The sequence below is a fragment of the Arthrobacter sp. SAFR-044 genome, assembly GCF_059414985.1.
The window spans coordinates 342,926-392,697 of the sequence record NZ_JBPFDN010000002.1 but is presented as its reverse complement, the minus strand read 5'-3'; the positions used below and the strand labels follow the sequence as shown (position 1 = coordinate 392,697).

The following is a 49,772-nucleotide window of genomic DNA, read 5'->3' as shown; positions in this document are numbered from 1 at the left end:
GGCGTTGGGAGAAGGGCTGCAGGAGGTGGTGGGGCGTTGGGAGAAGGGCTGCAGGAGGTGGTGGGGCGTTGGGAGAAGGGCTGCAGGAGGTGGTGGGGCGTTGGGAGAAAGGCTGCAGGAGGTGGTGGGGCGTCGGAACCTTAGGCGGGCAAAGGTTCGAAATCGGCGGCCGAAAGCGGGCTCCAGCCGCCGTCGACACCATGGTGGTGCGGGCGTAATCTGGCAGCATCGGCGCATGTGCTCCGATGCCCTGCGTCGATAATCCATCGATGAAGGAGGACTCAATGAGTGTTGTACGTGAATTCATGACCACGGATGCGCGATGCATCGGAGAAAGCGAATCCCTCACGGCCGCGGCCCGCATGATGATGGACCTCGACTGCGGAGCGCTTCCCATCTGCGGTGATGACGGCAAGTTGAAGGGCATGATCACTGACCGCGACATCGTGCTTAAATGCGTCGCCGCCGGCCGCGACCCCGGCCAGATGACGGCCCGCGATCTCGCCTCCGGCAAGCCGTACTGCATAGATGCCGACGCCAACGTTGATGCAGCCATCGACATGATGGAGGAGCACCAGGTACGCAGGCTCCCGGTGATCTCGGACCACAAACTGGTGGGCATCATCAGCCAGGGCGACATTGCCCGCAACTACTCCGAACAGCGTGTGGGCGAACTGGTGGAACACATTTCAGAACGCCACGGCGTGTAGCGCGTCATTGACTTGTCCGCGGATCCAGCCCTTGAAGGTTCGGACCCGCGGACAAGCTTAGGACTTCCCGGGCTCAGACCCGGCCGAACTGTCAGTTCAGCGCGATCAGGAGCATGGTGCTGGTTCCCGGAATACAGGTCTGCAGGATCGCCCTGGGGAAGCCGCCGAACACCGCGACGACGTCATTGGTGGTTCCCGGATTCGGGACGGTACCTCGCCCGGTCACCGTGTACGTCCCGTACCCCGGGATGCTCACCGTTTCGCCTACGCCGATTCCCGAGAACCGGGCCCACCCGCCGCAGAAATCATGCTCGGTGATGAACAGCGAGAAGCCGTCGTTGGGGGTGTAGTGGATCGGCCCAATGCAGGCATCCACCATGGACTGGCCGCCCGAGCCGGCCACGTAGATGGTGCGGACGGCAGGAGCCGCCGACACAACCGCGGGAGCCGGAGCAGGTGCCTGTTGTGCAGCAACCGGTGCCCCGGCGGGCGCCGGCGCGGGTGCGGGAGCAGGTGCAGGCTCGGCAACTGCGATGCGCGGACCTGCCAGCAGGAGCGTCTGGCCCGGGTAGATGGTGCTGTACGCACTCAGCCCGTTGGCCGCGAGCATGGCGTTCATGTCCACGCCATGGCCGGCGGCAATCGCCCCGACGGTGTCGCCCGGGACCACCGTGTACAGATTGGGGTCGCCGGCCGGTTCGGGGGCCGGCGCGGGTGCGGGCTCCGGCGCCGCCGGAGCCGGAGCAGGTTCGGCCGGTGGGGCCGGCGCTTCGGCAGCCGGAGCAGTGGCCTGTGCGGCGACCGCTTCCACCGCCGAACCTGCTGCCGGAGCTGATTCGGCCGTGCTGCCCGCCGGCGGCGGTGCCGTTGCCTCCGCAACCTGCGCCGCCGCCGTCGTGCTCCCGTTGAGTGGCGCCGGCGGCGCCGCCATTGCGCCGATACCCACCGCAGCCACCACCGCTGCCGTGGCCATGCCGGCCCATAACTTGTTGCTGATGACCGGCCGGCCGGAGGTGAGGTCGGTCCGGGGTTCGTCGGTGGCGAAGCTTCTGCTGGCGCCGTCGGGGGAAGGGAGGAAAGGCTGGTTCATGGGTTGCCCATCAGGTTTCGGTCCCGCCGCGGCGGTGCGTTGCACGCCAGGACGCTGGACGGAGCGAGATGTCGTTGCGCCGCCGGCCCCGGCAGGTGCCGGAGCCGAAAGCGGCGCAGGTTGGAGGCATCCGCACACCCAGAAAATGCGGAGCTCCGCGTGAAGGCAGGAGCTCCCGGAAGCAACCCGGGGGACCTGCCAGCGCGTGTTGGTCCTAGGAATCCCGAGTCTAGGAATGACGCCAAGGCCGGGGCACCAGTAGGGATTACCCGACTTTGCAGGCCCGCTACTCGCCCGGATCAGGGCTGCTACTCGACGGCGGGCGGGCGAATACTTGCCTTACGAAATGTTACTCACGGGTAACATGGAGGCATGCACCTGCTCCTGAGAACCCTCCTCATGCTCTTCCGCTCCCGCCGCCGTCCGCCGTTGTCCGTGTGGGACCCGTCGACACTGCCACTGCGCGTCCTGCCCACAGACATCGACATCGCCATGCACGTCAACAACGGCATGTACCTGTCCCTGATGGACCTTGGCAGGTTCGACCTGATGGTGCGCAGCGGCGTCTGGAAGCGGATGCGCCGCCGTGTCTGGAGCCCGGTGGTGTCCGCGGAAACCATCTCCTTCCGCAAGCCGCTGCAGCTGTGGCAGGAGTACGCCATCGAGACCCGCGTCATCGGGCTGGACACGAAGGCGATCTTCTTCGAGCAGCGCATGGTGGCCGACGGCGAGATTTACGCGCGTGCCTACATCGCCACCCGGCTGGTCACCAAGTCCGGCCCGGTAAGCCAGGAAGATATCCTCGCCGAGTTCGGTGCCCCGCCCGCGGACCTGGTCCTCCCGGACTGGATCCACGAGTGGCGCGCCTCCAGCGCCCTCCCCGGCAGCCGCACACCGGCCCCGCACCTCTGGGATGCCACCTCCTGAGCCGGCCGCCGCCGTCGTCCTTTCCGTTATTCCCAATGACGCGGGGAGCGAACAACCGCGACAGGCTCCCGGCCGGGCGCGTAGCGTGGACACATGGCTACCCTTGACATCACAGGTGAACAGTTCGCATCGACGATTGAAGGAAACGACATTGTCCTGGTTGATTTCTGGGCGGAATGGTGCGGTCCCTGCAAGCAGTTCGGCCCCACATACTCAACAGTGTCCGAGAAGCACCCGGACGTCCTCTTTACCAAGGTGGACACCGAAGCTGAGCAGCAGCTCGCGGCGGAGGCCGGCATCACCTCCATCCCCACGCTGATGGCCTTCCGTGAAAAGGTGCTGGTGTTCTCGCAGCCCGGCGCACTGAACGCCCAGCAGCTGGAACAGGTGGTGGACGCTGTGAAGGCGCTGGACATGGAGGAAGTCCACGCCCATGTGGCCAAGCAGCGCGAAGAAGCAGCAGCCGCGGCCGCTAAGCCCGCCGGCCAGGGCGGTCCCCAGGACGGCACGCAGATCCCCGACTTCTAAGACCCCTTTTTAACGCAGAATGCGGGACCTCCGGTGGGAGGTCCCGCATTCTGCGTTTAACGGCTGCGCGGACTAATGACTGCGCCTAGACGCGTTCCACCTTCACCGGTTCGGCCAGCAGCGCGCTCAGCGATTCGTTCAGGTCCTGCACGGCGATGCCTTTGGAGTGCCTGTCCAGGTCTTCCTCGGACGCCCACTGCTCGGTGAGGACCAGCTTCTCCTCCGTGGCTTCAGTGAGTTCGTACTGGATGCAGCCCGGCTCCTTCACCACCTCGTCGATGGCGATTTCCAGGGCCAGCTTGACGCGGTGGAACTCGCCGTCGTTGGGGATGAACGTTGCTATCAGGTCAATGGGTGCACTCATGGATTTCACAATACCGGGCGCCCGGGAAGGAACCGGCAGTGTTGCGGCGCCGGCATGCTTCTCCTGCCGGGATCCTGTTGGTAGCGTGCCATCATGCGTGCTTATACAGCCGGGGACACTGACGTCCCGCTCCTGGAGGAAACCATCGGCGCGAACTTTGAGCGCGTCGCCGCGCAGTTTCCCCTCCACGACGCCCTCATCGAGGCCGCACCCGTGCCGGGCGCTGACGCCCGCCGCTGGAGCTACACCAAGATGAACGACGACGTCGACCGGCTGGCACGCGCGCTCCTCGCCTTGGGCGTTGCCAAGGGGGAGCGGGTGGGCATCTGGAGCCCCAACTGCGCCGAGTGGACGCTGCTGCAGTACGCCACGGCCAAGATGGGCGCCATCCTGGTCAACGTCAACCCGGCCTACCGCAGCCACGAACTCGAATTCGTGGTCAAGCAGAACGGCATGCGCACGCTGGTCACGGCGCCGTCGGACGACAACAGCGACTACGTGGCCATGGCCCGCCAAGCCCTCCTCACCTGTCCCGATCTCCGGGAACTCGTCTTCCTGCCGGTCCATGGCCTGGACGCGCTGAAAGCCGGCAGCCCCCAAAGCGACGCGGAACTCACGTACGCCGAACTGCTGACCCGGGCGGACGGCGTCGGGCATTCCGTCTTGAAAGCCCGCATGGCCGAACTGAACCCGCACGACCCCATCAACCTGCAGTACACCTCCGGCACCACGGGGTTCCCCAAGGGCGCCACGCTGACCCACCACAACATCCTGAACAACGGCTACGCCATTGGCGAGCTGCTGGGCTACACAGAGCATGACCGCGTGGTCATCCCGGTGCCTTTCTACCACTGCTTCGGCATGGTGATCGGCAACCTCAACGCCCTCAGCCACGGCGCCGCCACCATCATCCCGGGCCGGGGCTTCTCGCCTGCGGCGGCGCTCGAGGCCGTCCAGGACTTCGAGGGGACCTCCCTGTACGGGGTGCCCACCATGTTCATCGCCGAGCTGGCCCTGCCCGACTTCGGCACCTACGACCTCTCCACGCTCCGCACCGGCGTCATGGCGGGATCGCTGTGCCCCATCGAGGTGATGAACCGGGTGATTTCGGAGATGAACATGGTGGACGTGGCCATCTGCTACGGCATGACCGAAACCTCGCCGGTGTCCACCATGACCCGGAAGGGCGACACGCTGCAGCAGCGCACCGAGACCGTGGGCCGCACCATGCCGCAGCTGGAGAGCAGGATCGTGGACCCCGCCACCGGCGAGGAACTGGAGCGCGGGCAGATCGGCGAGCTCTGCACCCGCGGCTACGCCGTGATGGCCGGGTACTGGAACCAGCCGGACAAGACGGCCGAAGCGATTGACGCGGACGGCTGGATGCACACCGGGGACCTGGCCCGCATGGACGAGGACGGCTACGTGGTGGTGGAAGGCCGCATCAAGGACATGGTGATCCGGGGCGGCGAAAACATCTACCCCCGCGAGATCGAGGAGTTCCTCTACACCCACCCCGACATCCAGGACGTGCAGGTAATCGGAGTCCCGGACCAACGGTATGGCGAGGAGCTGATGGCCTGCATCATCCTCAAGCCGGGAGCCGGACCCCTGGACGCCGACTCCCTGGCCGAATTCTGCCGCGGGCGGCTGGCCCACTACAAGGTCCCGCGCTACGTGGAGGTCCGGGAGAGCTTCCCCATGACGGTCTCGGGAAAGATCCGCAAGGTCCAGATGCGCGAGGAAGCGGTGGCCCGGCTGGGGCTCTGACCTCGCCGCGTCAGCTGGTTTCGCGGGCCGGGGACGGCCGGCGGGAAAACCGCATTATAACCAGCGCAGCCAGGACTGCTGCCGCCAGCCCTGCCGCCGCCAGCCCTGCCGCCGCCAGGAGCTGCCGGGAAGCGCCTGCGGATGACCCCAGTGCGCGGACGGCGCCGCGGCCCGTCCGCCCCTTGCCTGTTGTTGTGACTTCGTCAGGGGAGAGCTCCCAGTCCTCCTGTGTGGGAAAGATCCCGGCCGGAAGCTTCTCCTGCTGGAGCCTCCGGCGGGAGGCGAGCCGCTCACGGACCTCCTCGTTCGGGGCCGGGACGATCGTGTCTGCCGTCACCGCTGCCTCGAGGTCGACAATGTAAGGCTCGCCGTAGAAGGCTGAAGAAGCGACAGATTCCACCCAGGTGGCCGGTGGTGTCTCCACCCCGTGGCGCGCAAAGGCAGCCCGCAGCATGTCCCGGATGGCGCCGATGCCCTTGCCGTCGGCTTCCCGGGTCACCTCGAAGATGGCGAGTTGGAGCCGCACCTTCTCATCCGCCAAGGGGTCCGTGGCGGTGGGGTCCTGCAGGGCCGGGTCCACGGCAACCTGCTCACCGCCCTGGTTCCTGCTGCCTGGATTGGTGCTCATGGCCGTCCCTTCCGTCATGGTGCAGCCCTCCGCCTCGCGGTGGCCTTCATCCATGGCCGTACCCATTGCCCCGCGGATCAAGCATCCCGGTTGATGAGAGGGCCCGCGGTTTCCCGGCCGGTCAGTGCCCGCGGTGGTCCTGGATGGTCATCCTCGGGCCGAACGTGGGCTTGCGGAACCCGGTGCTCTGGATCATCCGGACCACGCGCTGCCGGTGCCCCCGCCAGGGCTCCAGCAGCCGGAGCATCCCGGCGTCGTCAGTCCGGTGTCCGGTCAGGGCCGCTCCTACATAGGCGGCCAGGTGGTAGTCGCCCACCGAAATGGAGTCGGGGCAGCCGTGGGTGCGCTGCACCACCTCGGCTGCCGTCCAGACCCCGATGCCCGGAATGACCTGCATCTTCTCCGCGGCCTCCAGCGCCGGCAGCGCCGCAAGGCGTTCAAGCGCGACGGCGGAGCGCAGCGCGCGCATGACGGTGGCCGAACGCTGGGGCCCCACCCCGGCCTTGTGCCACTCCCAGCTGGGAACCTGCAGCCAGCGCGCGGCCGTCGGTGCGACCACGAGTCCAGCCGGCGTGGACATCCCGGCCCGGGGCGCCGGAGTCCCATAACGGTGGACAAGGTAGCGGTAGGCGCGCCGTGCCTCAATCACCGTCACCTTCTGCTCAAGGATGATCGGCACCAGCTGGTCCACCATGCGGCCGCTTGACGGGAGCCGGACTGCCAGGCTGCGGCGCCGGGCCTCCCGTACCATGCGTGGCAGCGTGGAATGGAAGGCCGGTTCATCGAAACCCTGCCAGTCGTCGTCGGACCCCAACAGCCGGGGCGCTGCCTGCACGGCGGCTGCGGCGCCCGGGCCCCAGGCCTGGATATCCACCAACGGCCCGCCCGCGTCGCCGCCGCCCGCAGGGGCGAGCCGCATGGTGGCCGGACCCTCCGGCGTCGTAAAGGCATTCCAGATGACGTCCCCCTGGATACAGAAGGACGGATCGCTGTTGCCTCGCAGGAGCGGGCCCAGGGTCCGGGAAAGGCTGTAGGGACCCTCCGGATACCAGCGCAGGGACACGTCCGCCGCGGCTGCCAGCCGGGGAGGTGCCGCTGCGATCGTCATGTCTTCCATCGTCCCACGGACCGCCGACAGTGGCGGGACCATCGGCCCTTCTGCGCTTCCCGGCTCCGGATTAGGATCGCCGCGTGGAGCACCCGGGCAGCCGGCGCAAGGCACCCAACCAACAGGGAAGCACAGGAATATGGAGGGCAACCATGGGCGGAGTAGTGCATTTCGAGATTCCCGCGGACGACCAGAAGCGGGCCAGGAAGTTCTACCAGGAGGCCTTGGGCTGGCGGGTCGAACCGGTGCCGGGCATGGACTACAGCATGGTCATCAGCACGGACATGGACGACGACGGCCAGCCGGCGGCCGCGGGCGCCATCAACGGAGGGATGATGGCCAGGGAAGGGCAGATCACTGCCCCGGTGATCACCGTTGACGTTCCGGACATCGACGCCACGCTCAGGAGCGTGGAGCAGCTTGGCGGCTCGGTGGTCATGCCCAAGAACGAGATTCCCGGGATGGGCTTCACGGCTTACTTCAAGGATCCCGAGGGCAATGTGATGGGCCTCTGGGAGAACCTTCCCGCCGGCGAGGGCGGCGACGGCGGCCAGGCCCCCGGCAGCTGATCGCAGGCAGCTGATTAGGGGCTTACTTAGGGCATCCCGGACACGGCCCACAGTGCCAGCACGGCCAGCGGCACGGTCAGCGCCACCGCCACCACTCCCGCTGCGGCGAACCCGCCCCACCTGATGGGAACGTTCAGCACACGCAGCCGCTCGTGCCACAGCAGCGTGGCCAGCGAGGCCCAGGGGGTCACCAGCGGGCCCAGGTTCACCCCAATGAGCAGCGCGGCGAGCCTGGCCTGCGAGCCCGCCACCGGCTCCAGCGCCAGGTAGGCGGGAAGGTTGTTGGCAGCGTTGGCCGCGCCGGCGCCCAGCCCCGCCAGCTGCAGGAGCGCAGGCAGGCTGTCCCCGGTGCTGGCTATCCCCGTCAGCAGGGTGGCGAGGCCATGCGCATGCAGGGCCTCCATCAGCATGAACAGCCCCACCGTCAGCATCAGCGGCCGCCACGGGACCATGGACCACCGAAGCACGGAGGGCCGGCGGCGGAGGAAGACCGCCAGCAGGACGGCGGCCGCAGCCAGCGCCGGGTACTGGACCGGCACCCCGGATACCAGCGCGGGCAGCAGGACGAGGAGCGTGATCGCCGCGGCCTTCAGCAGGGTGCGGTCACGGACGGGATGGGCCGGCTGCGGCCCGTAGGTTCCGCGCAGGTCCCGCCGGAACGCCAGCCACAACAGGGCAAGGGGGACCAGCAGGCCCACCAGGGCGGGTGCCCACACCAGACCCGCGAACCGCCACGGGCTCAGGCCCAGCCGGTCCTGCGCCAGGAGATTGGTCAGGTTGGACACCGGCAGCAGCAGGGAAGCGGTATTGGCCAGCCAGATGCTGGTCAGCGCGAACGGCAGCGGCGGGATCCGGGCGTGCACGGCCAGCAGGACCACCACCGGCGTCACCAGCACCGCCGTCGTGTCCAGGGACAGGAACACCGTGGACACCGTGGCCACTGCAACCACCAGGAGCCACAGCAGGAGGACCCGGCCCCGCCCCAGGGCGGCCAGGCGGTCAGTCACCACCCGGAACAGCCCTGCCTCATCCACCAGTTCCGTGACCAGGGACATGGCCAGCACAAAGGCCAGGATGGGAATGGTCCGGCTGGCCAGGTCCCCGAAGGCGGGAAGGGGCAGCACACCGGATGCCAGGGCGGCCACGCCTGCTGCCAGGGTGGCGCCGGGCAGCAGGTAGCTGCGGGCAGCTTTCAGCCATGCGAACTGCTTCACCGGCTTATCCTCGCACCGGGGACAGGGAACGGCGTGCAGGAAGCGGTAGCTTTGTACCTATGAAGTACGCCCAGTCCATCCTGGACCTCATCGGCAATACCCCGCTCATCAAACTCAACCACGTGACTGACGGCATTAAGGCCACTGTCCTGGTCAAACTGGAGTACCTGAACCCCGGCGGGTCCATCAAGGACCGCATCGCGGCGCAGATGATCGAGGACGCCGAACGCGAGGGCAAGCTGAAGCCCGGCGGCACCATTGTGGAGCCCACATCGGGCAACACCGGGGTGGGCCTGGCCCTCGTGGCGCAGCAGAAGGGCTACAAGTGCATCTTCGTGGTCCCGGACAAGGTGGGCGAGGACAAGCGCGCCGTACTGCAGGCCTACGGCGCCGAAGTGGTGGTCACACCCACCTCCGTCCCGCCGGACAGCCCGCAAAGCTACTACGGCGTCTCGGACCGGATCACCCGGGAGACGCCCGGGGCCTTCAAGCCGGACCAGTTCTCCAACCCCGCGGCACCGGGAAGCCACTACAAAACCACCGGCCCGGAGATCTGGCGGGACACGGACGGCACAGTCACCCACGTTGTCATCGGCGCCGGCACGGGCGGCACCATCACCGGCACAGGCCGGTACCTCAAGGAGGTTTCGGCTGACAGGCCCGAGTCCGACGGCGGGGTGGTCCGGATCATCGGCGCGGACCCCGAAGGGTCGGTCTACTCAGGCGGTACCGGGCGCCCCTATTTCGTGGAGGGCGTCGGCGAGGACATGTGGCCGGCGAACTACGACAAAACCATTCCTGATGACGTCATCGCGGTCTCCGACGCGGACTCCTTTGCCATGACCCGCCGCCTGGCGCGGGAGGAGGGGCTGCTGGTGGGCGGTTCCTCCGGGATGGCCGTAGTAGCCGCGCTGCAGGCGGCGAAGGACCTGCCGGAAAGCGCCGTCGTCGTGGTCATCCTGCCCGACTCCGGACGCGGCTACCTTGCCAAAATCTTCAACGACCAGTGGATGCGCTCTTACGGTTTCCTCTCCGGCGGCGAGGAAACCTCCGTGGGGGAGGTCATCAAATCCAAGAACGGCGAACTGCCGGACCTGGTGCACATCCACCCCAACGAGTCGGTCCGCGACGTCATCAACATCATGAACGAGTTCGGCGTCAGCCACATCCCGGTCCTGTCGCAGGAGCCGCCCGTGGTCATGGGGGAGGTCCTCGGCGCCGTGGACGAGCGCACCCTGACCGCCAAACTGTTCCGCGGCGAAGCGAAGCTGACGGACAAGATCTCCGAACACATGGGCCCCAAGCTGCCCGTGATCGGCTCACTGGAAACCATCTCCGCCGCCAGGGAACTGCTCTCTGACACGGACACCCTGATGGTCACGTTCGTGGGCGCGCCCGTGGGCATCCTCACCCGGCACGACCTGCTGGCCTACCTCAGCAACTGATCTGCGCTACCCGCAAAGGAGCATCATGACCGCCTCTGAAAACCAAGGCTTCAACACCCGTGCCGTCCATGCCGGACAGGAGTTCGAACCCCGCACCGGGGCCGTGGTGCCGCCGCTGCATTTCAGCTCCACCTATGCCCAGGACGGCATCGGCGGCCTGCGCAGCGGCTACGAGTACGGCCGCGGCGGCAACCCGACGCGGGACGCGCTGCAGGAACAGTTGGCCGCGTTGGAACTGGGCACCCACGCCTACAGCTTCAGCTCCGGGCTCGCCGCGGAGGATGCCCTCATCCGCGCGCTGACCCGCCCCGGGGACCACATCGTGCTGGGCAATGACGCGTACGGCGGAACCTACCGCTTGATCAGCCGGGTCCTGGGGGACTGGGGCATAGGCAACACCCCGGTGGACATGGCCAACCTGGACCGGGTCCGCCACGCGGTGGACGCCCACAAAACCCGGTTCGTGTGGGTGGAGACGCCGTCCAACCCGCTGATGAAGATCACCGACATCGTGGCGCTCGCCGACATAGCGCACGACGCCGGCGCCCTTCTGGTCGTCGACAACACCTTCGCGTCCCCCTACCTCCAGAACCCGCTCGCCCTGGGTGCCGACGTGGTGGTCCACTCCACCACCAAGTACATCGGAGGCCATTCAGACGTGGTGGGCGGCGCCGTCGTGGTCAAGGATGAAGAACTGGCGGAAAAGATCGGCTTCGTCCAGTTCGCGGTAGGCGCCGTGTCCGGTCCCATGGACGCTTTCCTGACCACCCGCGGACTCAAGACACTCGGCGTCCGGATGGACCGGCACAGCGAGAACGGCCAGGCCGTGGCCGAATGGCTGCTCGAGCGCCCGGAGGTCGAAGCCGTCCTCTACCCGGGACTGCCCACCCACCCGGGCCACGAGCTGGCCAAGCGCCAGATGCGCAAGTTCGGCGGCATGGTGTCCGTCCAGTTCAAGGGCGGCGAAGCTGCTGCCCGCAAGGTGGCCGAGTCAACGTCCGTGTTCACGCTGGCAGAATCCCTGGGCGGGATCGAATCGCTGATGAACTACCCCTCCGAGATGACCCACGCGTCCGTCAAGGGCACCGAGCTGGCCGTTCCGGTGAACCTGCTGCGCCTGTCCTGCGGCATCGAGGACAAGGAAGACCTGGTCGCGGACCTGGACCAGGCGTTCTCCAACATCCCGTAACCCCTCCGCGAGCTGTGCCCCACCCGCCCCCTGGCCTCCCAAGCCCGCCCAGGGAACCCCGCGAGATGGCACTTCACGGCAGTGTTTCCGCCCTGGACTGCCGTGAACTGTCATTTCGCGGGACGTGTGGCTTTCTTGAAAGAAGTCAGCTAGGGTTCCGTTATGCCTCTTCGATCCGACTGGTCCCAACGCAGCTGCAGCATGGCCCGCGGCCTGGACATCCTGGGAGACCCCTGGTCCATCCTTGTCCTCCGCGAGGTCTTCATGGGGAACGGGCGCTTCGACGCCATGAAGAGCCGGCTGGAAGTGGCAGACTCCGTCCTCACCAAGCGCCTGGCAGGCCTGGTCGAATCGGGGCTGCTGGAGAAGAGCGCCTACGACGACGGTGGCCGCACCCGCCAGGAATACGTCCTCACTCCCAAAGGTGAGGACGCGCTGCCGGTCCTGAACGCGGTCACCATCTGGGCGGAGAAGCATTTGCCCGCGCCCTCGGACCAGGCACACCTCTACGTCATCCATTCCGGCTGCGGGAAAGCCACCACCTCGGCGGACACCTGCACCGAATGCGGTGAACGGCTCACCGCGGCGAACACCAGCTGGCACAGCAGGGCCCGGTCCGAGCAGCCCATCCCGTTGTCCACTGCTGCCGGGAAAGGAACGGCCGCGTGAGCGCCCTGCCCGGGAAAGCGGCGGACATGTCAACGCTGCAGACCCCGCGCGGACCGCGCCGCCGCCTGCACCCAGCCTGGGCCGTGGCCGTCGTGGCATTCCTCGCCCTGGTGGGAGCAGCCGGTTTCCGGGCGGCTCCCGGCGTCCTGATGGTCCCGCTCCAGCAGGAGTTCGGCTGGTCCACCACGGTCCTGTCCGCGGCAGTCAGCATCAACCTGGTCCTCTTTGGCCTGACCGCCCCGTTCGCCGCCGCCCTGATGGAGCGGTTCGGCATCCGGGCCGTGACGGCAACGGCCCTGGTCCTGATCGGCATGGGCAGTGCACTGACCGTGCTGGTGAGCCAGTCCTGGCAGATCCTGCTGACCTGGGGCCTGCTGATCGGCCTCGGCACGGGCTCCATGGCCCTGGTCTTCGCCGCCACGATCGCCAACACCTGGTTCACCAAAAGCCGCGGCCTGGTCATCGGCATCCTCACCGCAGGCAGCGCGGCCGGCCAGCTGGTCTTCCTGCCCTTCATCGCCATGCTCGCCCAGGACCCCGGCTGGCGGCAGGCCTCCCTGCTCATCGCGGCAGGCGCCCTGGCCGTGGTCCCGCTGGTGTTGAAGTTCCTCAAGAACTCGCCGGCCGACGTCGGGGTCCTGCCCTACGGCGCGGACCCGGTGGCCGCTGATGTTGAAGAACCGGAAGCCGCAGCGGACCGCAAAGACGGCGGCCGCACCAACGCCGCCGTCCGCGCGCTGCAGGCGCTCCGGCGCGCCAGCAAGGTCAGGACGTTCTGGGCTCTCGCCGCCGGTTTCGCCATCTGCGGGGCCACCACCAACGGACTGATCGGCACCCACTTCATCCCCTCCGCCCACGACCACGGCATGCCCCAAACCACGGCCGCGGGACTGCTCGCCGTCGTCGGGATTTTCGACATCATCGGCACCATCGCCTCGGGCTGGCTCACCGACCGCTTCAACCCCCGCGTCCTGCTGGCCGTCTACTACCAGTTCCGCGGGATCGGCCTGCTGGTGCTTCCGCTGCTGCTGAACGCCGAGGTGCAGCCCAGCATGATCGTGTTCGTCGTGATCTACGGCCTGGACTGGGTGGCCACCGTCCCACCCACGGCAGCCATCTGCCGCGAAACGTTCGGAGCTGACGGCAGCGTGGTCTTCGGGTGGGTCTTCGCGGCCCACCAGCTGGGCGCCGCCGCAGCCGCCATCGCCGCCGGTGCCCTCCGTGACGCCACCGGGCACTACACCTACGCCTGGTTCGGCGCCGCCGCCATGTGCACCATCGCCGCCGTCATCAGCGCCACCATCCGCCGGCACCACAGTCCAAGGGAAGTGGAGCCCGCAGCGGCCTGAAACGGGCGCCGCTAGGCTGGTCGGATGGAACCGCTCACACCCGCCCCTGCCCGCCCTGTTGCCCTGGTCACCGGCGTGGGCAGGCTGGCCGGCATCGGCGCGGGAATTGCCCGCCAGCTCGCGGCGGACGGCTGGGACCTGGTCCTGTCCTACTGGGCCGGCTACGACGCCCGCATGCCGTGGGGCAGCGCACCGGAAGACGTGGTCCGCCTGACCGCGGAGCTGGAAGCCATTGGCGCCCAGGCCCATGTCCTGTCGGCCGATCTCCAGGATCCAGGCGTCCCGGACCGGCTCGTGGCGGAGTCCGCCCAGCTGGCCGGACCGCTGCAGGGCCTGGTGCTCAGCCATGCCGAATCAGTGGACTCCGGCGTGCTGGACACCACCATTGAATCCTTCGACCGGCACTTCGCCGTCAACACCCGCGCCAGCTGGCAGCTGATTGCAGCGTTCGCGCGGCAGGCAACGGACGACGGCGGCGCGATCGTTGCGCTGACCAGTGACCACACAGCCTTCAACCTTCCCTACGGGGCCTCGAAGGGGGCGCTGGACCGGATCGTGATTGCCGCCGCCCGGGAGCTGGGCCCGCAGGGAATCTCCGCGAACGTCCTCAACCCGGGGCCCGTGGACACGGGCTGGATGACTCCAGTGGTCCGCGAAGAGCTCACCGCGCAGCAGCCCACCGGCCGCCTGGGCACCCCGGCGGACGTTGCCGGGACCGTGGCCTTCCTGCTTTCGCCGGCCGGGCGGTGGGTGTCCGGGCAGCTGATCAAGGCCGACGGCGGCTTCTCCGCCTGAGCGCTGCACCGCCACCCCGCCGAGTTGGCATTTAGCGGCAATGTGTGGCCGGTTCACTGCCGTGGGGCCCACGCCCGCAGGGTTCCCTGGCCGAGCTTGCGAGGCTAGGGGCGGGTGGGGAACAACTCGCGCTCAGTGGAAGGCGTTGAGTCCGGTGATGTGCCGGCCCAGGACCAGGGTGTGCACCTCGTCGGTTCCCTCATAGGTCCGGACCGATTCGAGGTTCGCGGCGTGCCGCAGCGGTGAGTAGTCGGTGGTGATGCCGTTGCCGCCCAGGATGGAGCGGGCTTCACGGGCGATCTTGATGGCCTCGCGGACATTGTTCAGCTTGGCCAGCGAGATCTGCTCGGGCCGGAGGGTTCCCGCGTCCTTGAGCCGGCCCAGGTGCAGCGCCAGCAGGGTGCCCTTCTGGATCTCCACCAGCATGTTCACCAGCTTCTGCTGCGTGAGCTGGTAGCCCGCCAGCGGCTTGCCGAACTGCAGCCGGTCCAGCGAGTATGCCAGTGCTGCCTCGTAGGAATCGCGGGCGGCTCCCATGGCGCCCCAGGCGATCCCGTACCGGGCCTCGTTGAGGCAGGTGAACGGGCCGCGCAGCCCCCGCGCACCCGGCAGCAGGGCCTCGGAGCCCAGCCGGACGCCGTCGAACACCACGTCGCACTGGATGGAGGCGCGCATGGACAGCTTCTGCTCGATGGGCGTGGCTGTGACGCCTGGGGTTCCGGCGGGGACCAGGAAGCCGCGAACGCCGTCGTCCGTCATGGCCCACACCACCATGACGCCGGCCACGGACGCCAGCCCAATCCAGCGCTTGGCGCCGTTGAGCACCCAGCCGGCGTCGTCCCCGCTGCCGTCCCGGACCGCGGAGGTGGCCATGGCGGCGGGGTCCGAGCCGGCCGTGGGCTCGGTCAGGGCGAAGCAGCCGATCACCTCACCCGCTGCCATGCGCGGCAGCCACTCCTGCTTCTGCTCCTCGGAGCCCCAGGTGTGGATGGCGGTCATGGCCAGTGAACCCTGGACGGACACGAAGGTGCGGATGCCTGAGTCGCCGGCCTCCAGTTCCATGGCGGCAAGGCCGTATTCGACGGCGGACCGGCCCGGGCAGCCATAACCCTCCAGATGCATCCCCAGCACGCCCAGCTCACCCAGCTCGGTCGCCAGGTCGAGGGGGAAGACGGCGTCCTCGTACCAGCGGGCGATGTCCGGCCTGATCCGCTGGTGGGTGAAGTCGCGGACCTTTTGCCGGAGCTCCAGTTCCTCCGCGGACAGCAGGGAGTCGAGGTCCAGGACATCGGACGGACCGCCGGTCACGGCTTCACCAGGCATCTGTTCACCAGTCATTTCTTCACCAGTCATTTCGCCGCCAGGAAGTAGCCGCGGGTGGCGGGCAGGAAACGGCAGACGACGGCGAGGACCACACCGAGCGCCAGCAGCAGCACGCCGCTGACAAAAGCGCCGCCGACGCCGAAGATCTGGGTGTCACCGTAGGCCGGGTCCCACATCTGCACCGCCGAGATGAAGAACGCCGCGGTCAGCAGCAACGCCCCGGCCAGCGGCAGGATGCCGCGGAACCAGAGGTTGCGCACCGATTCCCGCAGCGTTCCACGGAAGTACCAGAAGCAGGCGAAGCCGGTCAGGGCGTAGTAGAACGCGATGAACAGGCTGATGGCACTGATGGAGTCCGCCAGGAGGTTTTCGCTCAGGAAGCTCATGGCCACGTAATAGGCCGCGGCCGCGCCGCCCATCACCCGGGTGGAAAAACCCGGCGTCTGGTTTCGCGGGTGCACTTCCGCGAACTTTGCCGGCAGCGCCCCGTGGACGCCCATGGAGAGGGTCCCGCGGGCTGTGGGCAGGATGGTGGTCTGGGTGGAGGAGAGGACGGACGCCAGAACCGCGACGACGATCAGCCAGCCCCATGGGCCCAGCACCACGTCCTTCATGGCCAGGAAGACGTCATCCTGGTTGGCCTCGTTGCCCAGGCCGATCCCCTCGGAGCCCACCGTGGCGTACATCATCACCAGCAGCGCCACGGAAACGTAGATCGCCACCAGCACGAAGGCGGAGATCACGGCGCCGCGGCCGGGGGTGGTGGACGGGTTCTCGGTCTCCTCGTTCACGGCAAGGCAGGTGTCCCAGCCCCAGTAGATGAAGAGGGCCAGGAGGGCTCCATGCACCACGGCACCGGGATCGGCGAAGGCGCCTGCAGGGTTGAACCACTCGAAATCAAAGGCCTGCCCCTCCGGCGCACCGCCCACGATCCGCACCACAATGGCCAGCGCAAAGAGGCCCAGCGCAATGTACTGGACATAGGTCAGGACGCGCTGGACGTGTTCGCCCAGCCGGATCCCGCGGTAGTTCACCAGGGTCATGAGGATGATGAACGCCAGCCCTGTGCCGGTAACCAGTAATTGGTTCTCCGCCAGAGATCCGTCGCCCACCAGCAGCCACAGGTACTGGCCGGCCACCTGCGCCAGGTTGGCCAGGACCACGATCCCGGCCAGCGCCACGCCCCAGCCGCCCAGCCAGCCGGCCCAGGGGCCGAAGGCCTGGCGGGACCAGGTGAACGTGGTGCCGCAGTCCGGGATGGCACTGTTGAGCTCGCGGAAGGCGTAAGCGATGAAGAGGACCGGGATGAAACCCAGCAGCAGGATCAGGGGCGTGTAGTTGCCGTTGACGGCAACAATCAGGCCCAGGGTGGCCGCCAGCGAGTATACCGGCGCGGTGGAGGCCAGCCCCAGCATCACCGAGTCGCCCAGATCCAGGATCCCGGCCCGCAGTCCCTTGGCAGGCACCGGGGTGCCCGGCCCGCCTCCGGAGGGTCCCGCCGTCGTCATGTCCGTACTCATAGGGCGATCCCTGCCTTGGTGGAGTCGGCCACCGCCGAAAGCGGCGCCGGTGCATCGATGGTGTTGGGCACGAAGCGGCAGAAGTAGTCCGTGACCGGCCCGTCCGATTCCCGGATGCCGCAGCCCACGGACTCGCCGTCAACCACCCACAGGCCCAGGACGGGACGGTTTCCGTCGAAGTCCGGGAGGGGGTGGTACTGCTGGTAGCACCAGCCCTCGCGGCCGTAGCCGCCGGGCTGCTCCAGCCTGATGCCGTCCGCGTGGATGCGGATGTTGTCGCCTTCGCGGCCGTGCAGGGGCTTGGCCACCCATTCCTTCAGCGGCCCGGGGTCAGTGAGGTACGCGGGCAGCAGGTTGGGGTGGTTGGGGTAGAGGTGCCACAAAGCGGCGAGCAGTGCCTTGTTGGACAGCAGCATTTTCCAGGCCGGCTCCACCCAGCGCGGGTTGTGGGCCCGCTCCAGCAGCCGGGGCCCGAACTCCTCCTTCATCATCAGCTCCCATGGGTAGAGCTTGAAGATGGTGCTGATCATGAAGTTGTCCAGGTCCACGAAGCGGTTCAGGTTGGGGTCCCACCCGATATCGGACATGTTGATGCCGATGGTGGTCCACCCGGCCTGGCCGGCCACGTCCCGCATGTAAGCAGCGGTCATCCAGTCCTCGCCGGATTCCTCCACCTCGGAATGGGCAACGTGCAGGGTGCTCATGCCGGTGCGGTACTGGAACTTCTTCCATTGCCGGATCAGCGCCTCGTGGATGCCGTTCCACTGGTCCTTTTCCGGGTGGACGTCCTGCAGCCAGAACCATTGGGCCACAGCGGCCTCGATGAGCCCGGTGGGGGTGTCCGCGTTGTATTCGAGCATTTTGGCCGGGCCGCCCTGGCCGTCGTAGATGAAGTCGAACCGGCCGTACACGTCCACGTCGCCGGCCTGCAAGGATTCCGCTGCCAGCTCCAAGGCCTGGGGGCCGATGCCGATGCTGCCCATGGCGCCGGTGGCCAGGAACTTGGCTGCCTCGAGGCACATCCGGTGCATGTCCTCGGCCACGAGCTCAAGGGTCTCCACCTCGTCCATGGTGAACTCGTAGTACGCCGATTCGTTCCAGTACTCGATCCGGCGCCCGTCATCCATGGTGGTGGTGGAGAAAACCAGGCCCTGCTCTTCTATCTTCTGCTTCCAGCCCTGCCGGGGCTCAGACAACATCCGTTTCATCCTCAGCCTCCCGAGACCTTGCCGCCGCCGCCGCTTGAACCGCTCTTGGCGCTTGAACCGAACCCGCCACGGCTGACCGTGCCGCCCTTGCTGCTGTAGCCCGTGGACGCCTTGGCGCCGGTGGGGACGCTGCGGGTGTAGTTGGGTGCGGTGGACCTGTTCTGGCCGATGGGGGGAACGCTTGCCCCGCGGGAGTAGAAGTACCAGGCGTAGATGCCGCCACTGCGGCCGGCGGAACTGTCGCAGTTGGTGTCCGCCACGCGCTCGCCGGTTTCGTCGTTGAAACAGACCTGTGCGTACTCAGGGTCATCCTCATTGCTGGCCACCACCGCCGTGATGGTGCCGGCCAGCAAAGCGGTCACGCCGAGGCCCACCACCACGGTGCGGCGCTGCGAGCGCTTCTTGCGGGCTGCCGCCTGGTTGAGCTGCTTTTCCCGCTCGCCCGCAAACGGATCCACGGGGGTGACGGGCTCGTTGAGGAGTTCGGGACGCAGCTCCGGTTTGGGGACCTGCCAGGGCGGTGGCTTGGCAGTGCTGCCGGCGCCACTGCCGGCGTCGTTTGCCGGCCCGGTTTCCGGTTCCTCTTTTGGGTCTTTCTGGTTCGAGTCCACGGCGTCCCCCTCAATTGGTCACGCGATTTGGGCGCAGCACTGCACCCCCAAATGCAAGTCTCGAATCAGCGTAGTCCCTGCCGATGCCGCCTGCGAGCAGGAATGCCCTGCGGCAAGGGGGGGAGAACTGCCCATTGCGGGTGCGTGCCGGCGCTGTGCCCCGGGACCCTAGACTGATGCCATGGAATCCGGTTCTGTCCTTGCCGTCTGCCGCGTCCACCAGCTGCTGGGGGACCAGAGCAGTGTTGGCGTCACGGCCATCGATAAGCGCCCGGCCGGTGGTCCGGTCAAGGTGCACAAGCTGGGCCTCCGCGGGGACATCCAGGCCGACAGGGCCCACCACGGCGGGGAGGACCAGGCCGTCTACGCCTACTCGCAGGCCGACGCGGACTTCTGGGCCGCTGCCCTGGGGCGGGAACTGCCGCCGGGCACCTTCGGGGAGAACCTGCGGGTATCCGGCATCGAAACCACCCACGCAGTGATTGGCGAGCGCTGGGCGGTGGGCTCCGGCGTCGAACTCGAAGTCACGTCCCCGCGCACCCCGTGCGCCACGTTCCAGCGCCGGATGAAGGAACCGCAGTGGGTGAAGCGCTTCACCGAGGAAGGTCGGGTGGGGACGTACCTGCGCGTCCTCCGCACGGGCAGCATCCAGGCCGGGGACACGATCGAGCGGACGTTCGTCCCGCGCCACGGCATCACCATTGGCAAATGGTTCAGCGAACCGGACGTGGACGTGATTGAGGCCCTCCGCGGAGCAGAGGACGACGGCGAGATCCGGCTCCAGGACGAGTACCACACCAAGTTTGGGGTACTGCTGCGGCGGCTGGGACGGTAGGGACCGCCCAGCAGCGCGGCTGGAGGGTGCGGTGTGTGCGCAAGCTCACCGCCGCCGTCGGCCGTTCAATTTCCGGTCCGCGGCGTCCGTGCCTTACACTTGAAACATCCCCCACTCCGGAAATCCCTTTTTCCTGCCCAATTCTTGAGGCAGGACTGGCAAGTGTTGGGGCCCGCGCAAGCGATGCGGGCATTTTCATAGGGAGAGCCGGCTAAAGAAAACGCTGTACAGACTGCTGGGATAGCAGCCAAGAGATGCAGCGCGAAGTCCTGCCACGGGATTGCGAAAGCGCCGGACTTCTGTGACCGGCCGGTCAATGTTTGCCCGGCACCATCGGCACGTGTACTGCGGCTCCGCTCACCTCGGGTAGTGCCGCCTGGCCCCCTATGGATGAGGAATAACTCTCTATGCCCGAAAACCAGAACGAAACCATCGACGCAGCGGCAACCGCTGAGACCACCGCCGTCGAATTCACCGAGGCTGCTGCCCCGGCAGAGCAGCCCGTTGCCACCGAACCCGAAGCCCCAGCTGGGGCGGCTCCTGCGGCCAAAGCCGCGGAAGACGACGACACCGTGAAGTTCGCCGACCTCGGCATCGACGGCCGCGTCCTGGCCGCCCTGCAGGATGTCGGGTACGAGAAGCCGTCCCCCATCCAGGCAGCAACCATCCCGCTGCTGCTCGAAGGCCGCGACGTTGTTGGCCTGGCCCAGACCGGTACCGGCAAGACTGCAGCATTCGCAGTGCCGGCACTGTCCCGCTTGGCTGAACTCCACGACCTCAACGGCCCGTCCCGCAAGACCCAGGCGCTGGTCCTGGCCCCCACCCGCGAGCTGGCCCTCCAGGTTGCCGAGGCCTTCACCTCCTACGCCAAGCACATCGACGACTTCACCGTCCTGCCCGTCTACGGCGGCTCCGCCTACGGTCCCCAGCTCGCCGGCCTGCGCCGCGGCGCCCAGGTGGTTGTGGGTACCCCCGGCCGCGTGATCGACCACATCTCCAAGGGCTCCCTGGACCTGTCCGAGCTCCAGTACCTGGTGCTGGACGAGGCCGACGAGATGCTGCGCATGGGCTTCGCCGACGACGTTGAGCAGATCTTCCAGCAGACCCCCTCTGACCGCCAGGTGGCGCTGTTTTCCGCCACCATGCCGAGCCAGATCCGCCGGATGTCAAAGCAGTACCTGAACGACCCCGCCGAGATCTCGGTGAAGTCCAAGACCACCACCGGCGCCAACACCCGCCAGCGGTACCTGCAGGTCATGGGGCCGCACAAGCTGGACGCCATGACCCGCATCCTCGAGGTGGAAGAGTTCGACGGCGTCATCGCCTTCGTGCGGACCAAGATGGCTACCGAGGACCTGGCTGACAAGTTGAAGGCCCGGGGCTTCCAGGCCGCAGCGATCAACGGTGACATCCCGCAGCAGCAGCGCGAACGTACCGTGGACGCGCTGAAGGAAGGCCGGATCGATATCCTCGTTGCTACCGACGTCGCCGCCCGCGGCCTGGACGTCGAGCGCATCAGCCACGTGATCAACTACGACATCCCGCATGACACCGAGTCCTACGTGCACCGCATCGGCCGCACGGGCCGTGCGGGCCGCTCCGGCGACGCCATCCTGTTCATGACGCCGCGCGAGAAGTACCTGCTGCGTTCCATCGAGAAGGCCACCCGCCAGCCGGTGGAGCAGATGCACCTGCCCACCGCCGAGACCGTGAACACGCTGCGTCTTGGCAAGTTTGCCGAGCGCATCACCGAGACCCTTGAGTCCGAGGACGTCTCGATGTTCCGCGACCTGATCGCTTCCTACGAGGAAGAGCACAAGGTGCCGGCAGCAGAAATCGCTGCGGCGCTGGCCGTTATGGCGCAGGGCGGACAGCCGCTCCTGGTCAAGGAACTGCCCGCGGCTCCCGAGTTCCAGAAGCGTGAGCGCTCCAAGGACGGCTTCGGCTCACGCGGCCCGACCCGTACGCTCACCGAGGGCAACGCCACCTACCGGATCGCCGTCGGACGCCGCCAGCGCGTCATGCCGGGTTCCATCGTGGGCGCCATCGCCAACGAGGGCGGCATTTCCTCGGCCCAGATCGGTGGCATCGACATCCGTTCGGACCACTCCCTCGTGGAGCTTCCCGCGGACCTGAGCCCCGAGCAGCTGCGCGCCCTGTCCCGCACCCGGATCGGCGGCGAGCTGATCCACCTTGAGCTGGACAACGGACGCAAGCCCTCGGGTGACCGAGGCGCCTACCAGGGCAACCGTGGCGGTGACCGCGGCGGCAACTTCAAGGGCAACGGCGGGTTCAAGAAGGAATTCCGGAAGAACGACGGCGAGCGGTCCTCGGCTGACCGCGGCGGACGTTCGTACAGCGACCGTTCAGAGCGTTCCTTCAGCGACCGCGGCCAGTCCGGCGACTCCCGCTTCGGCGGCCACGGCGACGGCTCCCGCAAGCCCCGCAGCGGCGGCGACAGCGGACACCGCGACTTCAACCGCAAGGGCAAGTGGTAAACCCTTCCGCAGGTTGAGGAATTGACGACGGCGATGGGCCGGCTTTCGAGCCGGCCCATCGGCCTTTAACCGGAAGCCGGATGTGGGGATGGACACATTCCCGTCCGGGCATGAAGGCGGGGAGCCTCTGAAAGGCGGTTTCCGCCGCCGTCCGCCCTGCTGCCCATGGCCCTCCCGCCCCGGAATTCCGCGGAAAATCCGGGTAGACGGTCCAGGAGACGACGTACCCAGGAGGCCGGAAGCTGCCCGGTACGCCGATTTGTTGGTGCGGAAATCTTCCGGTAGAGTATTTACTCGTTGCCCCCCTAGCTCAGTGGTAGAGCGCGTTCTTGGTAAGAACGAGGTCACCGGATCGATTCCGGTGGGGGGCTCTGAATGAGGGCCTGCGTCAAGGCGGTTTGACCGGCTTGACGCGGGTTTTTCTCATTCGTGGCGGTGTAGCTCAGTTGGTTAGAGCGCACGACTCATAATCGTGAGGTCGGGAGATCGAGCCTCCCCACCGCTACCAAGTAAGACCCCCGGAATCCCCGAGATTCCGGGGGTCTTTTCGTTGCCTGCAGTAGGCCCACCCAAACACAAAAGCGTCTATGCGGAACGCCATGACCCGGAGGCCTCAGTGCCTTCCGATTGGCACGTACCCTGCGCGGCATGTAACGTTTAGGTCACCGGTTGGCACACACGCTTGGGGGAGCGTCCTGAACGCTCTTGCGTGTGCTAAGTCCCAGGCCTGTGCCTTGCATTCCGCAGACCGTAACCCTGTCCGGGCAGGGCACCCTGGTGTCGCTGCCCCATCCGCACTCCCATGAAGAGGCTCAGTTTTCATGCGCAGAAACCATCTGCTCGCCGCCGGCATGCTCTCGGCACTCCTTGCCACAACCGCCTGTGGCACCGTCACCGGCGCCGCCAACCCCTCCGCCCCATCGCCGGGCTTTAGCTCCGCCGGCATCGAGGCCAGCGCCAGCACTTCCAAGGACACGCCGCCCGACCAGGTGGGCGCCTCCCAGCGCATTGCCGCCGACAGGGCTGCCGCGGCAGCCCAGGCCGGGAAGGCGGCCACTGAGGCCAAGGAAGCCGAAGAAGCCGCAGCTGCGGAGAAGGTGGCCAAGACCGAGGCCCAGGCAGCCGCAGCAGCCGCAAAGGTGGCTGCCGGCGCCCCGGCAGCCGGCAAGGCCGCCGCGTCAGTTCCCTTGCCCGCCACGATTCCTTCCGCCGCGGCAAAGCCCGCACCCGCGCCCGCTGTCCCGGCGCCCGCGGCCCAGCCGTCCTCCGAGCGGATTGTCACCACCACGTACACCACGGCGTACACCTGGTTCGACAACACCCCTGCCGGGTCGGCAACCATCAGCCACCCTGTGCTGCATCAGTCTGCCGGCGGCACAGGCACCTTTGAAGACCCCATCACCATCGCTGTAGGGCACTCGTTGGCTACGGGGCAGGACATCCTCGACTTTCCCGCAGGCACGCGCATCTACCTCCCGGACGTCCGCCGCTACTTCATCGTGGAGGACACCTGCGGCGATGGCAACGATCCCCAGGGCGGCCCGTGCCACCAGGGCGCCAACGCGAACGGAACCAACTCCACCATCTGGATCGACATGTGGATTGGCGGCAAGGGTGTCAGTTCCGGTGCCGCCGACCAGTGCGCCAGCAGGGTGACCAACATCAACACCGCGGTCTTCAACCCGGTCAGCGACTACGTGGTGGCGCCGGGCGCAGGAGTGATCCATGACGGCCGATGCGATGCAGGCTACGGCAACGCACTCGTGAAGAAGTAACTGACGGGACGGGCCCGCCGGAACCAGGTGGTGACCGAAGCGGGGGCCGGCGAAACCGCCGGCCCCCGCTTGCTGCTTAACCGTGACAACCGGGGTGATCCGAAGTAGCTTGGCAGCAACTGGCGGATTGGGGACTCGGTGGACTTTTTCACGGCGGTGATGGAACCGTTCCGGTGGCTGGTGTCCGTCATCATGGTGGCTTTCCACGATGGACTCAGGGCGGCGGGCATGCCCGCGGCAGGCGGTTGGACCTGGACGCTGTCCATCATCGGGCTGGTACTGGTGATCCGCGCGGCGTTGATCCCGGTGTTCCTGGCGCAGGTCCGGGCCCAGCGCCGGATGCGGCAGCTGCAGCCGGACCTGAAGGAGCTCCAGGACAGATACAAAGGCAGGACGGACCAGGCGTCGCGGCAGGCCATGGCCCAGGAACAGATGGCCCTGTACAGGAAACATGGCACCAACCCGTTCTCTGCGTGCCTGCCGCTCCTGATCCAGGCGCCGTTCTTCCTGGCCCTGTTCCAGGTGCTGTCCGGGATCTCCAGCGCCGCGCCCCAAGGCGCAGGAATCGGAGCCCTGGGCCGGGACCAGGTGGTCCAGTTTGACTCCTCCAGCATCTTTGGAGCCCCGCTGTCCGCCTCCCTGTTGCACGGCGGCGGGGACCAAGCCGCCGTGGCGGTGCTCGCCGTCGTCATGATCCTGGTGATGATCGCCTGCCAGTTCCTCACCCAGAAACTCGTGGCGGCGCGGAGCATGGCGGGGCAGGACGCCGATAGTCCCCTGATGCGCCAGCAGCGGGTCCTCCTCTATGTCCTGCCGTTGATCTTCGGTGTTGGCGGCATCTTCTTCCCCATCGGCGTCCTGGTCTACTGGACGGTCTCCAACGCTTGGACCCTGGCCCAGCAGTTCCTGGTGTCGCGCCGGCCTTGATCGAGGGGGTCAGTGGCCGGCCAGCGCCTGCGACTGCTCCTTCAGGAAGTCGGTGACCGACCTTGGATTGATTCCGCGTTGGCGGAGGGGTTTGTCATCCCAGGTGGCCTCCTCGATATCCGAAGACAACCCGGCGCCCAGCGCAGAAGCCATGGCGTCGTTCCTGCGTTTCAACATAAGCGTGGCCAGCCGCGCCACGGGGCGCGGCATGCGCTGCACCTTCATGGGGCGGTGGGACAGTTCCCCTGCCAGCCCAATGATCTCGTTCGTGGTCAGGGGCTCGGGTCCGCCCACGTCGATCTGTGCCGGCGGAGCGGGCTCCAGCGCCACAGCGGCGAGGAGGGCGGCAATATCCCCGCTGGATACCAGCCGACGGCGGTTGTCGCCCTTGCCGATGACGGTTGCCTTTCCCGCCGCGAGGTCGAACCGGGCGGCGCGGCTGAGTTGGACTTCCTGCAAGCCGTCGGAGCGGACCACCACGGCGCGCATGGGGGAGTCCGCCAGGCGCCGCTCAATGGCGAGCTTGGCCTGTTCCAGCGGGGTCCGCCGCCTGGCGCCGCCGATCGGGAAGGACAGGTAGACAAAGCGCTGCACGCCGGCGGCCTCCGCGGCATCAACAAAATGGCCCATGCCCACCTCGTCGACGTCCCGAATGGTGGCGGAACTGGTCCCCGCAAACCGGCGGGTGATCGCCGTTGCCGTGGCAATCACCGTTTCGACGCCCTCGCACGCGGGCGCCAGCGTCGCAGGTTCGGTGAGGTCGCCGCGCACAATCTGCGCGCCGATCGCCCGGAGCGGTGAATCGTCAGTGGTGGGCCGGACCAGGCAGCGGACATCCTGCCCGGATTCACGCAGCAGCCGGGCCACCCGGCCGCCCAGGTCACCCGTTGCCCCCACCAGGAGGATCATGGCCCTGCTCCTTCCGGGCCGGCTCCGGTGACGGCCTGGACCGCGGCATTCACGTCCGCCGTATCCCTTTCGACAGGCTCCAGGTAGAACCTGACGGCCACGATCCGGTCGCCACGGACGCTGAAGATTGCCACGCCGGCCTGCTCGACGGCGCTGCCGTCCAGGCGGGTGCCACGCGATCCCCATTCGACCCATACTTTGCCGCCGGTGCCGGTGCCGGTGCCGGTTGCCGAGTCCAACACTGTCACGGTGAGGTCAGGGATCCCTGCGAACAGCGCGGACCAGTTCTTCCGTACCTGCGCACTCCCGGTGAAGCTGCGGGCGGGGTGGTTGGGGGTGATATTGACGTAGTCGTCTGCGAACTCGGCCATCATGGCATCGAGGTCGCGCCGCTGGGCTGCGGAAAACATTCGGCGCACAGGGCCGTCGGGGAGGCGGTCCACGCCGTCTGGCGTGTCCATGGAAAAGCTCCTTGATGCCTCGCCGGGCGAGGCTGTCACCTGTTAGATTGATTTAAATACAGTTAGCTGTATTGATTGGAGTTTAAGACCGCATGCAGAGCCCAGTCAATGCCTCCGGGAAACGCCCCGCGAGGCGAAGTTATGACGCACGGCGGCGCCGGCAGCTCGCTGCGGAGTCGCTGCACAGGGTCCGGGCGCATGCCAGGGAGCTGTTCCTCACACAGGGATTTGGGGCGACGACGATTGCCCAGATTGCCCGTGCTGCCGGGGTATCCGCCGAGTCGGTCTACAAGAACTTTGGCAGCAAGGCGGGGCTGGTCCGCGCCATTTACGAGGAGAGCCTCCTTGGTGCGGGCGGCCCGCCGGCCGAACAGAGGTCCGATCTCGCCCAGACAACGGAAACGGACCCGGTACGCCTGATGGAGCGGTTCGGCCGGTTCACCACGGAAATCAGTCCTATCGGCGCCCCGGTCTACCTGCTCATCAGGGATGCGGCGGCCAGCGGCGACGCTTCCATGGCGGCACTGCTGCGTGACGTGGACGATGCCCGTTACCGCCGGATGCTGCACAATGCGCGGCAGCTGGTGGGCAGGGGGCTCCTCCGGCCCGGCCTCAGTACGGCCGAGGCTGCCGACATCATGTTCACCTCCACCGCCGCCGAACTCTACGAGACCCTGGTGATCAAGCGGGAATGGTCCGCCGAACGCTACGGCACCTTCATTGCCCGGACCCTGGCGGCAAACCTGCTGTGACCCGCGCCGGCCGCCAAACCCCGGCGCGTCCCTGTTCCCCGCAGGATTCCCCCGGCAGAATGGGCCCATGGCGCAGCTGATCTACTCCGCAATCATGTCCCTGGACGGTTACACCGCAGACACGGACGGCAACTTCAACTGGTCCGCGCCGGACGAGGAAATCCACGCTTTCGTCAACGACCTGGAGCGGGATGTGGGCACCTACCTCCTGGGCCGCCGGATGTATGAGGTGATGTCGGTCTGGGAAACCATGGACACGCGGGATGAGCCGCCGGTCATCCAGGACTATGCCCGCATCTGGCAGGGGGCGGACAAGGTGGTCTACTCAACCACGCTGGACACCCCCAGTACCCCGAAAACCCGCCTGGAGCGGCAGTTCCTCCCGGAAGCCGTGCGGGACCTCAAGGAGGACAGCGACCGGGACATCAGCATCGGCGGCCCCACCCTCGCGGCGCACGCCCTCAAAGCCGGGCTGGTGGATGAGTGCCAGCTGTTCATCAACCCGGTGGCCGTCGGCGGCGGCCTGCGTTTCCTGCCGGACGGACTGAAGGCACGGCTGGAGTTGCTGGAGGAGCGCCGGTTCGGCAACGGGGTGGTGTACCTGCGTTACCGTGCCCGCTGAACCGCTGCCGTCCCGGCCCGTGGCTGGACCGCGAGCAGGGTGAACAGGAGGGCCACCAGGGCTGTTCCCACCAACAGGAGCAGCCCGATCGAATAGCTGCGCGTCGCGGCGTCGTAGGTTGCGCCCATGACCAGCGGGGGAAAATAGCCGCCCAGGCCGCCCGCCGCGCTGACGATGCCGCTGATGCTGCCCACTTTTCCTGCCGGGGACAGGACACCAACCCACGCGAACACCCCGCCCGTCCCCAGCCCCAGCGCCGCAGCCATGGCAACGAACGTGGCACCTGCGGGAACCTCGCCGTCGGGCCGCAGGTTCACCACCCAGCCCAGGACCGCGACGGCAGCCAGCGCCACGAGCACCACGGGCTTGGAGCCCAGCTTGTCCGCCAGCACCCCGCCAACGGGACGGGCCAGGACGGCGGCCAGGGCAAATCCGGCCGTCCGGGCGCCGGCGCCGGCAGGATCGAAGCTGTAGACGTCGCGCAGGTAGGTGGGCAGGTAGGTGGCGAACGACACGAAGCCACCAAAGACAACTGCGTACAGGAAGCACATCTTCCACGTGACGGCCGTCCTGGCCGCGTCCAGGAGTTTGGGCAGCACGGGCGCGTGGTTGGGGGCCCAGCCCGGTGATTCCTTCATGACAAACCAGACCAGTGCCGCCATCGCGGCCAGGACCCCGGCGATCAGCAGGTGGGTGGGAAAGTACCCGATCGCGGCCACCAGCCGCGGATTCAGGAAAGCAGCCAGCGCCGTCCCGCCCATGCCGGCGCCAAAGACGCCGGTGGCGAAGCCCCTGCGTGCCGGTTCGTACCAGGCACTGACGAACGGGATCCCCACGGCGAACACCGTCCCCGCCACGCCGAGCAGCAGCCCCGCCCCCAGCACCAGCGCAAAGGAACTGATGAGGCCGCCCACGGACACCAGGAGGATGGGCGGGATGGCGGCCAGCAGGACAAAGGTGAACATGGCCCTGCCGCCGTACTTGTCCGTGAGCGTGCCCACTACGATCCGTCCCAGCGAACCGACGAACACCGGCATGGCCACCAGGATCCCCGTGGTGGCCGGCGTCAGGGACAGGTTCTGGGTGTAGAAGGCACCCAGTGTGGCCACCGAGTTCCACGCCCAGAATCCTGCCACCGACGCCGCCGTGGCCAGCGCCAGGTTCAGCGCCCTGCCGGTCACTGGCGTTGAGGTTGTTCCGGCCACTGCTTGCTCCTCACCACATCATCCAAAACGCACCGCCGGTCAGCGGTTGCGCGTGTCCCTGTCCGGCGTGCCCACGGCGGACCAGCCCCGGCCCTTGGTCTCCCTGTCCCGTGACCGGTAAACGATGTATGGGCGGAACAGGTAGTGCAGGGGCGCGGTAAAGGCGTGCACCAGCCGCGTGAACGGCCAGATGACGAACAGCGCCATCCCCACCAGCGTGTGCAGGTGGAAGGAGAACGGCGCGGCCGCCATCGCCGCAATATCCGGCTGGAAGATAAACAGCGACCGGAACCACGGCGCCACCGTTTCCCGGTAGTTGTGCCCGTGTTCGCCCTCGAACACGCTGGCCAGCGTGGTCCACAGGCCAAACACGATGGCAGCAGTCAGCACCACATACATGGTCTTGTCGTTCTTGGTGGTGGCCATGAACACCGGCCCCGTGGTGCGCCGCCGGTAGATCAGCAGCGCAATTCCGCCCAGCGTTCCCACACCGGCGATGCCGCCCACCAGCAGGGCATTGAAGTGGTAGAACTCCTGGCTCATGCCCGCCGCCGCCGTCCAGGCCATCGGAATCACCAGGCCGAAGAAATGCCCGGCGATGACGGCCAGCAGCCCGAAGTGGAACAGCGGGGAAGCGATCCGCAGGAGCCGGGATTCATACAGCTGGGAGGACCTGGTGGTCCAGCCGAACTGGTCGTACCGGTACCGCCACACCAGCCCGCCCACCAGCACCACCGCCATGACGTAGGGCAGCACGCCCCACAGGACGGTGTCCCAGGTGTTAACGACGACGGCGGCTCCCGGCTCCGTCTCGAGCATCGCCCCGAGTGCCCGCATGGTCAGCCCCTCCTGACGGGCAGCAGCCGCGGGTCATAGGGGTCGAGCCCCACGCTTTCGGTGGGTGGTCCGTATCCGGCCATGCGCATCACTTCCTGCTCGTCCTGCGGTGACTTTCCGGGCAGCGTGGCGCAGATGGCCGCCAGGATCCCGCTGTGCGGCAGGTTGTCCCGCAGCAGCCCGAGCCGGAGCATCTCAAGGCTGGCCCGGTAGCGCTGCAGCAGTTCGCGTCCGGCGGCCCCATCAACCCGGGCCGCGAATTCCAGCACCATGGGCAGGTAGTCCGGGAGTTCCCCGTCCAGGTCCACCAGGACACCGCTGTGCCGGTAGGCCTCCTTGAAGAGGCCCAGCACTTCTCCGCGGCGGCGGGTGTCCCCGTCCGTCCAGTAGCTCAGGTGCAGGGCATGCCGCCTGCCGAGGTCGAATTCCCGGACGTACTGGGCCTGCAGTTCCATGGGCGGGGTGGCTGCCAGCAGGTCCAGCACCGGCGCGAACCCGGGCAGGGCGCCGGGAAATTCGGACAGCGCGGCCCGGACCAGGGGAACCCGCTCCACCAGTTCCTCGTCCGGGTAGGACAGGCACCAGGCCGCGGCAAGGTAGACCACCTGGTCGCGGCGGGTCATGGCTGGCCGGTTCACTGTTGGTCCTCGGCACCGGCAAGGGTGTCCGGGGCCGGGCCGCCGTCCGGGGAATGCCTGTCCGGGTAATCCTTGTCCGGGAAGAGTCCGGGAGGTGCGCCGCGGCCATCCCAGTTCAACAGGTTCACCCTCCCGCGCAGGCTTGTTCCTGCCGCGATGGTGTCCGAGCTCTGCCGGTCCCGCAGCGCGTTGAACGTGTCCACGGCCACCGGGACGGGCCTGCCGCTCGCCTCGCCGAACGGTGCTGAATCCTGCATGCCCGGTCCGCCGTCGAAATCCAGCGAACAGCCCAGCTCCTCCAGGTCGTGGGCCTGCTCCACGTGGGCTGTGGGAATGACGTAGCGCTCGCTGTACTTGGCGATGGCCATCAGCCGGTACATGTCGTACATCGTCTGCCCGTCCATGCCCACCGCCTCCGGGATGGACTCGTCGGGGTCCTCGCCCATGCTGATGCCGCGCATGAAGGAACGCATGGCCGCAAGCTTCCGCAGGACGGCGGTGACCCGTTCCGTATCCCCGGCGGTGAAGAGTTCGGCGAGGTACTCCACCGGGATCCGGAGGGCGTCGATGGCGCCGAACAGGTTGCCGGTGTCCTCGCCGTCGTGGCCCTGGTCCCGCAGCAGGTCCACCACCGGGGAGAGCGGCGGCACGTACCAGACCATGGGCATGGTGCGGTACTCCGGGTGCAGCGGCAGCGCCACCTTGTAGACCTTGGCCAGGGCGTAGACGGGGGACCGGCGGGCCGCGTCCAGCCAGTCCTCCGGGATGCCCTGCGCCCTGGCCTCGGCCTGGACGCGCGGGTCGTGGGGGTCCAGCAGCACATCCATCTGGGCGTCGTAGAGGTCCTGCGGGTCGGTGACGGACGCTGCCGCAGTGACGGCATCGGCGTCGTACAGGAACAACCCCAGGTAGCGCAGCCGGCCCACGCATGTTTCGGAGCAGACGGTCGGCAGGCCAACCTCCACGCGGGGGTAGCAGAACGTGCACTTCTCGGCCTTGCCGGTCTTGTGGTTGAAGTAGATCTTCTTGTAAGGGCAGCCGGTGACGCACTGGCGCCAGCCGCGGCAGCGGTCCTGGTCCACCAGCACGATCCCGTCCTCCACCCGCTTGTAGATGGCGCCCGACGGGCAGGACGCCATGCAGGACGGGTTCAGGCAGTGCTCGCAGATCCGGGGCAGGTAGAACATGAAGGTCTGCTCATAGGCGAACTTGATCTTGTCCTCTGACTCGCGCCGGACCTTCTCCACGATGGGATCCAGGTGGCCGTGGTCCTGCGAGCCGCCCAGGTTGTCATCCCAGTTCGCGGACCAGGTGATCTTAGTGTCTTCACCGGTGATCAGGGACTTGGGCCGGGCCACGGGGAAGTCGTCGCCCAGGGGTGCGTCCACCAGGGTCTTGTAGTCGTAGGTCCAGGGCTCGTAGTAGTCCTTGAGCTCCGGCTGGACAGGGCTGGCGAAGATGCCGAACAACTTCTTGACCCTGCCGCCGACCTTCAGCGTCAGCTTGCCGCGGCGGTTCAGGGTCCAGCCGCCGTACCAGCGGTCCTGGTCCTCATAACGGCGGGGGTAACCCTGCCCGGGCCGGGTCTCCACGTTGTTGAACCACACGTACTCCATGCCGGCACGGTTGGTCCATGCCTGCTTGCAGGTCACGGAGCACGTGTGGCACCCGATGCACTTGTCCAGGTTCATCACCATGCCCATTTGGGCCATCACACGCATCAGTACTGCACCTCCTGCGAGCGGCGGCGCACCGTGGCCACCATGTCGCGCTGGTTTCCGGTGGGGCCAAGGTAGTTGAACGCGTACGCCAGCTGCGCGTAGCCGCCGGCCAGGTGCGAGGGTTTCACCAGCAGCCGGGTCACGGAGTTGTGGATTCCGCCGCGCCGGCCGGTCGCCTCCGATTTCGGGACATCGATGGTGCGTTCCTGGGCGTGGTGGACGTAGACCACGCCTGCCGGCATGCGGTGGCTGACGATCGCGCGTGCCACCAGGACGCCGTTGACGTTGGTGCACTCCACCCAGTCGTTGTCCCGGACCTTGATGGCGTCGGCGTCGGCCGGGCTCATCCAGACGGTCGGTCCGCCGCGGGACAGGGACAGCATCAGCAGGTTGTCCTGGTATTCGGAGTGGATGGACCACTTCGAGTGCGGTGTCAGGTACCTGACCGTCACCTCCATGGCGCCGTCCGAGCCGAGCCGCGGTTCGCCGAACAACCGGTGCATGTCCAGCGGCGGCCGGTAGATGGGCAGGGCCTCGCCGATGTCGATCATCCAGTCGTGGTCCAGGAAGAAATGCATCCTGCCGGTGAGGGTGTGGAAGGGTTTGAGCCGTTCGATGTTGATGGTGAACGGGGCGTACCGCCGCCCTCCGGTCTCGGAGCCGGACCACTCCGGGGACGTGATCACGGGGACCGGACCTGCCTGGGTCTGGGCGAAGGTGATGAACTTTTCCTCCGAGCCCTCCGCCAGGTCCGCCAGCTTCCTTCCGGTGCGGACCTCCAGGTCCTTGAAGCCCTGCACGGACAAGGCGCCGTTGGTGGTGCCGGAGAACGCCAGGATTGCTTCCGCCATTTTTGAATCGGTGTCCATGGCCGGCCGGCCGTCCGCCGCGCCGCCCAGCATCACGCCGTTGGCATGGCTGAGGCGGGCCAACGGTTCGGCCATTTTGTAGGTGACATTCTTGACGGTGAAGCCCAGTTTGTCGGCCAGGGGCCCGACGGCGGCGAGCTTGTCCGCGATGGCCGTGTAGTCCCGCTCCACCACGGAAAAGACGGGCATATTCTGCCCCGGCACCGCAGGGATGTCCGGGTCCCGCCAGTCGCGGACCCGGCCGCCGGGCTGGGCGAGCTGGCCCGGGGTGTCGTGCTGCAGCGGGATGCTGACGAGGTCGCGGCGGACGCCCAAGTGGGTTTTTGCCTGCCGGGAGAATTCCCGGGCCAGGAGGTGGAAGGTGTCGAAGTCCGTCTTGGTTTCCCACGGCGGGTCGATTGCGGGGCTGAAGGCGTGCACGAACGGGTGCATATCCGTGGAGGAAAGGTCATGCTTTTCGTACCAGGTGGCGGCCGGGAACACGACGTCGGACAGCAGCGTGGTGGACGTCATCCGGAAGTCGGCGGAGACCAGGAGGTCCAGTTTCCCCTCCGGCGCTTCCTGGTGCCAGGCCACGTCCCGGGGCTTGAGTTCCTCTGCGCTGTCCCCGCCCAGGACGTTGTTGTGGGTTCCCAGCAGGTTGCGGAGGAAATACTCGTTGCCCTTCGCGGATGAACCGAAGAGGTTGGACCGCCACAGCACCAGGGTCCGCGGCCAGTTGGCCGGGGCGTCCACGTCCTCGATGGCAGGGTTGAGGGAGCGGTTCTTCAGCGCTTCGGCGATGTAGGAAGGTGCGTCGGCGGCGGTCCCGGCGGCCACGGCGGCCTCCGCCTCATCGGCCACGTCCAGGGGGTTGCGGTCGAACTGCGGGTAGAAAGGCATCCAGCCCAGCCGGGCGGACTGGGCGATGGCGTCCGCCGTGTGCATGCCGTCCAGCTTTCCGGTGGACAGAGGGGATTTGAGGGCGTCGGCGGAGTACCCGTCCTGCCGCCACTGGTCCGTGTGCATGTACCAGTAGCTGGTGCCGGTCATGGTCCGCGGCGGCCGTGACCAGTCCAGGGCATTGGCCAGGGACACCCAGCCGGTGATTGGCCGGGTCTTTTCCTGGCCCACGTAGTGCGCCCAGCCCCCGCCGTTGCGGCCCATGCAGCCGGTGAGCATCACCAGGGCCAGCACCGCCCGGTACGTGGTGTCACCGTGGAACCACTGGCAAATGCCCGCGCCCATGATGATCATGGAGCGGCCCTGCGACTGCTCTGCATTGCGGGCGAACTCCCGAGCCACCCGGATGCAGGCCTGGGCAGGGACGCTGGTGATCTCCTCCTGCCAGGCCGGTGTGTAAGGGGTGGCGGCGTCGTCGTAGCCGGCCGCCCACTCGCCGGGCAGGCCGTCCCTGCCCACGCCGTACTGGGCAAGCATCAGGTCGAACACGGTGGTCACCAGCTGGCCGTCCACCTCCATGACCGGGACACCCCTGCGGAGGATGCTGCCTTCGCCGCCTGCGTCCTCGAAACAGGGGAGCAGGATTTCGGCGCTCTCCCCGGACACTTCCCGGAGGGACAGGGCGGGCTCCATCCCCTCAAGGTCCAGGTTCCACTTGCCTTCGCCGCTGCCCGAGTACCGGAACCCCATCGACCCGTTGGGGACCGCCGGCCGCCCCGCGGCCTTGTCGAACAGGACGGTGCGGAACGCCGCATCCTCAGCCGTGGACTCCCCGGGGACGTCGAGGGCGGTGAGGAACTTCGACGGCGTGAGGGCGCCGTCGTCGGTCTTCTCCAGCCTGACCAGGAAGGGAAGGTCCGTGTACTGCTTCACGTAGTCGGTGAAGAACGGCACCTGCCGGTCCACGAAGGATTCCTTCAGCATGACGTGGCCCATGGCCATGGCCAGTGCAGCATCGGTTCCGGCCTGCGCCGGGAGCCATTCGTCTGCGAATTTGGTGTTGTCCGCGTAGTCGGGGCTGACGGTGACCACCTTGGTGCCGCGGTACCGGACCTCGGTCATCCAGTGCGCATCCGGGGTGCGCGTGACCGGAACGTTGGAACCCCACATCATGAGGTAGCGGGCGTCCCACCAGTCTCCGGATTCGGGAACGTCGGTCTGGTCGCCGAACACCTGGGGGCTGGCGACGGGAAGGTCGGCGTACCAGTCGTAGAAGGACGTCATCACCCCGCCGATGAGCTGGATGAAGCGGGTCCCCACCGCGTGGGACACCATGGACATGGCCGGGATGGGGGAGAAGCCCGCGCAGCGGTCCGGGCCGTACGTTTTGATGGTGTTCACGTGGGCTGCGGCGGCAATCTCGATGGCTTCCTGCCAGGAGACGCGCACCAGGCCGCCCTTGCCGCGGGCCTGCTGGTAGCGCCGCCGCTTTTCCGGGTCGGCAGCGATCTCTGCAAAGGCCAGCACTGGATCGCCCAGCCGGGCTTTGGCCTCCCGGTACATCTCCACCAGGACTCCGCGGGCATATGGAAAGCGGACGCGGGTGGGGGAGTAGGTGTACCAGGAAAAGGCCGCCCCGCGGGGACAGCCTCTTGGTTCATACTCCGGGCTGTCCGCGCCCACGGACGGGTAGTCCGTCTGCTGCGACTCCCAGGTGATGATGCCGTCCTTGACGTACACCTTCCAGGAGCACGAACCGGTGCAGTTCACCCCGTGCGTGGAGCGGACCACCTTGTCATGGCTCCAGCGGTCGCGATAAAAGATGTCACCCTTGCGGCCGCCCTCCCGGAACACCGCCCTGCCGTCCTCTGTCTGGTCCCACCTCGTGAAGAAACGGCCCAGCTTCAACATTGCTTCTGATGCGGGTCCATCTAGCCCCGCATGGGGTCCGGCAGCCATGCCCCCAAGCTAGGCAGGCGCTTTAAAGGCGGGATAGGGCACAAAGGCCCTGTTCAGGGCCAAATGGCTTCAGCGTGCAGGTGCCGGGAAGGCAGAATGGGTGCATGACACGCATCGCCATCATCGGCGGCCACGGCAAAGTGGCCCTTCTCCTGTCCGCACTCCTCACCGGCGAGGGCCACTCCGTCACCTCGTTCATCCGCAATCCGGACCACGCCGGCGACGTCGCCGGCACCGGCGCAACGCCGGCCGTGCTGGACGTGGAGAATTCGACGACCGAGGCCATCGCCGGGGCCCTCGCCGGACACGACGCCGTGGTCTGGTCCGCCGGCGCAGGGGGCGGCAGCCCGGAGCGCACCTACGCCGTGGACAGGGATGCCGCCATCCGCTCCATGGATGCCGCTGTCCAGGCCGGGGTGAACCGGTACGTCATGGTGTCCTACTTCGGTGCCGGTACGGACCACGGGGTGCCGGAGGACAACAGCTTCTTTGCGTACGCGGAGGCCAAGGCGGCAGCGGACGAGTACCTGCGCGGCACCGGGCTGGCCTGGACCATCCTTGGCCCTGGCGCACTGACGGACAAGCCCGGAACGGGACTGATCGACGTCGACCCTTCGCCGGAAGGGGACCGGGACACCTCCCGTGCCAATACGGCCATCGTGGCAGCAGCCGTGCTGGACCTGCCCCAGACCGCCGGCCGGACCATCGAATTCCGCGACGGCACGCTGCCCGTGGCGGCGGCCCTGGAACCGCGCCCGTAACCGCCGGGGAAGCGGCTCATGGACCAGCTCGCCCTCATCATCGGACTGCTGCTGGCCACGGTGGTGGCTGTGGGCCTGGGGGACAGGCTGAAGCTGCCGTACCCGGTCCTGATGCTCCTCCTGGCAGTGGCGCTGACCTTCATCCCGGGCTTTCCTGACCTGGAGATTGCCCCAGAGCTCATCCTGCCCATCTTCCTGCCGCCATTGCTGTTTGCCACCGCCCAGCGGAGTTCGTGGGCGGTGTTCCGGGTCCGGTGGCGCACGCTGCTCCTGATGGCCGTGGCCCTGGTGGTCATCACCACGGCGGTTGTGGCCGGCGCGGCGTGGCTGATGATTCCCGGCATAGGGGTTCCCGCGGCCATCGCCCTCGGGGCCATGGTGGCGCCCCCGGATCCTGTGGCCGTGGAGTCGGTGGCGGGCCGGGTGCACATGCCGCGCCGCCTGATCACGGTCCTTCAAAGCGAGGGACTATTCAACGACGCCGCCGCCATCGTGATCTTCCAGGCGGCCGTGGCCGCCGCCGTGGGCGGCACCAGGGTGCAGGCCGACGTCGTCCTGCAGTTCCTGGTGGGCGCGGCACTTGCCGTCCTGGTGGGCATCGCCATGGGCTGGCTGATCGCCCTGGTCACCCGGCTGGTCACATCCATGGTGGCCCGCAGCGCTGTGACCCTGGTGGTGCCTTTCGCCGCGTACATCCTCGCCGAGGAGGTGCACGCCTCAGGTGTCATTGCCGTGGTGGTGACCGCCCTTGAAATGCAGCGCCACGCCCGCCCGCAGGACGCGGCCGAACGCGTCACGCGGACTGCTTTTTGGGATGTGGTGGAACTGCTGGTCACCGGGCTGGCCTTCGGCCTGGTGGGGCTGGAAATCCGCCATGTGGTCCGCGATGAGGGGACGGAAATCTTCGGCATGATCGGGGTGGCCGTCGTGGTCTGCGTCCTGGTCTTCGCGGTCCGCTTCCTGTGGCTGGGTGTCCTGGCCCTTGGCGCCCGCAACCGCCGGAACCTCCTGCAGCCCACGTCCCTGAAGGAAGTCCTCATCCTGACCTGGTGCGGCATGCGCGGGCTGGCCACCCTGGCATTGGCCCTGGCCCTGCCGCTCACCCTGGCGGATGGGACGCCTTTCCCGGGCCGGGACTACCTGCTGGTGATTGCCTGCGCGGTGCTGCTTGCCACGCTGGTCCTTCCCGGGCTGACGCTGCCGTGGTTGATGCGTTTCCTCAAGGCCTCCGAGGACGGTACAGCCGAACGCGACGCCGTCCGGCTGCTGGCCACACGTGCGCAGGCAGCGGCGGTCGCGGCCCTGAAGCAGCACGACCTGATGACGGACCTGCCGCCGGAGAAAGTGGCGCTGGTCAGGGACCGGATGCGGCGCCTGCACGCGGAGCTGACGGACGGGAGCCTGAGGAACGAACCGCTGGCAGAAAAGCGCCAGCGGGGACGTGAGCTGGCCATCGCCGTCCAGACCATCGCGCTTGACGCGGCGCGGCAGGAAGTGGTGGCGGCCCGCAACGAGCCGGACATGGACCCGGAGGTGGCGGACCGGGTGCTCCGTCAGCTGGACCTGCGGACCATGGTCATGCCGGAGTAACGGGTTCAGGCCGGAGTAACGGGCCCCGCCAGCACCAGGTCCAGCGAGTTCCCCTCCACATAATCGAGGGCGCGGCGCACGGCGCCCACCGTCACGATGGAATCGCCCAGCGGGGATACTGCCACGCGTGCGGGGGTGGCAGTGTATTCAGCCAGGCGCTCGCTGATGGGGTCAAGGAGCACGTGGGCCGAATCTGCCACCCCGCCGCCGATTACCACCAGCTCGGGGTTGAGCATGGTGGCCACGGTCCCCACCACCCGGGCCATCCTGTCCGCCAGCCGGTCCAGGATGCCCATCGCCACGGCATCGCCTTGGGCTGCGGCGGCGAAGACCTGCTCTGCCTCCACCCGCCCGGGCTGGACGTCACGGAGGGCTGTGGGGCTGTCCGTGGCCAGGGCTTCGGCCGCCCAGGTCCGGGCCAGGTGGGCAATGCCATAGGTATCGCCCACGCCTTCCACCAGGTTCAGGTACGCGAGCTCCCCGGCACTGCCCCGCGTTCCGTGGACCAGCCGGCCGCCCTCCACAATGCCAGAGCCCAGCCGCTCACTGGCCAGGATCACCACCACATCTTCAATACCCGCGGCTGCCCCCTGCCAGCGGTCACCCAGGGCCGCAAGGTTGGCGTCGTTTTCCAGCAGCACGGTCCAGCCGCGGGTTTCCTTGAGGGCCGGCCGCAGTCCCACGTCGAACAGCCCCCAGAATGTCTGCGTGGCCACTACGTCCCCGTGCCGGTCCACCGGCGCGGCGACCCCCGCGCACACGGCCAGCACCTGTCCTGGTTCCGCTCCTGCGGAGCCAAGGGCGGCCATGGCCACGCCGTCGATAAAGGCGGTGCGTTCCCGGGAGTTGACGTCCCCGGCCTGGAAGGGGCGGCTGGACCGGCCAAGGGTCTTGCCCCGGAGATCCGATACCACCGCGGTGACTTTGGAGTAGCCGATGTCCATGCCCAGCACCACGCCGGCCCGCTCATTGAGCTCGAATCGGCGTGCCGGGCGGCCCTTCCGGTACCCGCCGAACTCCCGCTGGTTCTCCAGCTCCTGGATCCAGCCCCGCCGGACCAGGTCCTCGCAGACAGCGATGGTGGTAGCCCGCGTCAGGCCGGTGGCAGCCATGACGTCGGTGACGGTCACCGCTCCCGAGGCGCGCATGAACTCCAGGACAGCGCCGGCACTGACCCGCCGCAGCAGCTGGGGAGTCGCCGGAACCGGTTCAGGCATGCTGTTGACCTTCCTGTCCAAAACACCAGATAATACTTGAGGAAGTAAATTTAGACTCAATATAAATATAGCCGCACTGAAGAAAAGGGTCAGTCCTTGTCCACCACCGCCACTCTGGCAACCCTGTCCGACTCTGACCGTCTGGCCGACCCCAACTGGTGGCGCCAGGCCTCCGTCTACCAGATCTACCCCCGCAGCTTTGCCGACTCCAATGGCGACGGCATCGGCGACCTGAAGGGCATCACCGCCAAGGTCCCGTACCTCAAGACGCTGGGCATCGACGCCGTGTGGCTGAGCCCGTTCTACCCGTCCGCGCTCGCCGACGGCGGCTACGACGTGGACGACTACCGGGACGTCGACCCCAAGCTGGGTACCCTGGCTGACTTTGACGAGATGGCCAAGGCACTGCACGAAGCCGGCATCAAACTGATCGCGGACATCGTCCCCAACCATTCCTCCGACCGCCACAAGTGGTTCCAGGAGGCGCTTGCGTCCCCCAAGGGCTCCCCGGCCCGCGACCGCTACATCTTCAGGGACGGCAAAGGCCCCAACGGTGAGTTCCCGCCGTCGGACTGGGACTCGGTGTTTGGCGGCCCGGCGTGGGAGCGCATCACCGAACCCGACGGCACCCCCGGCCAGTGGTACATGCACATCTTCGCCAAGGAACAGCCGGACCTGAACTGGTCCAACCGCGAAATCCGCGACGACTTCCTCAAGACCCTGCGTTTCTGGTCCGACCGCGGAGTGGACGGTTTCCGCGTTGACGTGGCACACGCCCTCACCAAGGACCTCACCGAGCCGCTGCTCTCCAAGCTTGAACTGAGCGCCGCCAACACCGGCGTTGACGGATTTGACGACGGCACGCACCCGTTCTGGGACCGCGACGAAGTGCACGAGATTTACGCCGAATGGCGCGAGGTCTTCAACGAGTACAACCCGCCGCGCACCGCCGTCGCCGAAGCCTGGGTGCACGCCACCCGGCGTGCCCGCTACGCCAGCCCCCAGGGCCTCGGCCAGGCGTTCAACTTCGACCTCCTTCAGGCTGATTTTGACGCCGCCGAATACAAGGAAATCATCACCCGCAACCTCGCCGAGGCCGCGGCCACCGGCGCCTCCTCCACCTGGGTGTTCTCAAACCACGACGTGGTGCGGCACGCCACCCGCTATGGCCTGCCGCAGGTAGCCAAGGAAAAGGCCGGCGCCAAGGGCCAGGACGGCAAGGACTGGCTGCTCGCCGGCGGCCCCAAGGACCAGTTGGACGTCGAGCTCGGTGAACGGCGCGCCCGCGCCGCCACTCTGCTGATGCTGGCTGTTCCCGGCTCCGCGTACCTCTACCAGGGCGAGGAGCTGGGCCTGCAGGAAGTGGCCGAGATTCCCGAGTCGGAACGCCAGGACCCGTCCTTCTTCCGTAACAAGGGCGTGGAGATCGGCCGCGACGGCTGCCGGGTCCCACTGCCCTGGAAGGTGGAAGGTACGTCCTTCGGCTTCGGCGACGGCGGGTCCCACCTGCCGCAGCCCGATTGGTTCAGCAAGTACGCCGTCGAGGCCCAGGACGGAACCGAGGGATCCACGCTGGAGCTCTACCGCAAGGCCCTGAAGCTGCGCCGCGAACTGCTCACCGGTGAAGAGCTGGAGTGGATGGAGAGCGGCAACCCGGACGTCCTGCACTTCAAGCGCCCCAACGGGTGGCAGTCCGTGACCAACTTCGGGAACACCGCCGTGGACCTTCCCGCCGGCACGGTCCTGGTCAGCAGCGCCCCGTTGGAGGACGGCAAGCTGCCGGCCAACACCACCGCATGGCTGCGCTGATCCTGGATCCCGCGGACGCCCGGGCACTGCCGAAGCAGGCTGTCCGGACGGGCGGCCGGGGCTGATGCAGGAAGTCATTTACGGCTGCATGGGGCTGGGCGGCAGTTGGTCTGAGGAACCCCATGGCACCCACCATGTGGAGCAGGCCGCTGCTGCCGTCCAGGCCGCCCTGGACGTGGGCACTACCTTGTTCGACCATGCGGACATCTACCGCGGCGGCAAGTCCGAGGCCGTGTTCGGTGAAGTGCTGGCCGGTACGCAGGGCCTGCGGGAGCGGATCCGGCTGCAGACCAAGTGCGGCATCCGGCTGAACGAGCGCGGCCTGCAGACGCACTACGACCTGAGCCGGGATGCCATCCTGGAACGCGTAAACGGCAGCCTCGAACGGCTCCGCACCGACTATGTGGACATCCTCCTGCTCCACCGCCCGGACCCCCTGGCGGACCCTGCGGAGGTGGGGGCCGCCGTCGGGCAGCTCATGGCCGAAGGCAAGGTCCGGCAGCTGGGTGTGTCCAACATGTCCGCCGCGCAGATCGAAGTGCTTCAGGACCGGCTGGAGACCCCCGTGGTGGCCAACCAGCTGGAGATGAGCCTGCTCAAGCGGGCGTGGCTGGAGAGCCAGGTCCTGGTCAACCATCCGGAACACCTGGACTACAGCTTTCCGCACGGCACGCTGGAGTACTGCACGCGCAACAGCATCACGTTGCAGGCGTACGGCTCCCTGGCCCGCGGCGCCTACACCGGCGCTGAACCGGAAAGCCCCACATCAGCCCGGGCCGCCACCGCGGAACTCGTGGCGCAGCTTGCGGGCCAGTACGGAACGTCCGGCGAGGCCGTCCTCCTGGGATGGCTGATGAAGCATCCGGCTGGGATCGCGCCGGTCATCGGCACGGCCAATCCCGACCGGATCCGGGCCTGCGGCGACGCGGCGCGGGTGGCAGGGGCCCTCACCCGTGCCGACTGGTACAAACTCTGGGTCACCGCACGGGGCAGCAACATCCCCTGAGCCTCCCAACTGCTGCCAGCTACTTTCCGCACCAGGCCGGTCACAACCCGTTTAGTTCGTATTGATCCTCACAAGCGGGCCGTTTTCTTCGCCGTGCCGCTCGCGGGCCGGATACTGTAGAAAGCATGACGTCTACCATCGCCGCCGAAACCGTTAGGCCGGAACGCAATATCCCCGCAGAGATCGCCCGTTCCTGGCTGCTGGTCAATGCCATGAAGCCGGAGCTCTTCGACCAGTCGGCCGTGTCCCGCGCCGATTCGATCATCCTGGATATCGAAGATGCGGTGGACCCCTCGCAGAAGGACCAGGCCCGGAACAACGTCATCGACTGGCTGACGTCCGGCGGCAAGGCCTGGGTCCGGATCAACGACGCCACCAGCCCGTTCTGGGCCGATGACCTTGCCGGCCTGCGCGGCACCCCGGGACTGCTCGGCGTGATGCTCGCCAAGACCGAGTCCGCGGACCAGGTGACCGAGAGCTACCACCGCATGGACGGCAAGACGCCCGTCATTCCGCTGGTGGAATCCGCCTTGGGCATCGAGGAAGCCAACCACATCGCCAAGGCCCAGGGCGCGTTCCGCCTGGCCTTCGGCTCCGGTGACTTCCGCCGCGACACCGGCATGGCCGCCACCCCGGAAGCCATGGCCTACCCGCGCGCCAAGCTCGTCGTCGCCAGCCGCGTGGGCAACCTGCCCGGCCCCATCGACGGCCCCACCGTCGGTACCAACCACCCCATCCTGCGCGAGCAGACCGGCATCACGGTGATGATGGGCATGACCGGCAAGCTCTGCCTGGCCATCGACCAGACCCCGGTGATTAACGAAGTCATCAGCCCCACGCCGTCGGACGTCGCCTGGGCCACCGACTTCATGAACGACTTCGAGGCAAACGGCCGCGTTATCCGTGACGGCTCCGACCTGCCCCGCCTGGGCCGCGCCGAAAAGATCATGAAGCTCGCGGTAGCCTTTGGGGTGCAGCCCGCGCTGTAGCGCCACCCACCACTTCAGGAGACCCCGTGACCGATACCCGCTATCTGGTCCACGGGGTCTTTTGGGATGGTCCGCCTGCTTCAACGCCAACGGACGACGGCGGCCCGGTCCTGCGCCTCCAGTCACCCGAGGGGGACTTCCTGGAGATCAGCCTCAGGGCGGGCAGCCGGCTCGGCTTCAAGGTGGTGGAACCCGGAAGGTTCTGCTTGGGCCACGTCCAGGTCCAGTCAGCAGGCTCCCGCCGCCACATCCTGTGCGGCTCGGCCGCCCCGGCGCTTCGGGGCAAGCAATGCGAGCGGTGCTTCGTGCTGGACGAGTCCCGCCTGATGCACGACTTCCACCGCGGCGGCAGGGTAACCCCTGGCCTGCGGGACTACCTGATGCAGGAACACTGGCTCTACGTGGCCACGTTCGCGGGAGGCGCCACCAAGGTGGGAACGGCCTCCGGCCCACGGAAGTGGAACCGTTTGGCGGAGCAGGGGGCCGCAGTGGCGAGGTACGTTGCGAGGGCGGAGGATGGCCGTGTGGTGCGGGTCCTCGAGGACCTGGTAACTGCCGGGGTTGGGCTGACGCAGCAGGTGCGCTCTGCAGCAAAGGCGGAGGCGCTGCTGCAGCCGCTCCCGGCCAAGGCGCTGGACGCCGTCAATGCCCGCGCGGCCGGTGACGTGCAGGCCCTGCTGGCGCGCACCGCCGTCGACGGCTTCCAGGCTGTGGAGGAGCAGTGGCTGCGGCCCGCGCATGCTGAACCCCTTTACGGAAGGACGCCGCGCCACGCCTACCCGCACGCGCTGGACCAGGGACAGCACGGCTTCAGCATCGCAGCCCTGGGCGGGGCCAACGCGCTGGCGCGGCTGGACGGCACGGACGCCGAATTCGTGGTCAACCTGTCCCGGCTGGCCGCCCGGACCGTCGTGCTGGGGGAGTACGCCTCGGAGGTGCCGGCAGTACAGGAACCCTTGTTCTGAACGTCGGGGTCACGGCCCAGGCCGCCGGGGTGGCTGCGGACTCGGTAGACTTGGACGGTGCTGAACGAATTCTGGGCCACCGCGCCCACCCGCTACAAAGTCCTGGTCTTCAGCGCGATGGGACTGATCGCCGTCGGCATCATCCTTAACCTGGTGGGCAACACCAGCGGCAACCAAGCACTGGCCATGGCTTCCCTTCCCCTCATCGGGCTGGGGCTGGTCCTCCATGTCGTGGGCATCGTGGTCCGCGGCCAGGCGATCCGCAGGAACCTCAAGCGCTAGCTGCCGCCGCGTTCCGCAGGACGTGGCTGCGGGCGTGGTCAACGGCATCCGGCAATTCCTCAAACAGGTGCTTGTGGTGCCGCAGGGAACGGATCACGCCCACGTTGGTCACCAGGTCAAGATGGTCCGGCCGGACGCCCTTGAGCAAAACGGTGATGCCGCGCAGCTCCAGCGCGGAAATCACCTCCACCAGGGCGTGGGCACCGGTGGCGTCGAGCATCCGCAGCTGGGACAACCTGATGATGGCCACCTGAACGTCCTTGACCTGGCTGATCTCCTGGAGGATGCGTTCGGCGGCGCCAAAGAACATCGCCCCATCCAGCCGGAAGAGCGCGATGTGTTCGTCTCCTTCCACCGGGGGACCCGGAATACCCTCGCGCTGGACGCCGCTCAGGGAGGCGAAGGTCCGCAGGGCGAAGAGGGCTGCCGCGGCCAGTCCAATCTGGATGGCAACGATGAGGTCGAATGCCACGGTAATGACCGCCGTGAGCACGAAAACAGCGGCATCTGCCCGCGTGGAACGCAGGATGGCGGTGATGGTGCGCTGCGAGACCATTCGCACCGCAGTGACCATCAGGACCCCGCCAAGTGCTGCCAGCGGGATGCGGCTGACCATTCCGGACGCCAGATAGGTGATGCCCAGCAGTACGACGGCGTGCACAGCTGCGGCCAGGCGGGTCCTCGCCCCGGAACGCACGTTCACCGCCGTCCGCGCAATCGCACCGGTGGCGGGCATCCCGCCGAACAGGCCGGCGGCGATGGAAGCCAGACCTTGTCCCATCAGCTCGCGGTCGGGGCTGTAGGCGCCGGTCGGCCTGCCGTCCGGCCCGGCCATCCCGGCGGCCACCCGCGCCGAGAGCAGTGACTCAATGGCAGCCAGGACGGCGACAGCCACGGCGGGCATCACCAGGCTGCCCAGGGAGGAAAGATCGAAAGCGGGGAGGGCCGGCGCCGGAAGGGAATGCGGCAGTGCACCGATCCGCGGGACGTCCAGCTGCAGGATTTCGGCAGCGGCCGTCGCTAGGAGGACCGCCAGCAGGCTGGCTGGAACGGCGCGGAACAGCTTCTGCACCAGGACCATCACGACGGCGACTCCCGCCACGAGCGCGAGCGTCAGCAGGACCGTCGGAGCGGCGGAGCCCGCTGCCGCCTCCACCGCGGCCAGGAGGGTGTTGTGCCCCGGGGTGCCTGACGTTCCCGTGGCCAGCGGAACCTGCTGGAGGAAGATGATGGCGGCGATTCCCAGCGTGAAGCCCTCAACCACCGGCCAGGGAATGAAGGCCACGGCCCGGCCCAGGCCACTGAAGCCGAGGGCGCAGACCAGCAGCCCTGCCATCAATGACAAAAGGGCAACGCTCCCGACACCGTGGACCGCCACCACGGGTGCCAGCACCACCACCATGGCGCCCGTGGGCCCGGACACCTGCACGGGGGACCCGCCCATGACGGCCGCCACCATGCCGGCCACGATCGCCGTGATGAGGCCTGCTTCGGCGCCCACCCCGGAGCTGACGCCGAACGCCAGGGCCAGCGGCAACGCCACAATGCCCACGGTGATCCCGGCCAGCAGGTCGGTGCGCCACGTGGCGGCGAGCCCGGCGTAATCCTTCCGGGACGGAAGGAACCGGGTGAGCCCCCTGGGGGCCGTGCCGGAGGCAGCGACAGTATTCGCGGTCACGAGGCCGACCCGCCGGCCAGGTGGTCCGCCGGGAGCTGCTGCGCAAGCCGGAGCTGCTCGTTGGAGCCAGCCAGGCTGTCCAGGAGGAAGGTCCGGGCAATGGCCAGCAGCTGCGACACCCCCGGGTGGGCGAGTTGGTACGTCACCGCGTTGGCACTGCGTACCGAGGTCACCACCTTGTGCTTCCGCAGGGTGGCCAGGTGCTGGGAAAGGTGGGAGGCCTCCAGCCCGGTTTCTGCCAGGAGGTAGCTCACCGGCGCAGACTCCTGCGGCGCCGCGGCCAGCAGTTCAAGGATCCGGATCCTGGCAGGGTGGGCCAGCCCCTTGAACAGGTTCGCTTTGATCTCGTAGAGCGGGGCTTGGGCGGAAGACAGCATCAGACGGAGCGCTCCTGTGCGCGATGGCCGCCCGGAATGACCGCGGGCAGCGGATTGATGGAATGATGAATCCATCATATCATTGCGCCCTGCGCCTTTTGAAGGGGGTGGCAGCGATAGGCTGGAATCCATGACTATCAATCCGGACCTGCAGGGCCGCAGCTACCCTGCCGCAGAGGTGTACGACGTCGGCCGCGAAAAAATACGCGAGTTCGCGCGCGCAGTAAAGGCCACCCACCCTGCGCACTTTGACGTGGACGCAGCAAAGGCCCTGGGCCACTCCGATCTGGTGGCACCGCCCACTTTCGCCATCATCATTGCCCAGCGCGCCGACGCCCAGCTCATCGAGGATCCGGAAGCCGGCATCGACTTCTCCCGCGTGGTCCATGCCGACCAACGCTTCACGCACCACCGGCCCATCGTTGCCGGCGACCGGCTTGTCGCCGAACTGCATGTCGACGGCGTCCGCGCCATGGGCGGCGGCGCCATGATCACCACCCGCTCGGAGATCCTCGCCCTCGGTGCCGGCGACGCGCGGGAACCCGTCACCACCACCACGTCATCCATCCTGGTCCGCGGAGAGGGACAGTAACCATGAGCCCCAGCTTCAACGAACTCAGCGCCGGACAGGAAATCGGCAGGCGCACCGTCGAGGTCACCCGCACCGACCTGGTCAAGTACGCCGGCGCCTCCGGCGACTTCAACCCCATCCACTGGAACGAAGCCTTCGCCACCGGCGTGGAACTGCCCGGCGTCATCGCGCACGGCATGTTCACCATGGGCTCGGCCGTCCAGCTGGTGACTGACTGGGCAGGCGACCCGGCCGCCGTCGTCGACTTCCAGACCCGTTTCACCAAGCCGGTCCTGGTCACGGACACCACCGGAACCGATGAGCCCGGCGCCACCATCGAGGTCAGCGGCACCATTGGAAAGCTCGACGCCGAGGCCGGCACCGCCCGCGTGGACCTTACCGTGGTCTCCGCCGGGCAAAAGGTCCTGATGAAGGCCCAGGCCCTCGTCAAGTTGTCCTAGCCGGCCACGCTGCGGGCATCCTGGATTCGCTCCTGGCCGTGATGGTGATGCCCGCGGTGAGCTTCGTGCTGTCGCCCGGTGGCCCGGAAGCCCAACCAGGTTTCCCTAGTATTGTTGTCGGGTGACTCCCACGCTTCTTTCCTCCCTGACCACATCCGCCGTCGGAGGCCCTGCCGGCAAGTACGTCGAGGCCCGCACCGAGGCGGAGATCATCGACGCCGTCCGGTCGGCGGATGCCGCGGGGGAACAGGTCCTGATTGTCGGCGGCGGGTCCAACCTCCTGGTTTCCGACGACGGGTTCCCCGGGACCGTCATCAGGATCGCCTCCGAGGGGTTCACGGTCAACGCCGAGGACTCGTGCGGGGGAGTGGCGGTGGTGGTGCAGGCCGGCCACAACTGGGACAGGCTGGTGGAGCACGCGGTACGCCACGCCTGGTCCGGAATCGAGGCGTTGTCCGGCATCCCCGGGTCTACCGGTGCCACGCCTGTCCAGAACGTGGGTGCGTACGGGGCCGATGTTTCCCAGACCATCGCGGCCGTCCGCACCTGGGACCGTGAGCGGAATGCTGTACAGACCTTCACCAATTCGGAGTTGAAGTTCGGCTACCGGGACTCCATCCTCAAGCAGACTACGGTCAACGGCTCGCCCCGGTATGTGGTCCTCACCGTCGAGTTCCAGCTGCCGCTGGGGCGGATGAGCGCGCCGATCCGTTACGCCGAGCTGGCCCGGGCCCTCAGCGTGGAAGTTGGCCAGCGCGCCTACGCCAATGACGTCCGCCGCGAAGTGCTCCGCCTGCGTGCCTCCAAGGGGATGGTGTGGGACAGTGCGGACCGGGACACCTACTCCACAGGTTCCTTCTTCACCAACCCCATCGTGCCGGCTGAGGTGGCGGGCAAGCTGCCGGAGACCGCACCCCGTTACCCGGCAGGGCAGGATGGACTGGTGAAACTGTCTGCGGCGTGGCTGATCGACCAGGCAGGCTTCGGGAAGGGCTTCGGCCTGGAAGCGGACGGCGTGGCCGGCGGCCGGGCGTCGCTGTCCACCAAGCACACCCTGGCCATTACCAACCGAGGCTCCGCCAGCGCCGCCGACATGGTGGCCATTGCACGGGAGGTGCGCGCCGGCGTCGAACGCCGCTTCGGCATTTCGCTGAACCCGGAGCCGCTGCTCATCGGCCTCGAACTTTAATCGTCCCGGCAGGCCGCGCCGGGCCTAGGATGGGCGCATGGCTGCATCTGGTGCCCTGCGCGACGGCAGGATGATCGGCAGGCTCCGGCTGGCGTCCCAGCGGCTTGCCGGGATGGAGGCCACCTCCGTGCCGGAGCTGGTCCGCTGGATGACCGCCATGCAGGCCCAGGACCTGCCCGCGGCGCTGTGGGCGGTGGGCGTCCGCGTGCCTGGGGCGGGACTTTCCCAGGTGCGGGCTGCCATTGATGCAGGAACGGTGGTGCGGTCATGGCCCATGCGCGGGACCCTGCATTTGGCCGCTCCCGAAGACTTGCGCTGGATGCTGGACCTCACGGCTGAACGGCTCACCAGGAGCATCGCGGCGCGCCACCGGCAGTTGGACATCAGCTGGGCGGATGTGGAGAAGGCACGCGACCTGGCCCTGGACCGCATCCTGGCTGACGGTCCCATCAGCCGTTCCGGGCTGTTCAAGGTGTTCGACCACGGAGGCCAGCCCACGCAGGGCCAGCGCGGCATCCATCTCCTGGGTTCGCTCTGCCGGCACGGATGGCTGGTGCTGGGGCCCCTTGCCGGAAACCAGCAGCTGATCGCGGCATTCGACGAATGGATACCCTCGTCCCGGAGCCTGGAACGGGAGGAAGCCCTCGCCGAGTTCCTGCTGCGCTACTTCCGCAGCCACGGGCCTGCCACCCTCCGCGACTTCGCCTGGTGGACGCAGCTGCCCCTGACGGAGGCGCGGAGGGCGTTTGAGAACGTCCGGCACGGGCTGGTGGAGCTGGCGTTCGGGGGAACCAGCTATTGGCTGTCCCCGGACGTCGTGGCCCTCCTGGACTCCAGGGTGCCAGGTGCGCGGTCCCTTCACCTGCTGCCCGGTTTCGATGAATTCGTCCTCGGCTACACGGACCGCAGCCTGGTCCTGGCACCGGAGCACTCCGACCTGATCGTTCCCGGTGGCAACGGTGTCTTCAAA

Annotated in this window: 46 protein-coding genes and 2 tRNA genes (1 of these 48 cut by a window edge); 29 read left to right on the top strand and 19 right to left on the bottom strand. The window is 67.6% G+C overall.

The features are described from left to right. Window positions 1–284 precede the first annotated feature (284 nt). Window positions 285–710, top strand: coding sequence for a CBS domain-containing protein (locus ACR65J_RS04580; protein WP_440166458.1), 426 nt, complete (start codon window positions 285–287; stop codon window positions 708–710). 91 nt (window positions 711–801) lie between these two features. On the opposite strand, the gene ACR65J_RS04575 is transcribed toward ACR65J_RS04580, so the two are convergent. Then, window positions 802–1,800, bottom strand: coding sequence for a LysM peptidoglycan-binding domain-containing protein (locus ACR65J_RS04575; RefSeq protein ID WP_440166456.1), 999 nt, complete (start codon window positions 1,798–1,800; stop codon window positions 802–804). 372 nt (window positions 1,801–2,172) lie between these two features. Between ACR65J_RS04575 and ACR65J_RS04570 the strand changes: the two genes are divergently transcribed. Together ACR65J_RS04570 and ACR65J_RS04565 are read left to right on the top strand one after the other, a co-directional pair. Then, on the top strand, window positions 2,173–2,727 hold the full coding sequence (locus ACR65J_RS04570; RefSeq protein ID WP_440166454.1) for an acyl-CoA thioesterase: 555 nt from the start codon (window positions 2,173–2,175) through the stop codon (window positions 2,725–2,727). A gap of 93 nt (window positions 2,728–2,820) precedes the next feature. Continuing rightward, entirely contained in the window at window positions 2,821–3,255 is a 435-nt protein-coding gene (locus ACR65J_RS04565; RefSeq protein ID WP_440166452.1) for a thioredoxin family protein, read from the top strand. Between the two features lie 85 nt (window positions 3,256–3,340). Here ACR65J_RS04565 and ACR65J_RS04560 read toward each other — a convergent pair whose 3' ends face one another. Beyond that, window positions 3,341–3,619 (bottom strand): putative quinol monooxygenase, encoded by a 279-nt coding sequence (locus ACR65J_RS04560; RefSeq protein WP_159631253.1) that lies wholly within the window; start codon window positions 3,617–3,619, stop codon window positions 3,341–3,343. 93 nt (window positions 3,620–3,712) lie between these two features. Here ACR65J_RS04560 and ACR65J_RS04555 point away from each other — a divergent pair, with 93 nt between their 5' ends. After that, window positions 3,713–5,389 (top strand): AMP-binding protein, encoded by a 1,677-nt coding sequence (locus tag ACR65J_RS04555; RefSeq protein ID WP_440166450.1) that lies wholly within the window; start codon window positions 3,713–3,715, stop codon window positions 5,387–5,389. Window positions 5,390–5,399: 10 nt separating this feature from the next. On the opposite strand, the gene ACR65J_RS04550 is transcribed toward ACR65J_RS04555, so the two are convergent. Together ACR65J_RS04550 and ACR65J_RS04545 are read right to left on the bottom strand one after the other, a co-directional pair. Next, the gene (locus tag ACR65J_RS04550; protein ID WP_440166448.1) at window positions 5,400–6,017 is read right to left on the bottom strand and encodes a hypothetical protein; all 618 of its coding nucleotides are present in this window, start codon (window positions 6,015–6,017) and stop codon (window positions 5,400–5,402) included. A gap of 121 nt (window positions 6,018–6,138) precedes the next feature. Further along, on the bottom strand, window positions 6,139–7,125 hold the full coding sequence (locus ACR65J_RS04545; RefSeq protein ID WP_440166446.1) for a DNA-3-methyladenine glycosylase family protein: 987 nt from the start codon (window positions 7,123–7,125) through the stop codon (window positions 6,139–6,141). Window positions 7,126–7,277: 152 nt separating this feature from the next. On the opposite strand from ACR65J_RS04545, the gene ACR65J_RS04540 reads away from it, so the two are divergent. Further along, window positions 7,278–7,694: a VOC family protein gene (locus ACR65J_RS04540; RefSeq protein WP_440166444.1), complete on the top strand. Its 417-nt coding sequence runs from the start codon at window positions 7,278–7,280 to the stop codon at window positions 7,692–7,694. A gap of 26 nt (window positions 7,695–7,720) precedes the next feature. Here the strand turns inward: ACR65J_RS04540 and ACR65J_RS04535 are convergent, their stop codons facing one another. Then, complete coding sequence (locus ACR65J_RS04535) at window positions 7,721–8,908, bottom strand: SLC13 family permease (RefSeq protein ID WP_440166442.1); 1,188 nt, start codon at window positions 8,906–8,908, stop codon at window positions 7,721–7,723. A 59-nt stretch (window positions 8,909–8,967) separates the two neighbouring features. On the opposite strand from ACR65J_RS04535, the gene ACR65J_RS04530 reads away from it, so the two are divergent. The 5 genes from ACR65J_RS04530 to ACR65J_RS04510 all read left to right on the top strand — a co-directional run bounded on the left by ACR65J_RS04530 (window position 8,968) and on the right by ACR65J_RS04510 (window position 14,355). After that, a complete protein-coding gene (locus tag ACR65J_RS04530; RefSeq protein WP_440166440.1) occupies window positions 8,968–10,353 on the top strand; it encodes a cystathionine beta-synthase in 1,386 nt (461 codons plus the stop codon). 25 nt (window positions 10,354–10,378) lie between these two features. After that, entirely contained in the window at window positions 10,379–11,542 is a 1,164-nt protein-coding gene (locus ACR65J_RS04525) for a cystathionine gamma-synthase (RefSeq protein WP_440166438.1), read from the top strand. A 162-nt stretch (window positions 11,543–11,704) separates the two neighbouring features. After that, window positions 11,705–12,211 carry a winged helix-turn-helix transcriptional regulator gene (locus ACR65J_RS04520; RefSeq protein WP_440166436.1) on the top strand — a complete coding sequence of 169 codons (507 nt, stop codon included), beginning with the start codon at window positions 11,705–11,707 and terminating at the stop codon, window positions 12,209–12,211. 26 nt (window positions 12,212–12,237) lie between these two features. After that, window positions 12,238–13,560: an MFS transporter gene (locus ACR65J_RS04515; protein ID WP_440166668.1), complete on the top strand. Its 1,323-nt coding sequence runs from the start codon at window positions 12,238–12,240 to the stop codon at window positions 13,558–13,560. Window positions 13,561–13,584: 24 nt separating this feature from the next. Further along, a complete protein-coding gene (locus tag ACR65J_RS04510; RefSeq protein WP_440166434.1) occupies window positions 13,585–14,355 on the top strand; it encodes an SDR family oxidoreductase in 771 nt (256 codons plus the stop codon). Between the two features lie 132 nt (window positions 14,356–14,487). Here ACR65J_RS04510 and ACR65J_RS04505 read toward each other — a convergent pair whose 3' ends face one another. Genes ACR65J_RS04505 through ACR65J_RS04490 form a run of 4 tightly spaced genes read right to left on the bottom strand, consistent with a single transcriptional unit; the run spans window position 14,488 to window position 19,017 of the window. Continuing rightward, window positions 14,488–15,693 carry an acyl-CoA dehydrogenase family protein gene (locus tag ACR65J_RS04505; RefSeq protein ID WP_440166432.1) on the bottom strand — a complete coding sequence of 402 codons (1,206 nt, stop codon included), beginning with the start codon at window positions 15,691–15,693 and terminating at the stop codon, window positions 14,488–14,490. Between the two features lie 11 nt (window positions 15,694–15,704). Beyond that, window positions 15,705–17,198 carry an APC family permease gene (locus tag ACR65J_RS04500; RefSeq protein ID WP_440166430.1) on the bottom strand — a complete coding sequence of 498 codons (1,494 nt, stop codon included), beginning with the start codon at window positions 17,196–17,198 and terminating at the stop codon, window positions 15,705–15,707. Then, window positions 17,195–18,406, bottom strand: coding sequence for a glutathionylspermidine synthase family protein (locus tag ACR65J_RS04495; protein ID WP_440166428.1), 1,212 nt, complete (start codon window positions 18,404–18,406; stop codon window positions 17,195–17,197). Before ACR65J_RS04495 ends, ACR65J_RS04500 begins: the two co-directional genes overlap by 4 nt. A 2-nt stretch (window positions 18,407–18,408) precedes the next feature. Further along, window positions 18,409–19,017 carry a Tat pathway signal protein gene (locus tag ACR65J_RS04490; RefSeq protein WP_440166426.1) on the bottom strand — a complete coding sequence of 203 codons (609 nt, stop codon included), beginning with the start codon at window positions 19,015–19,017 and terminating at the stop codon, window positions 18,409–18,411. Between the two features lie 181 nt (window positions 19,018–19,198). Here ACR65J_RS04490 and ACR65J_RS04485 point away from each other — a divergent pair, with 181 nt between their 5' ends. The 6 genes from ACR65J_RS04485 to yidC all read left to right on the top strand — a co-directional run bounded on the left by ACR65J_RS04485 (window position 19,199) and on the right by yidC (window position 25,052). After that, entirely contained in the window at window positions 19,199–19,852 is a 654-nt protein-coding gene (locus ACR65J_RS04485) for an MOSC domain-containing protein (protein WP_440166424.1), read from the top strand. A 407-nt stretch (window positions 19,853–20,259) separates the two neighbouring features. Continuing rightward, complete coding sequence (locus tag ACR65J_RS04480) at window positions 20,260–22,350, top strand: DEAD/DEAH box helicase (protein WP_440166422.1); 2,091 nt, start codon at window positions 20,260–20,262, stop codon at window positions 22,348–22,350. A 299-nt stretch (window positions 22,351–22,649) separates the two neighbouring features. Beyond that, window positions 22,650–22,721 (top strand) — tRNA-Thr (locus ACR65J_RS04475). 60 nt (window positions 22,722–22,781) lie between these two features. Continuing rightward, window positions 22,782–22,858: transfer RNA gene (locus tag ACR65J_RS04470), tRNA-Met, on the top strand. A gap of 313 nt (window positions 22,859–23,171) precedes the next feature. After that, window positions 23,172–24,125: a hypothetical protein gene (locus ACR65J_RS04465; protein WP_440166420.1), complete on the top strand. Its 954-nt coding sequence runs from the start codon at window positions 23,172–23,174 to the stop codon at window positions 24,123–24,125. Between the two features lie 138 nt (window positions 24,126–24,263). Beyond that, window positions 24,264–25,052: a membrane protein insertase YidC gene (yidC, locus tag ACR65J_RS04460; RefSeq protein ID WP_440166418.1), complete on the top strand. Its 789-nt coding sequence runs from the start codon at window positions 24,264–24,266 to the stop codon at window positions 25,050–25,052. A gap of 9 nt (window positions 25,053–25,061) precedes the next feature. On the opposite strand, the gene ACR65J_RS04455 is transcribed toward yidC, so the two are convergent. Beyond that, the gene (locus ACR65J_RS04455; protein WP_440166416.1) at window positions 25,062–25,961 is read right to left on the bottom strand and encodes an SDR family oxidoreductase; all 900 of its coding nucleotides are present in this window, start codon (window positions 25,959–25,961) and stop codon (window positions 25,062–25,064) included. Continuing rightward, a complete protein-coding gene (locus ACR65J_RS04450; RefSeq protein ID WP_440166414.1) occupies window positions 25,958–26,422 on the bottom strand; it encodes a nuclear transport factor 2 family protein in 465 nt (154 codons plus the stop codon). The genes ACR65J_RS04455 and ACR65J_RS04450 overlap by 4 nt, the downstream gene beginning before the upstream one ends. Before the next feature lie 92 nt (window positions 26,423–26,514). Here ACR65J_RS04450 and ACR65J_RS04445 point away from each other — a divergent pair, with 92 nt between their 5' ends. Next, on the top strand, window positions 26,515–27,174 hold the full coding sequence (locus ACR65J_RS04445; protein WP_440166412.1) for a TetR/AcrR family transcriptional regulator: 660 nt from the start codon (window positions 26,515–26,517) through the stop codon (window positions 27,172–27,174). Window positions 27,175–27,241: 67 nt separating this feature from the next. Then, a complete protein-coding gene (locus tag ACR65J_RS04440) occupies window positions 27,242–27,796 on the top strand; it encodes a dihydrofolate reductase family protein (RefSeq protein ID WP_440166410.1) in 555 nt (184 codons plus the stop codon). Here the strand turns inward: ACR65J_RS04440 and ACR65J_RS04435 are convergent. The 5 genes from ACR65J_RS04435 to ACR65J_RS04415 are packed head-to-tail and all read right to left on the bottom strand — an operon-like array spanning window position 27,781 to window position 35,907. Continuing rightward, a complete protein-coding gene (locus ACR65J_RS04435) occupies window positions 27,781–29,001 on the bottom strand; it encodes an MFS transporter (RefSeq protein ID WP_440166408.1) in 1,221 nt (406 codons plus the stop codon). The genes ACR65J_RS04440 and ACR65J_RS04435 overlap by 16 nt on opposite strands. 39 nt (window positions 29,002–29,040) lie before the next feature. Further along, the gene (gene narI, locus ACR65J_RS04430) at window positions 29,041–29,838 is read right to left on the bottom strand and encodes a respiratory nitrate reductase subunit gamma (RefSeq protein ID WP_440166406.1); all 798 of its coding nucleotides are present in this window, start codon (window positions 29,836–29,838) and stop codon (window positions 29,041–29,043) included. A 2-nt stretch (window positions 29,839–29,840) separates the two neighbouring features. After that, window positions 29,841–30,461, bottom strand: a complete 621-nt coding sequence (narJ, locus tag ACR65J_RS04425; RefSeq protein WP_440166667.1) for a nitrate reductase molybdenum cofactor assembly chaperone — start codon at window positions 30,459–30,461, stop codon at window positions 29,841–29,843. An 11-nt stretch (window positions 30,462–30,472) separates the two neighbouring features. Continuing rightward, on the bottom strand, window positions 30,473–32,197 hold the full coding sequence (gene narH / locus ACR65J_RS04420) for a nitrate reductase subunit beta (RefSeq protein ID WP_440166404.1): 1,725 nt from the start codon (window positions 32,195–32,197) through the stop codon (window positions 30,473–30,475). Next, window positions 32,197–35,907, bottom strand: a complete 3,711-nt coding sequence (locus tag ACR65J_RS04415; protein ID WP_440166402.1) for a nitrate reductase subunit alpha — start codon at window positions 35,905–35,907, stop codon at window positions 32,197–32,199. The genes narH and ACR65J_RS04415 overlap by 1 nt, the downstream gene beginning before the upstream one ends. 104 nt (window positions 35,908–36,011) lie before the next feature. On the opposite strand from ACR65J_RS04415, the gene ACR65J_RS04410 reads away from it, so the two are divergent. Beyond that, window positions 36,012–36,668, top strand: coding sequence for an SDR family oxidoreductase (locus ACR65J_RS04410; protein WP_440166400.1), 657 nt, complete (start codon window positions 36,012–36,014; stop codon window positions 36,666–36,668). Between the two features lie 18 nt (window positions 36,669–36,686). Beyond that, window positions 36,687–38,258 carry a Na+/H+ antiporter gene (locus tag ACR65J_RS04405; RefSeq protein WP_440166398.1) on the top strand — a complete coding sequence of 524 codons (1,572 nt, stop codon included), beginning with the start codon at window positions 36,687–36,689 and terminating at the stop codon, window positions 38,256–38,258. Between the two features lie 5 nt (window positions 38,259–38,263). Here the strand turns inward: ACR65J_RS04405 and ACR65J_RS04400 are convergent, their stop codons facing one another. Beyond that, on the bottom strand, window positions 38,264–39,475 hold the full coding sequence (locus ACR65J_RS04400; RefSeq protein WP_440166395.1) for an ROK family protein: 1,212 nt from the start codon (window positions 39,473–39,475) through the stop codon (window positions 38,264–38,266). Window positions 39,476–39,571: 96 nt separating this feature from the next. On the opposite strand from ACR65J_RS04400, the gene ACR65J_RS04395 reads away from it, so the two are divergent. The 5 genes from ACR65J_RS04395 (at window position 39,572) to ACR65J_RS04375 (ending at window position 44,526) form a co-directional block, all read left to right on the top strand. After that, the gene (locus tag ACR65J_RS04395) at window positions 39,572–41,284 is read left to right on the top strand and encodes a glycoside hydrolase family 13 protein (RefSeq protein WP_440166393.1); all 1,713 of its coding nucleotides are present in this window, start codon (window positions 39,572–39,574) and stop codon (window positions 41,282–41,284) included. 64 nt (window positions 41,285–41,348) lie between these two features. Continuing rightward, window positions 41,349–42,290: an aldo/keto reductase gene (locus ACR65J_RS04390; RefSeq protein WP_440166391.1), complete on the top strand. Its 942-nt coding sequence runs from the start codon at window positions 41,349–41,351 to the stop codon at window positions 42,288–42,290. A 125-nt stretch (window positions 42,291–42,415) separates the two neighbouring features. Next, window positions 42,416–43,279, top strand: coding sequence for an HpcH/HpaI aldolase/citrate lyase family protein (locus ACR65J_RS04385; protein WP_440166389.1), 864 nt, complete (start codon window positions 42,416–42,418; stop codon window positions 43,277–43,279). Window positions 43,280–43,305: 26 nt separating this feature from the next. Further along, window positions 43,306–44,244 carry a DUF2797 domain-containing protein gene (locus ACR65J_RS04380; RefSeq protein WP_440166387.1) on the top strand — a complete coding sequence of 313 codons (939 nt, stop codon included), beginning with the start codon at window positions 43,306–43,308 and terminating at the stop codon, window positions 44,242–44,244. Between the two features lie 57 nt (window positions 44,245–44,301). Beyond that, window positions 44,302–44,526 carry a DUF3188 domain-containing protein gene (locus ACR65J_RS04375; protein ID WP_440166385.1) on the top strand — a complete coding sequence of 75 codons (225 nt, stop codon included), beginning with the start codon at window positions 44,302–44,304 and terminating at the stop codon, window positions 44,524–44,526. On the opposite strand, the gene ACR65J_RS04370 is transcribed toward ACR65J_RS04375, so the two are convergent. After that, on the bottom strand, window positions 44,516–46,204 hold the full coding sequence (locus ACR65J_RS04370; RefSeq protein ID WP_440166383.1) for a SulP family inorganic anion transporter: 1,689 nt from the start codon (window positions 46,202–46,204) through the stop codon (window positions 44,516–44,518). The two genes, ACR65J_RS04375 and ACR65J_RS04370, sit on opposite strands and share 11 nt — an antisense overlap. Next, complete coding sequence (locus ACR65J_RS04365) at window positions 46,201–46,581, bottom strand: ArsR/SmtB family transcription factor (protein WP_440166380.1); 381 nt, start codon at window positions 46,579–46,581, stop codon at window positions 46,201–46,203. Before ACR65J_RS04365 ends, ACR65J_RS04370 begins: the two co-directional genes overlap by 4 nt. A 130-nt stretch (window positions 46,582–46,711) precedes the next feature. Between ACR65J_RS04365 and ACR65J_RS04360 the strand changes: the two genes are divergently transcribed. From ACR65J_RS04360 to ACR65J_RS04345, 4 genes are all read left to right on the top strand, one after another. Continuing rightward, entirely contained in the window at window positions 46,712–47,173 is a 462-nt protein-coding gene (locus ACR65J_RS04360; RefSeq protein WP_440166378.1) for an FAS1-like dehydratase domain-containing protein, read from the top strand. Window positions 47,174–47,175: 2 nt separating this feature from the next. Next, window positions 47,176–47,613, top strand: coding sequence for a MaoC family dehydratase (locus tag ACR65J_RS04355; RefSeq protein ID WP_440166376.1), 438 nt, complete (start codon window positions 47,176–47,178; stop codon window positions 47,611–47,613). A gap of 121 nt (window positions 47,614–47,734) precedes the next feature. Further along, window positions 47,735–48,802, top strand: a complete 1,068-nt coding sequence (locus tag ACR65J_RS04350) for a UDP-N-acetylmuramate dehydrogenase (protein ID WP_440166374.1) — start codon at window positions 47,735–47,737, stop codon at window positions 48,800–48,802. Window positions 48,803–48,839: 37 nt separating this feature from the next. Further along, window positions 48,840–49,772, top strand: partial view of a winged helix DNA-binding domain-containing protein gene (locus ACR65J_RS04345; protein WP_440166372.1) — the 5' portion only. Its footprint extends 171 nt past the window's final position; only the first 933 of its 1,104 coding nucleotides appear in the window; it begins with the start codon at window positions 48,840–48,842; the stop codon falls past the right edge of the window.

Bases quoted from the DNA above. Each gene is read 5' to 3' on its own strand.
- ACR65J_RS04575 (WP_440166456.1), bottom strand. From the start codon at position 1,800: ATGAACCAGCCTTTCCTCCCTTCCCCCGACGGCGCCAGCAGAAGCTTC.
- ACR65J_RS04360 (WP_440166378.1), top strand. From the start codon at position 46,712: ATGACTATCAATCCGGACCTGCAGGGCCGCAGCTACCCTGCCGCAGAG.
- ACR65J_RS04555 (WP_440166450.1), top strand. From the start codon at position 3,713: ATGCGTGCTTATACAGCCGGGGACACTGACGTCCCGCTCCTGGAGGAA.
- ACR65J_RS04485 (WP_440166424.1), top strand. From the start codon at position 19,199: ATGGAATCCGGTTCTGTCCTTGCCGTCTGCCGCGTCCACCAGCTGCTG.
- ACR65J_RS04570 (WP_440166454.1), top strand. From the start codon at position 2,173: ATGCACCTGCTCCTGAGAACCCTCCTCATGCTCTTCCGCTCCCGCCGC.
- ACR65J_RS04450 (WP_440166414.1), bottom strand. From the start codon at position 26,422: ATGGACACGCCAGACGGCGTGGACCGCCTCCCCGACGGCCCTGTGCGC.
- ACR65J_RS04545 (WP_440166446.1), bottom strand. From the start codon at position 7,125: ATGACGATCGCAGCGGCACCTCCCCGGCTGGCAGCCGCGGCGGACGTG.
- ACR65J_RS04515 (WP_440166668.1), top strand. From the start codon at position 12,238: ATGTCAACGCTGCAGACCCCGCGCGGACCGCGCCGCCGCCTGCACCCA.
- ACR65J_RS04580 (WP_440166458.1), top strand. From the start codon at position 285: ATGAGTGTTGTACGTGAATTCATGACCACGGATGCGCGATGCATCGGA.
- narI (WP_440166406.1), bottom strand. From the start codon at position 29,838: ATGCGGGCACTCGGGGCGATGCTCGAGACGGAGCCGGGAGCCGCCGTC.
- ACR65J_RS04455 (WP_440166416.1), bottom strand. From the start codon at position 25,961: ATGATCCTCCTGGTGGGGGCAACGGGTGACCTGGGCGGCCGGGTGGCC.
- ACR65J_RS04410 (WP_440166400.1), top strand. From the start codon at position 36,012: ATGACACGCATCGCCATCATCGGCGGCCACGGCAAAGTGGCCCTTCTC.
- ACR65J_RS04530 (WP_440166440.1), top strand. From the start codon at position 8,968: ATGAAGTACGCCCAGTCCATCCTGGACCTCATCGGCAATACCCCGCTC.
- ACR65J_RS04465 (WP_440166420.1), top strand. From the start codon at position 23,172: ATGCGCAGAAACCATCTGCTCGCCGCCGGCATGCTCTCGGCACTCCTT.
- ACR65J_RS04505 (WP_440166432.1), bottom strand. From the start codon at position 15,693: ATGACTGGTGAACAGATGCCTGGTGAAGCCGTGACCGGCGGTCCGTCC.
- ACR65J_RS04520 (WP_440166436.1), top strand. From the start codon at position 11,705: ATGCCTCTTCGATCCGACTGGTCCCAACGCAGCTGCAGCATGGCCCGC.
- ACR65J_RS04385 (WP_440166389.1), top strand. From the start codon at position 42,416: ATGACGTCTACCATCGCCGCCGAAACCGTTAGGCCGGAACGCAATATC.
- ACR65J_RS04560 (WP_159631253.1), bottom strand. From the start codon at position 3,619: ATGAGTGCACCCATTGACCTGATAGCAACGTTCATCCCCAACGACGGC.
- ACR65J_RS04390 (WP_440166391.1), top strand. From the start codon at position 41,349: ATGCAGGAAGTCATTTACGGCTGCATGGGGCTGGGCGGCAGTTGGTCT.
- ACR65J_RS04445 (WP_440166412.1), top strand. From the start codon at position 26,515: ATGCAGAGCCCAGTCAATGCCTCCGGGAAACGCCCCGCGAGGCGAAGT.
- ACR65J_RS04525 (WP_440166438.1), top strand. From the start codon at position 10,379: ATGACCGCCTCTGAAAACCAAGGCTTCAACACCCGTGCCGTCCATGCC.
- ACR65J_RS04405 (WP_440166398.1), top strand. From the start codon at position 36,687: ATGGACCAGCTCGCCCTCATCATCGGACTGCTGCTGGCCACGGTGGTG.
- ACR65J_RS04365 (WP_440166380.1), bottom strand. From the start codon at position 46,581: ATGCTGTCTTCCGCCCAAGCCCCGCTCTACGAGATCAAAGCGAACCTG.
- narH (WP_440166404.1), bottom strand. From the start codon at position 32,197: ATGCGTGTGATGGCCCAAATGGGCATGGTGATGAACCTGGACAAGTGC.
- ACR65J_RS04480 (WP_440166422.1), top strand. From the start codon at position 20,260: ATGCCCGAAAACCAGAACGAAACCATCGACGCAGCGGCAACCGCTGAG.
- ACR65J_RS04400 (WP_440166395.1), bottom strand. From the start codon at position 39,475: ATGCCTGAACCGGTTCCGGCGACTCCCCAGCTGCTGCGGCGGGTCAGT.
- ACR65J_RS04540 (WP_440166444.1), top strand. From the start codon at position 7,278: ATGGGCGGAGTAGTGCATTTCGAGATTCCCGCGGACGACCAGAAGCGG.
- ACR65J_RS04510 (WP_440166434.1), top strand. From the start codon at position 13,585: ATGGAACCGCTCACACCCGCCCCTGCCCGCCCTGTTGCCCTGGTCACC.
- ACR65J_RS04500 (WP_440166430.1), bottom strand. From the start codon at position 17,198: ATGAGTACGGACATGACGACGGCGGGACCCTCCGGAGGCGGGCCGGGC.
- ACR65J_RS04565 (WP_440166452.1), top strand. From the start codon at position 2,821: ATGGCTACCCTTGACATCACAGGTGAACAGTTCGCATCGACGATTGAA.
- ACR65J_RS04415 (WP_440166402.1), bottom strand. From the start codon at position 35,907: ATGGCTGCCGGACCCCATGCGGGGCTAGATGGACCCGCATCAGAAGCA.
- ACR65J_RS04355 (WP_440166376.1), top strand. From the start codon at position 47,176: ATGAGCCCCAGCTTCAACGAACTCAGCGCCGGACAGGAAATCGGCAGG.
- ACR65J_RS04550 (WP_440166448.1), bottom strand. From the start codon at position 6,017: ATGAGCACCAATCCAGGCAGCAGGAACCAGGGCGGTGAGCAGGTTGCC.
- ACR65J_RS04495 (WP_440166428.1), bottom strand. From the start codon at position 18,406: ATGAAACGGATGTTGTCTGAGCCCCGGCAGGGCTGGAAGCAGAAGATA.
- narJ (WP_440166667.1), bottom strand. From the start codon at position 30,461: ATGACCCGCCGCGACCAGGTGGTCTACCTTGCCGCGGCCTGGTGCCTG.
- ACR65J_RS04440 (WP_440166410.1), top strand. From the start codon at position 27,242: ATGGCGCAGCTGATCTACTCCGCAATCATGTCCCTGGACGGTTACACC.